Origin of the sequence: Nocardioides sp., from assembly GCF_036267815.1 — a bacterium.
Taxonomy (GTDB): domain Bacteria; phylum Actinomycetota; class Actinomycetes; order Propionibacteriales; family Nocardioidaceae; genus Nocardioides.
Genome location: NZ_DATAVI010000095.1, coordinates 1 through 48,185, shown reverse-complemented (window position 1 = coordinate 48,185; position 48,185 = coordinate 1). Strand labels below are relative to the sequence as shown.

42 protein-coding genes, 4 tRNA genes and 4 pseudogenes are annotated in these 48,185 nt (G+C 68.7%); 19 read left to right on the top strand and 31 right to left on the bottom strand.

Features of this window, described 5'->3' with window-relative positions; genetic code table 11:
* From yajC to pdxT, 6 genes are all read right to left on the bottom strand, one after another.
* On the bottom strand, window positions 1-339 hold the full coding sequence (gene yajC, locus VHW64_RS19515) for a preprotein translocase subunit YajC (protein ID WP_329652238.1): 339 nt from the start codon (window positions 337-339) through the stop codon (window positions 1-3).
* A gap of 118 nt (window positions 340-457) precedes the next feature.
* Complete coding sequence (ruvB, locus tag VHW64_RS19510) at window positions 458-1,549, bottom strand: Holliday junction branch migration DNA helicase RuvB (protein WP_329652237.1); 1,092 nt, start codon at window positions 1,547-1,549, stop codon at window positions 458-460.
* A gap of 1 nt (window position 1,550) precedes the next feature.
* Window positions 1,551-2,147 carry a Holliday junction branch migration protein RuvA gene (gene ruvA, locus VHW64_RS19505; RefSeq protein WP_329652236.1) on the bottom strand — a complete coding sequence of 199 codons (597 nt, stop codon included), beginning with the start codon at window positions 2,145-2,147 and terminating at the stop codon, window positions 1,551-1,553.
* Window positions 2,144-2,662 (bottom strand): crossover junction endodeoxyribonuclease RuvC, encoded by a 519-nt coding sequence (gene ruvC, locus VHW64_RS19500; protein WP_329652242.1) that lies wholly within the window; start codon window positions 2,660-2,662, stop codon window positions 2,144-2,146. Before ruvC ends, ruvA begins: the two co-directional genes overlap by 4 nt.
* A gap of 341 nt (window positions 2,663-3,003) precedes the next feature.
* Window positions 3,004-3,768, bottom strand: a complete 765-nt coding sequence (locus tag VHW64_RS19495) for a YebC/PmpR family DNA-binding transcriptional regulator (protein ID WP_329652235.1) — start codon at window positions 3,766-3,768, stop codon at window positions 3,004-3,006.
* A gap of 6 nt (window positions 3,769-3,774) precedes the next feature.
* A complete protein-coding gene (gene pdxT, locus VHW64_RS19490) occupies window positions 3,775-4,431 on the bottom strand; it encodes a pyridoxal 5'-phosphate synthase glutaminase subunit PdxT (RefSeq protein WP_329652234.1) in 657 nt (218 codons plus the stop codon).
* A 248-nt stretch (window positions 4,432-4,679) separates the two neighbouring features.
* On the opposite strand from pdxT, the gene VHW64_RS19485 reads away from it, so the two are divergent.
* Entirely contained in the window at window positions 4,680-6,314 is a 1,635-nt protein-coding gene (locus VHW64_RS19485; protein ID WP_329652233.1) for a hypothetical protein, read from the top strand.
* A gap of 298 nt (window positions 6,315-6,612) precedes the next feature.
* Window positions 6,613-7,176 (top strand): annotated as a pseudogene (locus VHW64_RS20370) (protease pro-enzyme activation domain-containing protein); the annotation flags it as partial.
* Between the two features lie 1,639 nt (window positions 7,177-8,815).
* On the opposite strand, the gene pdxS reads toward VHW64_RS20370, so the two are convergent.
* From pdxS to VHW64_RS19465, 3 genes are read right to left on the bottom strand one after another with little or no spacing between them, the layout of a single operon-like run.
* Complete coding sequence (gene pdxS, locus VHW64_RS19475) at window positions 8,816-9,727, bottom strand: pyridoxal 5'-phosphate synthase lyase subunit PdxS (RefSeq protein WP_329652241.1); 912 nt, start codon at window positions 9,725-9,727, stop codon at window positions 8,816-8,818.
* Between the two features lie 41 nt (window positions 9,728-9,768).
* Complete coding sequence (gene pgsA / locus VHW64_RS19470) at window positions 9,769-10,410, bottom strand: phosphatidylinositol phosphate synthase (protein WP_329652231.1); 642 nt, start codon at window positions 10,408-10,410, stop codon at window positions 9,769-9,771.
* A gap of 50 nt (window positions 10,411-10,460) precedes the next feature.
* Window positions 10,461-11,000, bottom strand: a complete 540-nt coding sequence (locus VHW64_RS19465; protein ID WP_329652230.1) for an HIT domain-containing protein — start codon at window positions 10,998-11,000, stop codon at window positions 10,461-10,463.
* 94 nt (window positions 11,001-11,094) lie between these two features.
* Here VHW64_RS19465 and VHW64_RS19460 point away from each other — a divergent pair, with 94 nt between their 5' ends.
* Both VHW64_RS19460 and VHW64_RS19455 read left to right on the top strand, forming a co-directional pair.
* Entirely contained in the window at window positions 11,095-11,586 is a 492-nt protein-coding gene (locus VHW64_RS19460) for a GNAT family N-acetyltransferase (RefSeq protein WP_329652229.1), read from the top strand.
* Complete coding sequence (locus VHW64_RS19455; RefSeq protein ID WP_329652228.1) at window positions 11,583-12,077, top strand: AAA family ATPase; 495 nt, start codon at window positions 11,583-11,585, stop codon at window positions 12,075-12,077. Before VHW64_RS19460 ends, VHW64_RS19455 begins: the two co-directional genes overlap by 4 nt.
* A 37-nt stretch (window positions 12,078-12,114) precedes the next feature.
* Here VHW64_RS19455 and thrS read toward each other — a convergent pair whose 3' ends face one another.
* Window positions 12,115-14,103, bottom strand: coding sequence for a threonine--tRNA ligase (thrS, locus tag VHW64_RS19450; RefSeq protein ID WP_329652227.1), 1,989 nt, complete (start codon window positions 14,101-14,103; stop codon window positions 12,115-12,117).
* Window positions 14,104-14,215: 112 nt separating this feature from the next.
* Between thrS and VHW64_RS19445 the strand changes: the two genes are divergently transcribed.
* Window positions 14,216-16,192: a DUF4012 domain-containing protein gene (locus VHW64_RS19445; RefSeq protein WP_329652226.1), complete on the top strand. Its 1,977-nt coding sequence runs from the start codon at window positions 14,216-14,218 to the stop codon at window positions 16,190-16,192.
* Between the two features lie 24 nt (window positions 16,193-16,216).
* Here VHW64_RS19445 and VHW64_RS19440 read toward each other — a convergent pair whose 3' ends face one another.
* Window positions 16,217-16,372 carry a GPGG-motif small membrane protein gene (locus VHW64_RS19440; RefSeq protein WP_329652225.1) on the bottom strand — a complete coding sequence of 52 codons (156 nt, stop codon included), beginning with the start codon at window positions 16,370-16,372 and terminating at the stop codon, window positions 16,217-16,219.
* Between the two features lie 1,073 nt (window positions 16,373-17,445).
* Entirely contained in the window at window positions 17,446-19,761 is a 2,316-nt protein-coding gene (gene lon, locus VHW64_RS19435; protein WP_329652224.1) for an endopeptidase La, read from the bottom strand.
* Window positions 19,762-19,962: 201 nt separating this feature from the next.
* On the opposite strand from lon, the gene VHW64_RS19430 reads away from it, so the two are divergent.
* The 5 genes from VHW64_RS19430 (at window position 19,963) to VHW64_RS19410 (ending at window position 24,824) form a co-directional block, all read left to right on the top strand.
* Window positions 19,963-21,498, top strand: a complete 1,536-nt coding sequence (locus tag VHW64_RS19430; protein ID WP_329652223.1) for an MFS transporter — start codon at window positions 19,963-19,965, stop codon at window positions 21,496-21,498.
* 15 nt (window positions 21,499-21,513) lie between these two features.
* The gene (locus tag VHW64_RS19425; protein WP_329652222.1) at window positions 21,514-22,080 is read left to right on the top strand and encodes a DedA family protein; all 567 of its coding nucleotides are present in this window, start codon (window positions 21,514-21,516) and stop codon (window positions 22,078-22,080) included.
* Window positions 22,081-22,251: 171 nt separating this feature from the next.
* On the top strand, window positions 22,252-23,175 hold the full coding sequence (locus tag VHW64_RS19420; RefSeq protein WP_329652221.1) for an NADP-dependent oxidoreductase: 924 nt from the start codon (window positions 22,252-22,254) through the stop codon (window positions 23,173-23,175).
* A gap of 118 nt (window positions 23,176-23,293) precedes the next feature.
* Window positions 23,294-24,367 carry an MBL fold metallo-hydrolase gene (locus VHW64_RS19415; protein WP_329652220.1) on the top strand — a complete coding sequence of 358 codons (1,074 nt, stop codon included), beginning with the start codon at window positions 23,294-23,296 and terminating at the stop codon, window positions 24,365-24,367.
* Between the two features lies 1 nt (window position 24,368).
* The gene (locus tag VHW64_RS19410; protein ID WP_329652219.1) at window positions 24,369-24,824 is read left to right on the top strand and encodes a nitroreductase family deazaflavin-dependent oxidoreductase; all 456 of its coding nucleotides are present in this window, start codon (window positions 24,369-24,371) and stop codon (window positions 24,822-24,824) included.
* Here the strand turns inward: VHW64_RS19410 and VHW64_RS20365 are convergent.
* The 8 genes from VHW64_RS20365 to VHW64_RS19380 all read right to left on the bottom strand — a co-directional run bounded on the left by VHW64_RS20365 (window position 24,813) and on the right by VHW64_RS19380 (window position 30,550).
* Window positions 24,813-24,974 (bottom strand): aldo/keto reductase, encoded by a 162-nt coding sequence (locus VHW64_RS20365; protein WP_414690546.1) that lies wholly within the window; start codon window positions 24,972-24,974, stop codon window positions 24,813-24,815. The two genes, VHW64_RS19410 and VHW64_RS20365, sit on opposite strands and share 12 nt — an antisense overlap.
* The gene (locus tag VHW64_RS20360) at window positions 24,911-25,636 is read right to left on the bottom strand and encodes an aldo/keto reductase (RefSeq protein WP_414690544.1); all 726 of its coding nucleotides are present in this window, start codon (window positions 25,634-25,636) and stop codon (window positions 24,911-24,913) included. Before VHW64_RS20360 ends, VHW64_RS20365 begins: the two co-directional genes overlap by 64 nt.
* A 38-nt stretch (window positions 25,637-25,674) precedes the next feature.
* Window positions 25,675-26,922: an MFS transporter gene (locus VHW64_RS19405; protein ID WP_329652218.1), complete on the bottom strand. Its 1,248-nt coding sequence runs from the start codon at window positions 26,920-26,922 to the stop codon at window positions 25,675-25,677.
* A 7-nt stretch (window positions 26,923-26,929) separates the two neighbouring features.
* The gene (locus VHW64_RS19400) at window positions 26,930-27,691 is read right to left on the bottom strand and encodes an SDR family NAD(P)-dependent oxidoreductase (RefSeq protein ID WP_329652217.1); all 762 of its coding nucleotides are present in this window, start codon (window positions 27,689-27,691) and stop codon (window positions 26,930-26,932) included.
* Between the two features lies 1 nt (window position 27,692).
* Window positions 27,693-28,358 (bottom strand): isochorismatase family protein, encoded by a 666-nt coding sequence (locus VHW64_RS19395; protein WP_329652216.1) that lies wholly within the window; start codon window positions 28,356-28,358, stop codon window positions 27,693-27,695.
* 57 nt (window positions 28,359-28,415) lie between these two features.
* Window positions 28,416-28,988, bottom strand: a complete 573-nt coding sequence (locus tag VHW64_RS19390; RefSeq protein WP_329652215.1) for an NAD(P)H-dependent oxidoreductase — start codon at window positions 28,986-28,988, stop codon at window positions 28,416-28,418.
* Between the two features lie 14 nt (window positions 28,989-29,002).
* A complete protein-coding gene (locus VHW64_RS19385; RefSeq protein ID WP_329652214.1) occupies window positions 29,003-29,974 on the bottom strand; it encodes an MBL fold metallo-hydrolase in 972 nt (323 codons plus the stop codon).
* A 78-nt stretch (window positions 29,975-30,052) separates the two neighbouring features.
* The gene (locus VHW64_RS19380; protein WP_329652213.1) at window positions 30,053-30,550 is read right to left on the bottom strand and encodes a MarR family winged helix-turn-helix transcriptional regulator; all 498 of its coding nucleotides are present in this window, start codon (window positions 30,548-30,550) and stop codon (window positions 30,053-30,055) included.
* A gap of 302 nt (window positions 30,551-30,852) precedes the next feature.
* Between VHW64_RS19380 and VHW64_RS19375 the strand changes: the two genes are divergently transcribed.
* The gene (locus VHW64_RS19375; protein WP_329652212.1) at window positions 30,853-33,738 is read left to right on the top strand and encodes an AAA family ATPase; all 2,886 of its coding nucleotides are present in this window, start codon (window positions 30,853-30,855) and stop codon (window positions 33,736-33,738) included.
* Window positions 33,739-33,757: 19 nt separating this feature from the next.
* Here VHW64_RS19375 and VHW64_RS19370 read toward each other — a convergent pair whose 3' ends face one another.
* Window positions 33,758-34,657 carry an alpha/beta hydrolase fold domain-containing protein gene (locus VHW64_RS19370; RefSeq protein ID WP_329652211.1) on the bottom strand — a complete coding sequence of 300 codons (900 nt, stop codon included), beginning with the start codon at window positions 34,655-34,657 and terminating at the stop codon, window positions 33,758-33,760.
* Window positions 34,658-34,845: 188 nt separating this feature from the next.
* On the opposite strand from VHW64_RS19370, the gene VHW64_RS19365 reads away from it, so the two are divergent.
* Both VHW64_RS19365 and VHW64_RS19360 read left to right on the top strand, forming a co-directional pair.
* Window positions 34,846-35,340, top strand: coding sequence for a (4Fe-4S)-binding protein (locus tag VHW64_RS19365; RefSeq protein ID WP_329652210.1), 495 nt, complete (start codon window positions 34,846-34,848; stop codon window positions 35,338-35,340).
* On the top strand, window positions 35,337-35,690 hold the full coding sequence (locus VHW64_RS19360) for a GNAT family N-acetyltransferase (protein WP_329652209.1): 354 nt from the start codon (window positions 35,337-35,339) through the stop codon (window positions 35,688-35,690). Before VHW64_RS19365 ends, VHW64_RS19360 begins: the two co-directional genes overlap by 4 nt.
* On the opposite strand, the pseudogene VHW64_RS19355 reads toward VHW64_RS19360, so the two are convergent.
* Window positions 35,660-36,268 (bottom strand): annotated as a pseudogene (locus VHW64_RS19355) (phosphatase PAP2 family protein). The gene VHW64_RS19360 and the pseudogene VHW64_RS19355 overlap by 31 nt on opposite strands.
* Before the next feature lie 358 nt (window positions 36,269-36,626).
* On the opposite strand from VHW64_RS19355, the gene VHW64_RS19350 reads away from it, so the two are divergent.
* Window positions 36,627-39,434 carry an AAA family ATPase gene (locus VHW64_RS19350; protein ID WP_329652208.1) on the top strand — a complete coding sequence of 936 codons (2,808 nt, stop codon included), beginning with the start codon at window positions 36,627-36,629 and terminating at the stop codon, window positions 39,432-39,434.
* 277 nt (window positions 39,435-39,711) lie between these two features.
* Here VHW64_RS19350 and VHW64_RS19345 read toward each other — a convergent pair.
* The 3 genes from VHW64_RS19345 to VHW64_RS19335 form a co-directional block, all read right to left on the bottom strand.
* Window positions 39,712-39,786: transfer RNA gene (locus VHW64_RS19345), tRNA-Val, on the bottom strand.
* A 69-nt stretch (window positions 39,787-39,855) separates the two neighbouring features.
* The gene (locus VHW64_RS19340) at window positions 39,856-40,683 is read right to left on the bottom strand and encodes an aminotransferase class IV (protein ID WP_329652207.1); all 828 of its coding nucleotides are present in this window, start codon (window positions 40,681-40,683) and stop codon (window positions 39,856-39,858) included.
* A 10-nt stretch (window positions 40,684-40,693) separates the two neighbouring features.
* Complete coding sequence (locus tag VHW64_RS19335; protein WP_329652206.1) at window positions 40,694-41,716, bottom strand: glycosyl hydrolase family 18 protein; 1,023 nt, start codon at window positions 41,714-41,716, stop codon at window positions 40,694-40,696.
* A 112-nt stretch (window positions 41,717-41,828) separates the two neighbouring features.
* On the opposite strand from VHW64_RS19335, the gene VHW64_RS19330 reads away from it, so the two are divergent.
* The 4 genes from VHW64_RS19330 to VHW64_RS19315 all read left to right on the top strand — a co-directional run bounded on the left by VHW64_RS19330 (window position 41,829) and on the right by VHW64_RS19315 (window position 42,669).
* Window positions 41,829-41,901: transfer RNA gene (locus VHW64_RS19330), tRNA-Gly, on the top strand.
* A 25-nt stretch (window positions 41,902-41,926) separates the two neighbouring features.
* A tRNA-Cys gene (locus VHW64_RS19325) sits at window positions 41,927-41,997 on the top strand.
* A 19-nt stretch (window positions 41,998-42,016) separates the two neighbouring features.
* Window positions 42,017-42,091 (top strand) — tRNA-Val (locus tag VHW64_RS19320).
* A gap of 92 nt (window positions 42,092-42,183) precedes the next feature.
* On the top strand, window positions 42,184-42,669 hold the full coding sequence (locus VHW64_RS19315) for a DUF6907 domain-containing protein (RefSeq protein ID WP_329652205.1): 486 nt from the start codon (window positions 42,184-42,186) through the stop codon (window positions 42,667-42,669).
* Window positions 42,670-42,967: 298 nt separating this feature from the next.
* Here VHW64_RS19315 and VHW64_RS19310 read toward each other — a convergent pair whose 3' ends face one another.
* A complete protein-coding gene (locus tag VHW64_RS19310) occupies window positions 42,968-43,216 on the bottom strand; it encodes a hypothetical protein (protein ID WP_329652204.1) in 249 nt (82 codons plus the stop codon).
* Window positions 43,217-44,020: 804 nt separating this feature from the next.
* Here VHW64_RS19310 and VHW64_RS19305 point away from each other — a divergent pair.
* Window positions 44,021-44,440, top strand: a complete 420-nt coding sequence (locus VHW64_RS19305; protein ID WP_329652203.1) for a helix-turn-helix transcriptional regulator — start codon at window positions 44,021-44,023, stop codon at window positions 44,438-44,440.
* Window positions 44,441-44,443: 3 nt separating this feature from the next.
* Here VHW64_RS19305 and VHW64_RS19300 read toward each other — a convergent pair.
* The 5 genes and pseudogenes from VHW64_RS19300 to VHW64_RS19275 form a co-directional block, all read right to left on the bottom strand.
* Window positions 44,444-45,850: pseudogene (locus VHW64_RS19300) on the bottom strand (tyrosine-type recombinase/integrase); the annotation flags it as partial.
* Window positions 45,851-46,201: 351 nt separating this feature from the next.
* A complete protein-coding gene (locus tag VHW64_RS19290; RefSeq protein WP_422656608.1) occupies window positions 46,202-47,050 on the bottom strand; it encodes an IS30 family transposase in 849 nt (282 codons plus the stop codon).
* A 79-nt stretch (window positions 47,051-47,129) separates the two neighbouring features.
* Window positions 47,130-47,378, bottom strand: a pseudogene (locus VHW64_RS20355) (IS30 family transposase); the annotation flags it as partial.
* Between the two features lie 238 nt (window positions 47,379-47,616).
* Complete coding sequence (locus VHW64_RS19280) at window positions 47,617-48,012, bottom strand: IS5 family transposase (protein WP_329652202.1); 396 nt, start codon at window positions 48,010-48,012, stop codon at window positions 47,617-47,619.
* The coding region (locus VHW64_RS19275; RefSeq protein ID WP_329652239.1) for an ATP-binding protein at window positions 48,009-48,185 on the bottom strand (177 nt) is incomplete at its 5' end. The genes VHW64_RS19280 and VHW64_RS19275, both read right to left, overlap by 4 nt.

Sequence of the window (48,185 nt, the reverse complement as noted above, 5' to 3'; positions counted from 1 at the left end):
CTACTGCGTGCCATCAGATTGCTTCTCCTCCGGCTCGTCGGCATCGGCTGCCGCGAGCTCTGTTCCGGCCTCCCGAGACGCGGGAGCCACCACCTTGCCGACGGCGGCGCGCACGACCTTGAGCCTGACGCCGTCCGCCACCTCGACGTGCACGTTCTCCTCGTCCAACGCGCGGACCACCCCGAAGATCCCCGAGGTCAGCATGACCTCGTCACCGACCGCGATCCCGCCCTGCATGTGTGCCATCGTCCGCTGGCGCGTCTGGGCCGGCCGGATCATCACCAGCCAGAACAGCACCGCGATCCCCAGCAGGATCAAGAAGGGCGCAACGTTGTCCACGGTTTCCTCGGTCGGGGGTCCTGGTCGGGCAGGTCGGCGCACGACGTGCGCGACGGTCTTCAGACCGACGGTGAAGTGTAACCAAGGGTGTGGCCCAGCCCACGAATCACCAGGAAGTTCACGGCTCGAACAACGTCGGCACGTCCGGGGTCTCCGCAGCGGGCGCGGGGGGTGGGGTGAGACCGAGGTGCTCCCAGGCCGCGCGGGTCGCCACCCGGCCTCTCGGCGTACGGGCGAGGAAGCCGTTGCGGACCAGGAACGGCTCGGCGACCTCCTCGACGGTCTCCCGCTCCTCGCCGACGGCGACGGCGAGGGTGGAGATGCCCACCGGTCCCCCGCCGAAGCGCCGGCAAAGAGAGTCGAGGACGGCGCGGTCGAGGCGGTCGAGACCGAGGGAGTCGACCTCGTAGAGGTCCAGGGCCCGGTGGGCGACCTCGCGCGTGACCAGGCCGTCGGCGCGGACCTGGGCGTAGTCGCGCACCCGGCGCAGCAGCCGGTTGGCGATGCGGGGCGTGCCGCGGGAGCGGGAGGCGATCTCGGCCGTTCCCTCGGCGTCGGTCTCGACACCGAGCAGTCCGGCCGAACGGCGGATGATGGTGTCGAGCTCGTCGGGCTCGTAGAACTCCAGCTGGGCGGTGAACCCGAACCGGTCGCGCAGCGGACCGGGCAGCAGGCCGGCCCGGGTGGTGGCGCCCACGAGCGTGAACGGGGGGATCTCCAGCGGGATCGCGGTCGCGCCCGGCCCCTTGCCGATCACGACGTCGACGCGGAAGTCCTCCATCGCGAGGTAGAGCATCTCCTCGGCGGGCCTCGCCATCCGGTGCAGCTCGTCGACGAAGAGGACGTCGCCCTCGTTGAGCCCGGACAGGATCGCGGCGAGGTCGCCGGCATGGGTGATCGCCGGGCCGCTGGTCAGCCGCAGGGGCGCCGACATCTCGGTGGAGATGATCATCGCCAGGGTCGTCTTGCCCAGGCCCGGTGGGCCGGAGAGCAGCACGTGGTCGGGGGCCCGGCCACGGCGTCGGGCGGCTTCCAGCACCAGGCCCAGCTGGTCGCGGACGCGCTGCTGCCCGACGACCTCGGCAAGGGTGCGCGGCCGGAGAGCCGCCTCGACGGCCCGCTCGTCGCCCTCGGCCTCGGCAGTCGTCAGCGACGCCAGATGCTCCTCCTCGCGTGCCGCCAGGGAGTCCGACGACTCGTCGCGAGCCATCTCAGGCCCTGCTCAGGGTGCGAAGCGCGGCGCGCAGGAGAGCCCCGACGTCCGGGCTCGCCCCCGCCTGGTCGGCGACGGCCTCGATGGCCTTGTCGGCGTCCTTGGCCGACCACCCGAGGCCGACGAGACCCTGCTGCACCTGACCTCGCCAGGGCTCGCTCAGCGTGGGGAGGCCGCCGCCCGAGACCGCGACGGCAACCCCGATGCGGTCCTTCAGCTCCAAGATGATGCGCTGCGCGCCCTTCTGCCCGATGCCGGGCACCATGGTCAGCGTGCGGACGTCGTCGCCGGCGACCGCGCGACGTACGGCGTCCGGCGTGAGGACGGCCAACATCGCCTGGGCGAGCTTGGGCCCGACTCCGCTGGCGGTCTGGACCAGCTCGAAGACCTGCTTCTCGTCGTCGTCGGCGAACCCGAACAGCGTCAGGGAGTCCTCGCGCACCACCATCGAGGTCGGCAGCGTCGCGCTCTGGCCGGCCCGCAGCGTGGCGAGGGTGTTCGGTGTGCACATCAGCTCCAGACCGACGCCACCGACATCGACGACGGCGCTGTTCAGGGTGAGCGCGGCGACCTCGCCGCGGACGAAGGCGATCATCGGCCGCTCCTGGCCTCGGCCGCCTCGAGGGCGGCCTCGATCCTGGCCTGCGCTCCGCCGCGCCAGATGTGGGTGATCGCCAGAGCCAGGGCGTCCGCGGCGTCGGCCGGCTTGGGTGGGGTGTCGAGCCTCAGGATCCGCGTGACCATGGCGCCGACCTGGGCCTTGGTGGCGCGCCCGCTGCCGGACACGGCCGCCTTGACCTCCGAGGGCGTGTGCAACGCGAGCGGCAGGTTGCGTCGTGCGGCGGCGACCATCGCGATCCCGCTGGCCTGGGCGGTGCCCATCACGGTGCTGGAGTCCGACCGCGCGAAGACCCGCTCGATCGCGACCGCATCCGGGCGGTGCTCGTCGAGCCAGGCCTCGATGCCGCGCTCGATGTGCATCAGCCGCATCGAGACGTGCTCGTCAGCGGAGGTGCGGAGCACGTTGACGTCGATCAGCCGCAGAGGTCTGCCGACGTCCCCCTCGACGACCCCCATGCCGCACCGGGTCAGCCCGGGGTCGATCCCCAGCACACGCATCTGTCGACCTCTCGCCCGAACACCTGTTCGCACGTCACGCTAACGGCAGGCAGCCGCGGCGCGACGAACGACACGCAGTCGCTCGTTCCGAAGTCGGGCGTCCGACGGACCCGGTGACACCGAGCCACCTGGGCTTGCACAACCCCGTTCATCGGCTCACTACGAACTCAGGCTAGGGAAGTGCTGGTCAATGGCGCCGTCGCGAGCGTCGCGACGCGTGTGCGATGGCAAGGCGGGGTCGCGACGGCATGCCGGGCGCACGTCGAGCGGCTGCAACGCGGCCGGCGTGCGCGCATCGCGGCGCGCAGCAGGCGGGACTGACCATCGCTTCCCTAGGCCTCGAGGGCGGCCATCACGTCGTCGGGGATGTCGACATTGGTGAAGACGTTCTGGACGTCGTCGAGGTCCTCCAGGGCGTCGACGAGCCGGAAGACCTTGTCGGCGGCGCCGGCGTCGACCGGGATGTCCATCGTGGCGACGAACTGCACCTCGGCCGAGTCGTAGTCGATCGCGGCGTCCTGGAGGGCCGACCGCACCGCCACGACGTCGGTCGCCTCGGAGACGACCTCGAAGGACTCGTCGAGGTCGTTGACCTCCTCGACACCCGAGTCGAGCGCTGCCTCGAGCACGGCGTCCTCGTCGACCTCGCGCGCCTCCTGGCTCTTCGGCACGATCACGACGCCCTTGCGGTTGAACAGCCGCGACACCGAGCCCGGGTCGGCCATCGTGCCGCCGTTGCGCGTCACCGCGGTGCGGACCTCCATGGCCGCGCGGTTGCGGTTGTCGGTCAGGCACTCGACGAGGAACGCGACGCCCTGTGGGCCGTAGACCTCGTACATGATCGTGGAGTAGTCGGCGGCACCAGCCTCGGCACCCGAGCCGCGCTTGACGGCTCGGTCGATGTTGTCGTTGGGGACCGAGGACTTCTTCGCCTTCTGGATCGCGTCGTAGAGCGTCGGGTTGCCCCCGGGGTCTCCCCCGCCCATCTTCGCCGCCACCTCGATGTTCTTGATGAGCTTGGCGAACATCTTCCCGCGGCGCGCGTCGACGACGGCCTTCTTGTGCTTGGTGGTGGCCCACTTGGAATGGCCGGACATGGCTCCCTACTTCGCTCGTCGATCGGGCTCGTGCGAGTCGACCAGATCCAGGAACAGACGATGGACACGGTCGTCGCCGCCGACCTCGGGGTGGAAGGACGTCGCCATCAACGACCCCTGCCGGACGGCCACGATCCTACCCGCGGCCGGGCCTTCCTCGACGCGGGCGAGCACCTCGACCCCAGGACCGGTGCTCTCCACCCACGGCGCGCGGATGAACACGGCGTGCACCGGCTCGGCGATCCCCGCGAGGTGCACCTCGCCCTCGAAGGAGTCGACCTGCCGGCCGAAGGCATTGCGACGCACGGTGACGTCGAGGCCGCCCAACGTCTCCTGGTCGGACGTGCCGTCCTCCACGCGGTCGGCGAGCAGGATCATCCCGGCGCAGGTCCCCAGCACCGGCAGACCCTCCTTGATCCGCTGGCGAAGTGGCTCGAAGAGGTCGAAGGCGCGCGCGAGCTTCGACATGGTCGTCGACTCTCCGCCCGGGATCACCAGGCCGTCGCACTCCTCGAGCTCGGCGACGCGGCGTACCCCCACCGCCCGGACGCCGATCGCCCCGAGCATGCGCAGGTGCTCACGGACGTCTCCCTGGAGCGCGAAGACACCGATGGTCGGAGCAGACCCAGCCGTCGGCGAGCCGGAGTTTCCCACCCTCCCCATGCTAATGGCGTGGGTGCGACGTGCTTGGAGGGTTGGCGGCGTCAGGCTGCGGGCAACGCATGGCGGCGTCGCGCAACCCTTCAATGACCTCGTGCGCGGCACCAGGGCCGAGCCCCGGCCCGACTCGCGAGACGTGTCACGTCCGGCACAGACCGGGCGTCCGCGTCTGCCGACGCTGGCGTCGCAGCGAGCGACGCCCACCAGCGGGCGACGCACCAACCGCTGGAACGGAGGAACTCATGAGGTGCATGACAAGCCGGCTCGTCCGGCACGGGGCCGCCCGGTTGACGGCCGGTGCAGTGGTCGCGGGAGGACTGCTCGCGATGTCGATGCCGGGCGCGCACGCGGCGTTGACGCAGATCACCTTCGACACGCCAACCGCCGACACGCCCTGGCAGGTCCCTGTCGGCGTGACCCGGATCGTGGTCACGGCATACGGCGCCCAGGGCGGCTCGGGCTCCCGCAACCAGCACACCTACGGCACCGGTGGCTACGGCGCCGAGCTCCACGCGACCTTCGCCGTGGTCGCGGGGCAGGTGCTCGACCTCACGGTGGGCGGGGCGGGCAACGAGACGGTCGGTGGCGTCGGAGGAGGCGGTGCCGGTGGCGTGGGCGCCGATCCAGGCTCGGGCGGTGGTGGCGCTTCCGTGGTGAGCCTCAACGGAACGCCCTGGCTCGTCGCGGGTGGCGGCGGGGGCGCCGCTGACTACCACGTGGACGGTGGTGACAGCGGTGCGACCGGCCTTGTTCGCGACGGCGGGCTGAACACTGCGGACGGACGAGGCGGAGGCGGCGCAACAGCAGCCAGCGCGGGGTCCGCGGGCGCCGGGGGAAGCAGCGCCGGGGTGGCCAACTGCGCCTTCACCCTGGGCGGACCTGCCGGATCAGCCGGCGCCTCGCTGAACGCCCTCCCACGAGCGGGCGGCACGGGCGGCGGTCGTCCGGACGACTACCCGCGCGCGGGCGGCGGCGGCGGTGGCGGCGGCTACACCGGCGGAGGTGGGGGCGGCGGCGGCGCCTACTGCGTCTCTCTGGCTGCCATCCCCTACGGCGCCGGAGGTGGTGGTGGTGGGGGCTCGAGCCTGGTGAGTGCCTCCGCCCTGGCCGGGTCCATTCTGCAGGGCCGCAACCAAGGGGACGGCTCGATCACGATCAGCTACAGCGACTCGGCGGGGCCGACCGCCAGCCCGACGCTGTCGCCGGCGCCCAACGTCGCGGGCTGGAACAACACGCGGGTTACCGTCAACTGGAACTGGACGGACGAGACCTCGGGTATCGACACGACAAACTGCACCCAGCAGTCCAGCACCGGCACCCACACCGGGGAGCTCGTGCTCGATGCGGTCTGCGAGGACACGGAGAACAACGTCTCCCAGGACTCCGTCACCGTCAGGGTCGACCCCACGGCGCCCGTCGCGGCACCTACCCGGGACGACGCCCAGGTCGACGCTCTGGTGAACGGCTGGACGCGAGGGCCGGTCACCCTGGACTGGAACTGGGCCGACTCGCTCAGTGGCGTCGACGCCGCCGCCTGCACCACCTCGTCGACAGCGTCCGGCAACGGCGTACACCAGCTGACCGCGAGGTGTGCCGACGTCGCCGGCAACGCCGCGACGGCGAGCAAGACGGTGCGCGTCGACCGGAAGGCTCCCAAGGTCGTGGTCAAGCAGCCGAAGCATCGCGTGTACCACCGTGGTCAGCGGGTCGTCGTGAGGTACCGGTGCCGCGATGCCGGTGTCGGGGTGGCGACCTGCTCGAGCAAGCTCCACCGCGGGGCCTTGCTACCCACCAAGAAGGTCGGACGGCATGTCGTCAGGATCAAGGCCGTCGACCGCCTCGGCAACATGCGCGTCAAGCGGATCGTCTACCGCGTCACTCGCTAGGCAGCGGCAGACCAGAGAGAGTCCTTGCGGGGTGCGGCAGCCGATGCCGCACCCCGCAGTGGTCTTCGCGATCGGCGACGCCGGTCGAGACCGCCGTTTCACCGGTGGTGCGGCCGCGCCCCGGGCGACGTGACCTGGGTGAGGACCGACCACTGGCCCGTCCGGGTGTTGACACCGGTGGTCCGCGGGCAGAGGCTGCCACTCGCTGCTTCCCCGGCGTGACCCGTCGGGCCTGCTCCCACGGAGCGCCGCTGTGGCCCTCCGCGTTCCCTTGTCACCCATCTCGAGGGGGCTCTGCATGCAGATGCTACGAACACCCGCGCGCTTCGGCGCCGCGCTCGCCCTAGCGGTCGCGCTCGCGGTTCCGTTGCTGTTCTCCAGCACGGCGGGCGCGACCACCAGTCCCGGTCACCTCCGAGCACTGCCCGACACCAGGGTCAGCACGCCCGGCCGTTCTGTCGGCGCCTTCAGCGCCCGGCAGATGAGCGTCGACGTCGTCCTGGCACCTCGCCACGGCCGCGCCTTGAACCACCGGCTCCGCGCCGTGTACGCCCGCCACAGTGGCAGCTACCACCAGTGGCTGCGCCGTGGACAGTTCGCCCACCGGTTCGCACCGAGCACGAGTGCGCGTCGTCAGGTGGCGAGGTACCTGCGTGCCCAAGGCATGTCCGTGGCCCGCACCCACTCGCCGTTCATGCTCCGGGCCAGCGGGTCGAGCAGCAAGATCGAGGCCGCGTTCCACACGACGCTGCGGACCTACCGCAGTGCCGCCACCAAGGGACACGCGGCGACGACGTACTTCGCCAATGCGGGTGCCGTCCGCCTCCCGGCTTCGGTACGTGCGCACGTCTTGTCGGTCGTGGGTCTGACCAACACCGTGCGCCTGCACAGCAACGCCGTGCGGTCGCCGTCCACGGGCCACTCCAGCAAGAGCTCGGCCAGCTGTGAGGCGCCGTACCCGACGGCTCAGCAGTTCTTCGACGACGTGAACAACGGGGTCGGCTTCCCGTTCGGCTACGGCGCGGGACCGGGCTGCCAGGGTCTGTCGCCCTCGCAGGTGCGCTCGATGTACGGCGCGCCGAAGTCGGCGAAGGGACTCGGACGCGGCGCGACCTTGGGCCTCTTCGAGCTCTCCGCCTACCAGCAGTCCGACATCGCCACGTGGACCCAGACCTTCTACGGCTCGAGCTACCAGCCGCAGCTGGTGGACCGGAACGTCGACGGTGGTCCGCTGGACGTCCAGTGCCCGGTCGGCGACGACTGCCCGCCGGACTACGAGGGCTACGCCGGTGACATCGAGGTCGCGGCGGACATCGAGGCCACCCTCGCGGTCGCCCCGCACCTGAAGCACCTGGTGGTCTACAACGCTCCCAACGACGAGACCGGTCAGACCGAGCTCGACGAGTACGGCGCGATCGCCCAGGACGACTCGGTGTCGACCGTCAGCTCCAGCTGGGGCCTGTGCGAGAACGACGCGGGCGTCGACTACGCCGAGGCGGAGAACCTGATCTTCGAGCAGATGGCGCTGCAAGGTCAGAGCTTCTTCGTGGCCGCTGGTGACACCGGTGCCTACGACTGCATCCGTGACGGCACGGGCACCGTGCAGAACGTCGGCGACCCGGCCTCGCAGCCGTGGGCCACGAGCGTGGGCGGAACCTCGTTCGCGACCTCCAACCCGGGCACCAGGCCCAACCCGTCCTACCCGCGCTCGGGTGAGTCGGTGTGGAACGTCGACAACCTGTGCGCCCCGCCGACCACGGTCGAGGGCGGACAGACCGGCGACTTCTGGTGCACCAACACCGGTGCCGGGGGCGGCGGCTACAGCCAGTTCTGGGGACGGCCGAGGTACCAGCGCGGCCCGGGTGTGAACGCGAACACCGTGCGGGGCAACGGCACGACCCAGTGCTCGCTCGCCGCCGTCGGTACGGCGTGCCGCGAGGTGCCGGACGTGTCGGCCAACGCCGACGAGTACACGCCGTACGCGGAGTACTGCACGGGCTCGGACGCCACGCCGAACAGCGTGTGCGGCACGTTCAGCGACTCCCAGGACCCGCCGGGATGGTTCGGCATCGGCGGGACGAGCCTGTCCTCGCCGGTGTGGTCGGCCGTGATCGGTGACCGCAACGGGTTCCAGGGCCGGCGGACGGGGAACGCCAACGTGTTCCTCTACGGCCGGTTCAACGGGTCCGGGTACCGCGACTTCCACGACATCCGGCAGGCAGGTCAGATCGCGAAGAACAACGGACTCTTCGACGTCCTCGCGAACTACGACATGGCCACCGGAATCGGAAGCCCGAAGATGAGCGCGCTCATCCACTGAAGTCAACGAGAACGCCGAGAACGCTCAGAGTCCTGAGCCGTCTCGGGTGAGTCAGTCCCAGCCGCGTCGGCCCAGCCGGCGCGGCTGGGCTGTCTCGGCGGGCCTCGCCTGGTGAGCGCGCGGCGAGGGTCTCGACCGGGCTGCTGCCCGTCCGGCTCCAGGCACCCGGACCCTGCCGGAGCTACCAGCCGCGCTCGGCGAGCCGATGCGGCTGCGGGATCTCCTCGACGTTGATGCCGACCATGGCCTCGCCCAGGCCGCGGCTCACCTTCGCGACGACGTCGGGGTCGTCGTAGAACGTCGTGGCCTTCACGATCGCCTCGGCCCGCTGGGCGGGGTTGCCGGACTTGAAGATGCCGGATCCCACGAACACGCCCTCGGCGCCCAGCTGCATCATCATCGCGGCGTCCGCCGGAGTCGCGATGCCGCCGGCGGTGAACAGCACGACCGGCAGCTTGCCGGCGGCGGCGACCTCGCGCACGAGGTCGTACGGCGCCTGGAGCTCCTTGGCCGCGACGTACAGCTCGTCCTCGCTCAGCGACGTCAGCCGGCGCAGCTCGCCGCCGATGGTCCGCATGTGGGTGACCGCGTTGGAGACGTCGCCGGTGCCGGCCTCGCCCTTGGAGCGAATCATGGCCGCGCCCTCGGTGATGCGGCGCAGCGCCTCGCCGAGGTTGGTCGCGCCGCAGACGAAGGGCACGGTGAACTGCCACTTGTCGATGTGGTTGGCGTAGTCGGCCGGGGTCAGCACCTCGGACTCGTCGATGTAGTCGACGCCGAGGCTCTGGAGCACCTGCGCCTCGGCGAAGTGCCCGATCCGGGCCTTGGCCATCACCGGGATCGAGACGGCCTCGATGATGCCGTCGATCATGTCGGGGTCGCTCATCCGGGAGACGCCGCCCTGGGCGCGGATGTCGGCGGGCACCCGCTCGAGCGCCATCACCGCGACCGAGCCGGCGTCCTCGGCGATCTTCGCCTGCTCGGCGGTGACGACGTCCATGATCACGCCGCCCTTGAGCATCTCGGCCATGCCGCGCTTCACGCGGGTCGTGCCGGTGCTGCTGCGCCCGTCGGTCGAGTCTGTCGAGACCATCTCAGCCATACCCCCATCGTAGGACTGACTGACCGTTCACCCTATTCGGTGGGGGGCGTGAGCCCCAGCGCCTGCTGACGGACGACGAGGATCCGCTGCACCACCGTGACCGTGCTCGCGACGGCCAGCACGGCCAGCGTGACGGGGATCAGCCACAGCACGCCGTCGCCGACTCCGAGGTGCCGCAGCAGGTCGGCCAGACCGGTCATCACCAGGATCGAGACCAGCCGGTCGGACCGCTCCGCGATCCCCACCTTGGCCTGCATCCCGAGGGACTCCGCGCGCGCTCGTGCGTACGACGTCAGCGACCCGACGACCAGGCAGTACAACGCCAACGCGGCGCGCCACTCGCTGTCACCCGGGCCGACGTAGTAGAGCACCAGGCCGCCGAAGATCGCGCCGTCGCCGACCCGGTCCAGCGTGGAGTCGAGGAAGGCGCCGAACGGCGACATCTGGCCGCTCGTGCGGGCCATGTAGCCGTCGAGCATGTCGCTGAAGACGAACGCCGTGATCACCAGCACGCCCGCCAGCAGCCAGCCCCGGGGGAAGCAGACCAGGGCGCCGGCGCACACGCCGAGGGTCCCGACCAGCGTCACGGCGTTGGGGCTCACCCCGAGCTTGAGCAGGAGGTTGCCCAGGGGCGCCCAGACGTTGGTCCAGAACTGGCGGAAGCGTTCGAGCATGGCGGGAGCAGGGTAGCGGTCCGGCGGCACGCCGGCCGCATCCGAACGGCTCAGCGGACCCAGGACTCGGCGAGCAGCGCCCGGGTGTCGCGGAGGAGCTGGGGCAGGGTCTTGGCGTGGCCGATCACCGGCATGAAGTTCTGGTCGCCGACCCAGCGGGGTACGACGTGCTGGTGGAGGTGGGCGGCGATGCCGGCGCCTCCGGCCACCCCCTGGTTCAGGCCGACGTTGAAGCCCTCCGCATGGGACACGGCACGCAGGGTGCGCAGCGCCGACTTCGTCAGCGACGCGATCTCCGCGGCCTCCTCGGCGGTGGTGTCGGTGTAGTCGGCGACGTGCCGGTAGGGACACACCATGAGGTGGCCCGCGGCGTACGGGTAGAGATTCAGCACGGCGTACGCCAGCTCGCCGCGGCGTATGACCAGGAACCGCTCGTCGTCGTCCGCCCGCGGGATGCGGCAGAAGGGGCACTCCCCCGCGCTCTGGTCGGAGGGCTTGTTCTCCCCGCGCAGGTAGGCCATCCGGTACGGCGTCCACAGCCGGTCGAGCCCGTCGGCCTCGCCCACGCCGTCCTGGCGAACTGGCTCCATGCGGCCACTCTAGGGAAGCGCTGATCAATCCCGCCTGCTGCGCGCCGCGATTGATCAGCACTTCCGTAGGCGGGGCGCGCCGTAGGCTCGCGGGGTGAGCGAGGCCACCCTGCGACCAGCGACGGCTGCCGACGTCGATGCCGTGGCGACGCTCTTCCACCAGGGCTGGCACGACGCCCACCCGGGGCTGGTCCCGGCCGGCCTGACCGAACGGCGTACTCCCGAGGCGTTCCACGACCGCGTCTCCACGCGCGTGGCCGAGACCGACGACACCACCGTGGCCGAGGTCGACGGCACCCTGGCGGGCTTCATCATGGTCGCCGGCGACGAGGCCGAGCAGGTCTACGTCGACGCCGCCTTCCGCGGGTCGGGCGTGGCGGCTCGGCTGCTGACCGAGGCGGAGCGGCAGGTCGCGGCTGCCGGCCACGACGTCGCCTGGCTCGTGGTCGTGCGCGGCAACGACCGGGCCCATGCCTTCTACGTCAAGCAGGGCTGGGCCGACGAAGGGGACGTCGACTACCCCGTGACCGCGCTCGGCGAGCAGTTCGTCTCACCGTGCCGCAAGCTCACCAAGCGCGTCCGGTGACCCAGCCCGACCCGGTCGCCGGCCGACCGCCGACGCTGTTCGTCCTGGCCGGGATGCCGGGCAGCGGCAAGTCGGTGCTGGCGGCCCGGCTCGCGAGCGAGCGCGAGGCTCTGCACCTGGACCCGGACGCGTGGTTCATGGCCCTCGGGCTCGACCCCCACGACGGGCACGCGCGCGAGGTCTTCGAGGGTCTTCAGTGGCAGCAGGGGCTCAGGCTCCTCGAGCTCGGGGTCTCGGTGATCGCCGAGAGCGCCGGCTGGCGCGAGGTCTCCCGCGAACGCCGCCGGGCTGCCGCGGCTCGGCTCGGCACCCGCACCGAGCTGCACGTGCTCGACGTCCCCCTCGAGGAGCGGTGGCGACGCGTCGAGCGACGCAACCGCGAACCCGGGGCGGTGCCCCTCACCCGAGGGCAGCTCGAACAGGCCCAGCGATTCTGGGAGCCACCCGGCCCCGAGGAACAGGCGAGGTACGACGCCGTACGCGTGTGGTGAGTCCCCGCCCGAGACTCCGGGGCCGCCGAGCCGCGGCTCAGACCTGTTCGCGAGACGCGACCGCGGCCGCGACGCGCTCGATGGCCTCCTCGACCGGGACGCCGTTGTCCTGGCGGCCGTCGCGGTAGCGGAACGACACGGCGCCGGCCTCCATGTCCTGGTCGCCCGCGATCACCATGAACGGCACCTTCTGGAGCTGTGCGTTGCGGATCTTCTTCTGCATCCGGTCGTCGGACTCGTCCACCTCGACCCGCAGGCCTCGCGCGGTCATCCGCTTCGCGACGTCCTCCAGGTAGGCGACGTGGCGCTCCGCGATCGGGATGCCCTGCACCTGCACCGGCGACAGCCAGGGCGGGAAGGCACCCGCGTAGTGCTCGACCAGCACGCCGATGAAGCGCTCGATCGAGCCGAACTTCGCGGAGTGGATCATCACCGGCTGCTGGTGCGAGCCGTCGGCCGCGACGTACTGCAACCCGAAGCCGGCCGGCTGTCCGAAGTCGTACTGGACCGTCGACATCTGCCAGGTGCGGCCGATCGCGTCGCGGGCCTGGACCGAGATCTTCGGCCCGTAGAACGCCGCCCCACCGGGATCGGGGACGAGATCGAGCCCGGACTCGTCGGCGACCTTCGCCAGGATCGCCGTCGCGGTCGCCCAGTCCTCGTCGCTGCCCTGGAACTTCTCCTTGTTCCGGTCGTCGCGCGTCGACAGCTCGAGGTAGAAGTCGTCGAGCCCGAAGTCGCGGAACAGGCCGAGGCAGAAGTTGAGCAGGTGCTTGACCTCGTCGGCCGCCTGCTCCGGAGTCACGTAGGAGTGCGAGTCGTCCTGGGTCATGCCCCGCACCCGGGTCAGGCCGCCGACGACGCCGGACTTCTCGTAGCGGTAGACGCCGCCGAACTCGAACAGCCGCAGAGGCAGCTCGCGGTAGGACCGTCCGCGCGACTGGTAGATCAGGTTGTGCATCGGGCAGCTCATCGCCTTGACGCGATACTTCGCGCCGTCCAGGTCCATCGGCGGGTACATCGTCTCGGCGTAGTACGGCAGGTGCCCCGAGGTGTGGAACAGCCCCTCCTTGCTCAGGTGCGGCGTCCCGACGTAGGAGAAGCCCTCCTCGATGTGACGGCGCCGGACGTAGTCCTCCATCTCGCGCTTGATGACGCCGCCCTTGGGGTGGAAGACGACCAGGCCGGGCCCGAGCTCCTCGGGGAACGAGTAGAGGTCGAGCTCGCGGCCGAGCTTGCGGTGGTCGCGCTTCTCGGCCTCCTCGAGCTGGTGGAGGTGCGCCGCCAAGGCGTCCTTGCTCTCCCAGGCCGTTCCGTAGATGCGCTGGAGCTGCTTGTTCTTCTCGTTGCCCCGCCAGTACGCCGCGGCCGTGCGCATCAGCTTGAAGGCCGGGATGCGCTTGGTGGTCGGCAGGTGCGGACCCCGACAGAGGTCCTTCCAGGCAAGGTCGCCGTCGCGGCGCAGGTTGTCGTAGATGGTGAGCTCGCCGCCACCGACCTCGACGGCTGCGCCCTCGGCCGCGCTGTCTGCGTGGCCCGCGCCCTTGAGCCCGATCAGCTCGAGCTTGTAGGGCTCGTCGGCCAGCTCGACCAGGGCATCGGCGTCGGTCACGGGCCGCCGTGAGAACCGCTGGCCCTCCTTGACGATCCTGCGCATCGCGGTCTCGATCTTGTCCAGATCCTCGGGCACGAACGGCGTCTCGACGTCGAAGTCGTAGTAGAAGCCGTTCTCCACCGGCGGCCCGATGCCGAGCCTGGCCCCCGGGAAGAGCTGCTGGACCGCCTGCGCCATGACGTGGGCCGTCGAGTGGCGCAGGATGTCGCGGCCGTCCTTGCTGTCGATCGCCACCGCCTCGACCTCGTCGCCGTCCTGGAGCTGGTAGGCCAGGTCGCGCAGCTCACCGTCGACTCGGGCTGCGATCACCGCGGGGTCATCGGCGTACAGCTCCCAGGCCCTGGTCCCCGTCGTGACTGTCCGCTCATCGCGCGCGCCGGCGTGGATGAGGACGATCGACAGGTCGGACACTGCTGCTCCTGGTGCGGACGACGATGGGACCGCTCGATCGTATCGAGGGCGCATTCGAGACTTCGCGCGCATTACCGTCGTTCACACCCAGACACCCTGTTTACTCGTGCCCGTGTCCCCCGACGAGAGCACACCCACGGACTCTCCCGAGCCGAGCCAGCACCGGGCCGGCCCGGGTGGTGGCCGTCCGCGGGGGCGCCGGCGACGCCGTGGCCGCTGGCTCGGGCTGGCGGCGCTGCTGCTCGTCGTCGTGGCCGGCGTTGCGCTCGCCGTGCTCGCGCGTCCGCTGGTCTCGGCCAAGCACCAGGCCCAGCAGGCACAGGCCGACCTGATCAGCGCGAAGGGTGCACTGGCCCGGCACGACGTGCCGACGGCAAAGTCCTTCGTCCTGCAGGCCCAGGCTCACGTCGACCGTGCACACCACGATGCCCATGGCCTCGGCAGCAACGTGTGGTCAGCGGTCCCGGTCGCCGGGACCGCCGTGGACGACGAGCGCACCTTGGTCGACGCACTGAACCAGACCACGACCGTCGCCGCGATCGGCCTGGAGATCTACCCCATGGTCTCCGGCGACACCGCGACGCTCGTGCACGGCGACACCATCGACATCGCGACCCTGACCAAGGTGTCGGACCGCGCCACGGAGCTCTCCCCCCACCTCGAGGCCGCGCTCGCGGACCTCGCCAAGGTGAAGGGCTCGACGCCGGTGGTCGGCGGGTCGATCCGCCGGGCCACCACCAAGGCACTGGACTACCTCCAGCCGCTCCAGGACACCTACGAGCGCAACGTCCCCCTCCTCCAGGTGCTGCCGTCGCTGGTGGGAGCCGACGGGCCGCGGAGCTATCTGGTGGCCATGCTCAACCCGGCGGAGGAGCGGTACTCCGGCGGCGCCGCACTCACGTTCACGACGTTGCGCGTCGACCACGGCGCGCTCAGCTTCGGGACGACCGTGAACGCCGAGGACCTCAGCACCCATGGCGCCGCGCAGAGCTGGCAGCCGGTCGCGGGCAACACGTTCCACCGCACGTCCGCTCCGCAGCGCATCACCAGCTCGACGTTCTCCCCGTGGTGGTCGGTCTCTGGCGAGGAGCTCCTCCGGGGCTACTCCAAGGCGTTCCCCGGCCCACCCCTGAACGGCCTGATCGGCATCGACCTCCAGGGCCTGGCAAGTCTGTTCGCCATCACCGGGCCCGTCGAGGTGCCCGGGGCAGGTCAGGTCGGTGCCGGCAACCTCGTCCACGTGCTGGCGGGCAGCTACGACCTCTTCCCCTCGGTCGAGGCCCGGCATCAGGTGAACGCCGCTCTGGTCCCGCTCTTCCGCCAGCGCTTCCTCGAGGGCGGCCACATGTCGGTCAAGGTGAGTGCGCTGGTGAAGTCAGCGGAGGGCCGGCACTTCTTCACCTACTTCCGGAACCACGGCGTCGAGCGACGCTTCGCCAACGTGGGGCTGAGTGGCGACCTGAGCAGCACGCCGTACGACTACGTCGGCGTGTTCAGCCAGAACCTCAACGGCAGCAAGGTCGACTACTGGCAGCACCGCGCCGTCACCTCCACGGTGCGGCTCGCGGCGGACGGCTCGGCGCGGGTGCACCTGCACGTCGCTGTCACCAACGCGTCACCGCCGTACAGCGGGACCGAGCCCGACCCGGGCTCGGGGTACTTCACCCGACTCCTCGGGACGAGGGTCGGGGTGTTCATGCCCCGCCACGCGACCTATCGGTCCGCCGAGCTCGACGGGAGGCCACTCCGCGCTGTCGTGCACCGGCCCAAGGTCGCCGGAGTCCTCAACCGCAAGTACATCGAGGGCACGATGTCGCTCCAGCGCGGGCAGACCGGCACCCTGGACGTCGACTACCGCGCGACGCAGGCCGCTCAGGTCGTCTCCGGCGACTCGCTGGTCTACCAGCTCTCGGTCGACCCGCAGGACCTCGTCACTCCGGAGACCCTGCACGTGCACGTGATCTGGCCGGCCGGCTTCCGCCCGTCCGGTCCACTGCCCAGTCGCTGGTCCGCCACCGCCACCGGCGCGTCGTACTCCGGGACGGTGGCGGTCCAGCACTCCTGGCAGATCCCGCTCAGCAAGAGCTGAGCCGGGACCCCGGGTGAGACCTGGTCAGGTGCGCGAGCGGTTGAAGACGCTCCATCCGCCGGGGCCGACCGCGAGGCCGACCACGATCAGCACGATCCCGAGGATGATGCCTCCCTTGAGCAAGGTCACGATCCCCGCGATGACGAGGATGACGGCAAGGATCCAGAGCAGGAAACCCATGGTGAGAACTCCCTAGGTTGGTCGGGGCTGGGACAACGGGGACACCCGTACCCACCTGGGGGCGCGGCATCCTCTCGCCCTCTCCGTAGGGCGATTCGGCGTCTCCCGGGCACGTGAGGAATGCCGGGTCTGGGTCCGGCGCCCGACGTCCGGCTACGGTGGCGGCACGTGAGAGGGCCCGAGCAGCAGACACTTCTTTGGTCTTGCCACGAGACAGGCCACGGGACTGGTTCCCGGGGCCTGTCGCCTTGCTGACGCGTGAGCGGCACGGCGATGGCCGGCGCGAGACCCTCTCAAGGTGCCCGGGTGAGCGCTGCGGGCGCGACAACGCCCGCCGGTTCGACCCGGCGGGCGTTGCGCCCGGTGAGTGCGGCATGGGGTTCGCTCTCAACCGGTTGCCCGACGTCGGGGTCGTCAGGAACCCCCTCGAGTGCTGTGCCCGCAGCGGCAGGACCTCAACCGCTCGTGCCCCGGGTATCCCCAGAACTGGGGACGGAGCAGATCCGGCGTCCGCTCGTTCGCAGCGGCGGGACGTGCCGAGAACGACGAGAGCCCCGCCGGTCCTGCCGGCGGGGCTTCGTCGTCTCGAAGCGCCTCACGTACCTGCGCCCCCGCGTCCCGTCCCCCCGGTCGGTCAGCGCCCCCCTCAGCCTCTGTTCGCTCCCCCAAGCGATTCAGTGGCCGGTAAGAGAATTCAACGACAGATCCGTCGGTCATGGAAGAACTTGCCTACGAATTCGGCAGCACTTGCCCCAGACCTGACAACTTGCCCGATCGGATCGACCCTTCAGACCCGTGCGTCACACAGGCCACTTCGTCGTCGAACTACGCCTGACGGCGCCACTCGGTCCAGCGTCCGATCTCTCGCGATAAGACGATTCCGGCGCGCGGCCTAGCGATGCAAACGCCCGTTCACACTCATACCTCCCCGCTCGGGGTTGAGCTTGGCGCCGCAGCGTGCAAGGCGCCGCCACTTCAGGGGAGAGCAAACCAGCGCGACATAGAGCGGGGTCGGACCTCGAAACGGCCCAGGCGGGAACGCGACCCTGCAGGGCGGCGATCAATGGCGCCGTCTAGGCGGCAACGGTCTTTTCCGTGGCATCCCCTAGCGCACCACGCACCACGTCCATGACGTCCCCGATCACGCGCACGGTCAGCTCGGCGAGGACCTCGCTCGGTACGTCGTCCAGGTCCGGCTCGTTGCGGAGTGGCACGAAGATCTCGGTCAGCCCGTTGCGTTGCGCCGCAAGGAGCTTCTGCTTGAGCCCGCCGATGGGCAGCACCTTGCCGTTGAGAGTGACCTCACCAGTCATCCCCACCTCGGAGCGCACCGGACGACCGGTGGCGAGCGACGCCAGCGCGGTCACCATCGTGATGCCCGCCGACGGACCGTCCTTGGGTGTCGCTCCGGCAGGCACGTGCACGTGGATCGCCTGGTCGAAGAACGCCGGGGCGATGCCAAGTGCTGTCGCGTGGCTGCGGACGAAGGTGAGTGCGATCTGCGCAGACTCCTTCATCACGTCGCCGAGCTGGCCAGTCAGGGTAAGGCCGGCCGTGCCCTCGTGTGCTGAGGCCTCGATGAAGAGCACGTCACCACCGAGCCCGGTCACGGCGAGACCGGTCGCCACCCCGGGCACCGAGGTGCGCTCGTGGGCTTCGGGGGTGAAGCGCGGGCGCCCGACGAGGTCCTTCAGGTCGGCCAGGTCGATGTCGACCCGCTCCGACCCGGTCGCCAGGCGGGTGGCCGCCTTGCGAAGTGCCTTCGCCAGCAAGCGCTCGAGCTGTCGCACGCCTGCCTCGCGTGTGTAGTTGGCCGCGATCTCGTGCAGTGCCGCCTCGGAGATCGTGACCTCCTCCGCGGTCAGCGCTGCGCGCTCGAGCTGTCGAGGCAGCAGGAAGTCGCGGGCGATGGCCACCTTGTCGTCCTCGGTGTACCCGTCGAGGGTCACCAGCTCCATGCGGTCCAGCAATGCCGACGGGATCTGCTCGACCACGTTGGCGGTGGCGATGAAGAGGACGTCGGACAGATCGAGGTCCAGCTCGAGGTAGTGGTCGCGGAAAGTGTGGTTCTGCGCCGGGTCGAGCACCTCGAGTAGCGCCGCCGCCGGGTCGCCTCGGTAGTCCGCCCCGATCTTGTCGACCTCGTCGAGCAGGAGGACCGGGTTCATCGAACCGGACTCCTTGATCGCGCGCACGATCCGGCCCGGCAGCGCGCCGACGTACGTCCTGCGGTGACCGCGGATCTCCGCCTCGTCCCTGATCCCGCCCAGCGCGACCCGGACGAACTTCCGGCCGAGGGTCCGTGCGACCGACTCACCCAGTGAGGTCTTGCCGACTCCCGGGGGACCGGCGAGCAGGATCACGGCGCCTGATCCGCGGCCGCCCACGACCTGGAGTCCGCGCTCGGCGCGACGGCTCCGGACGGCGAGGTACTCCACGATCCGCTCCTTCACCTCGTCGAGGCCGTGGTGATCGGCGTCCAGCACCGCCCGGGCCGCGACCACATCGGTGGAGTCCTCGGTCGTGACGTTCCAGGGCAGCTCGAGCACGGTGTCGAGCCAGGTCCGGATCCACGCGGTCTCCGGGCTCTGGTCGCTCGAGCGCTCGAGCTTGTCGACCTCCCGCATCAACGCCTCGCGTACGGCGTCCGGGACGTCCGCGGACTCGACCCGGCCGCGGTAGTCGTCCGCTCCGTCCGGCTCGTCCTCACCGAGCTCCTTGCGGATGGCCGCGAGCTGCTGCCGCAGCAGGAACTCCCGCTGGCTCTTCTCCATGCCGTCGCGGACGTCGTCACTGATCTTGTCGGTGAGCTCGACCTCGGCCAGGTGCTCGCGGGTCCACCCGATCAGGGCCTCGAGTCGCGTCTCGACGTCGGGGGTCTCGAGGAGCTCGCGTTTGCGGTCCACCGAGAGGTACGGCGCGTAGCCGGCCGCATCGGCGATCGTGGCCGGGTCGGTCATCTGGTGCACCGAGTCGATGACCTGCCAGGCCTCCCGGCGCTGCAGGACGGCGACCACCAGCCGCTTGTACTCCTCCGCCAGCTCACGAGCGCGGTCGCTGACGTGCTCCTCGGCAGCCTCGACCTCGACCCACAGCGCCGCACCAGGTCCGGAGACGCCGCTGCCGATCCGGCCGCGTCCCTCGGCCTTGAGCACGGCCGCGGGACTACCACCGCGGAACCTGCCGACCTGCTCGACCGACGCGATCACGCCGTACGACGCGTACCGGTCCTCGAGCCGCGGAGCCACCAGGAGCCTGCCCTCGCTGCTCGCCTGGGCCGCGTCGACCGCCGCCCGCGACGACTCGTCGAGCTCGATCGAGACCACCATGCCCGGCAGCACCACGAGATCGGGCACGAACAGAACGGGGAGGCGAGAAACCTGAGTCATGCCGACTCAACTGGCGTTTGCGCGGCCGTGTTCCGAGGGGGCTTCGTGTTCGTCGAGGGCGAACACCCGGTGCCCGTGAAAAGCCCGGGGGTAGTCGCCAGAGAACTGGGTCACGGTCGATCCACGACCGGTGGACGCCCTGCACCTCAACGTCCATCGCCTCGCCAGGGGTAGGTCGGCAGCGTCGCTTCGGACACCCCGGTGCTGGAGAAGGAGACGAACGACATGGCAGCAGATCCTCAGCTGGCCGCTACCGATGGCTCCCAGAAAGGCCCGATCAGCCCCATCGGCGACCTGCCCAGCCGCCGCTGGTGGGCCTTAGCCGTGATCGCGATCGCCCAGCTCATGGTGGTCCTCGACGGTACCGTCGTCACGATCGCGCTCCCCTCGGCACAGCTGGCCCTGCACATCTCGGACGCCGACCGGCAATGGGCAATCACCGCTTACACCCTCGCCTTCGGTGGCCTCCTGCTGCTCGGCGGAAGGATCGGCGACTACGTGGGCCGCAAGCGGATTTTCCTCATCGGGCTGGTGGGGTTCGCGGCGGCATCGACACTGGGCGGTGCAGCGCAGAACGCCGGGACCCTGTTTGCGGCCCGCGCGATCCAGGGCGCGTTCGCGGCGCTCCTGGCCCCCGCTGCCCTGTCCTTGATCACCGTGACGTTCACTGAAGCCAAGGAGCGATCGCGTGCGTTCGCCGTGTACGGCGCCATTGCGGGTGCCGGCGCGGCGATCGGTCTCATTCTGGGGGGTGCCCTCACCGAGTACACGTCCTGGCGGTGGTGCCTCTTCATCAACGTGCCGATCGCGGCCGTCGCGTTCGTCGGCGGGATCATCCTGGTGACAGAGAGCAAGTCGCATGGCCAGACCTCCTACGACATCCCCGGGGCCATCCTATGTACGGCTGGACTCGTTTCACTCGTCTACGGCTTCACCGAGGCAGCAAAGCCGGGCGTGGGCTGGCTCTCGGGGCAGGCTCTTGGCCTCCTCGGCGCCGCTGCCGTCCTACTGATCGCTTTCGTAGTGGTGGAGCTGCGTGCAGCGAATCCGTTGCTGCCGATGCGCATCGTGCTCGATCGGAACCGGGGCGGGTCCTACCTGGCCTCGCTGTTGTCCTTCGCCGGCATGTTCGCGATGTTCCTGTTCCTCAGCTACTACCTCCAGTTCAACCTCGGCTACAGCGCGCTCAAGTCCGGGCTCGCCGTCCTGCCGTTCAGTGGCGGCGTGATCGTCACCTCGGGCGTGGTGCCGAGCTTGATGCCTCGCACCGGGCCCAAGCCGCTCATGCTGGTCGGGCTCGCCATGGCCGCGGTCGGGTTGGCCACCTTCACCTCCATATCCGACACCTCCAGCTGGGCGGGGCACGTGCTTCCCGGCGAGCTGCTGATGAGCGTCGGTTTTGCTCTGCTGTTGGTTCCGCTGTCTAACCTCGCCCTGACGGGAGTGAGCCCCGACGACGCAGGTGTGGCCAGTGCCGTGCTCAATTCGACACAGCAGGTCGGCGGGACTCTCGGCACCTCCTTGCTGAACACGATCTACGCGAGCGCGGTCACGTCGTTCCTGAAGGCACACCACCTGGCCCCGAGCGGGTTCAATCCCCTCGCCGCAATCCACGGCTACCGCGTAGCGTTCTGGATCGGTGCCGGGCTGATCGCGGCGGCGTTCGTCGTGGTCCTCGCCCTGGTCAAGGTCGGCCGGACCGACGTCGCCCCGGATGCCCCACGCGTCGCAGGCTGACGCAGTCGCGCACACATGACTGTCGTGAGCTCGGTTACCAACGAGCTCCTCGCGCTGAACGGATCGGCGGCATACGCACTGGTCGGCGGACTGGCCTTCGGCGAGTCGGCCCTGTTCGTCGGCTTCGTACTGCCGGGCGAGACGGCCGTCTTGCTCGGCGGGGTCCTGGCCAACCAAGAGCGTGTCTCCCTCCTTGTCATGCGGGCAGTGGCGGTTGCGGGAGCCGTCCTAGGCGACACCGTGGGCTACGCGGTGGGACGATCGGTAGGCGATCGCATACTCGAGCTCGGCGTCTTCCGCAGACGCACGCCAGCAGCCCAACGCGGGCTTGACGAAGTGCGTAGCCACGGCGGCCGCGCCGTTTTCCTCGCTCGGTTCACTGCATTCTTCCGGGCCGTCATGCCTGGACTCGCCGGCGCCGCCCGGATGCCATACCGCCGAGTTCTCGGCTTCAACGCCGCTGGCGGGTCGATCTGGGCTGTGGGGTTCACGCCGCTGGGGTTCGCGGCCGGCACGAGCTACGCCAGGGTGGAGTCCGTCGCGGGCTGCAAGCGCAGTGCTCGTCCTTGCCCCTGGTCCTGATAACCCTCGGGTTCTTCATCCGGCTGCGACGCCGGGTACGCACCCCGAGCCAGGATGGCGTTGCCTGACCCCGGGACATTCCCTGGGGTAGCGACTCGCCCAGCCTCGTGTACTGGGACGGACCGGTGCGCCGTGAGGGATCGGCGATCGACGAAGGGGAGGTGACCAGCGATGCCCCGAGCAGTTCAATTCGACGCCTACGGCGGCGTTGAAGTCCTCGAGGTCCGCGACCTGCCGCGCCCTAGGCCCGGACCTGGACAGGTGCTGGTGGCCGTCCGCGCCGCTGGCATCAACATCGGTGAGGCCAAGATCCGAGACGGGAGCGTTCGGGCTATCTTTCCGGCTACCTTCCCCAGTGGCCAGGGCTCCGACTTCGCGGGTGTCGTTCAAGAGCGAGGCGATGGTGTCACTGACGTCGCCGAGGGCGACGAGGTGATCGGTTTCACCAACGACCGCGCAAGCCATGCGGAGTACGTGCTCGTCGAGGCGACGAACCTGACCTCAAAACCAACTGAAGTCCCATGGGAGGTGGCTGGCGCGCTGTTTGTCGCAGGTGCGACGGGGTTCGCCACGGTGCGCGCGGTCGCGCCGGTCCGTGGGGAGGCGGTCGTAGTCGCTGGAGCAGGCGGCGGCGTTGGTGTGTTCGCGGTCCAGCTGGCGATCAGAACGGGAGCTCGGGTCATCGCACTGGCCAGCGAGCGCCATCATCCTTGGCTTCGCGAGCGGGGAGCAGTTCCAGTCGCGTACGGCGAAAACGTTGTCGAGGGCATCTCCTCGGCAGCGGAGGGAACGTCGGTTGCCGCGTTCATCGATCTCGTCGGGGATGGGTACGTCGAACTGGCCCTGGAGCTCGGCATCGCAAAGGACCGGATCGACACGGTCGTGGACTTCCCGGCGATCGCGAAGTACGCAGTCAAAGGCGAGGGCGGCTCTGCCGCTTCGAGCGCGGAGACTCTCGCCACCCTGGCCGCGGCAATCGTCGCCGGCGAGGTCGTCGTACCGATCCAGCACGCGTACCCGTTGGAGGAGGTCCGGGCGGCCTTCAGCGAGCTCGAGGCCGGACATGTCAGCGGGAAGATCGTCCTCATCCCGTAGAGCCGCGTAGTCCACCGAGCATCAGAACCGTGAACCCCGTGACGATCCCTGGGGTAACGCCTTCACCGAGAGGGCATCGTCACGATTCTCATCGGCTCACACCTGGAAGAAGAAGACGATGCCCTCGAATCTCACCACGAATCGACGTTCTCTGCTCGCCGGTGGAGCCGCGCTCGCAGCGGCTCCGGCAGTGGCCGCGCTAGCGGGAGGCGCCTTGGCCGCGCCGGCTGCGGCTGCGGCAGGAACTGTCGACAGTCTGCCCGACTATGCGCCCGTCCCGCCCTCCGCCCTGGGACCGACCTTGAACTCGCAGGGGTACTTCGTCGGGCGTGTGGAGCGGAACCTCTACTGGGTCACCGACGGCACCTATCAAGCGGCATTCCTGACCACGCGTGACGGCGTCGTACTGTTCGATGCCCCGCCCAGCATTGGCAACAACCTGCAGCGCGCCATCGATGAGGTCGCGACGGACAACGGCGTGTCCAACAAGGTGTCGCACATCGTCTACTCACACCACCACGCGGACCATCTTGGGGCCTCGTCCCTGTTCGGTCATGACGTAGTCAGGGTCGGGCACGTCGAGACCAAGCGACTCCTCGCAAGGGACAAGGATGCGACGCGGCCGCTGCCCGACGTCACGTTCGAGACCCGGCACGCGCTTCGGGTAGGCGGCGAGCGCGTCGATCTCGCATGGCACGGCACCAACCACACACCCGACAACATCTACATGCATTTCCCGCACCACAGTGCCCTAATGCTGGTCGACCTCGTGCTGCCGGGATGGGTGCCCTACAACAGCTTCAACCTCCACGAGGATGTGCAAGGTTCCCTCGCCGCGCCCACCACAGCCATGCGGTATCCGTGGAGGCACTTCATCGGTGGACACATGGGACGGCTCGGCACCCGCCAGGACGTCCGCGTCTACGAACGGTACGTGAACGACCTCCTCGACGGAGTGACCCAGTCCCTGACGGCTATCGACCCGACGCCCTTCTTCGTCAAGTACGGCGACAACTCCTGGGCAGCGGTGAAGACCTACCAGGATGCACAGGTCGCCTACGCCTCCGACCCGGTAGTCAAGAAGTACACCGGCGTCCTCGCCGCGGCCGACGTGTACACCGCCAGCAGCGCGTTCGTTCTCCTCGAGGCCATCCGCCTCGACCTCGGTGTCGGCTCTCAGGTCCACGCCTGACATGGCCGAGACGTCTGACTGGAACGCGGGAGTCGTTGAGGAGTTCCGTGCCAACGAGGGTCGCGTGGGAGGCCCGTTCGAGGGTGCTCCGATGGTGCTGGTTCACCACTGGGGTCGCCGAAGTGGTCGCGAGTACGTCACGCCGATGATGTACCTGCCCCATGAGCCGGATGACGCAGCCAGGATCTACGTGTTCGCCACGAAGGGGGGCGCGGAGACGAATCCCGACTGGTACTTCAACCTGACGTCGGCGGGCACGGGTGCCGTCGAGGTCGGAACAGACTCGTTCCAGGTCGACGTGCGTGACCTGAGCGGGGCCGAGCGCGACCGCATCTACGCCGAACAGGCACGTCGCTATCCCGGATTTGCCGCCTATGAGCGGAAGGCCACCGGCATACGAACGATCCCGGTGCTCGAGCTCTCGCGGGGCGGCGATGCCGACCCCTCACGGACCTGACAGGTCTCGGACGGCGTCTGGGTCCAGCCGGATCGAGCCGGCCTGGAGGTTCTCCTGCAGATGCTCGGGGGACGCAGTGCCGGGGATCAAGAGGATGTTCGGTGCGGTCTGCAACGCCCATGCCAACGCGACCTGAGCCGGAGTGTGCACCTCAATCGGACCGCGACCCTACGAACCGCCCCATCGTCTAGCGCGGACCCCGGGCCTCGGCTGCCTGAACCGAGCGGAGAAAACGGCACGAACGCGATGCCACGTCGCGCGCACACCTCAAGGACAGGCTGAGAGCGGCGGTCTTGGGGGTGGTAGGAGCTCTGGACACAGGCGACGTCGGTGAGCTCGAGGGCCCGGCTCACGTGAGCCAGCGCCACGTTGCTGAGGCCGATCGCCTGGATGAGTCCGGCATCGCGGGCTGCCACCATGGAGCCGATCCGCTCGTCGACAAGTGAGTCAGGGGCACCCGGGCGCATCAACCTCAGAGTCACCACCGGCAGGCTCTCGATCGCGAGAGTGCCGAGGTTCTCCTCGATTGCTTCGCGGAGCTGGGTTGGGGCGTCGTAGGGGAAGATGCCGCCGCGGCTGTCACGTCGGGCTCCGACCTTGCTCACTAGGACGAGCTGCGGCGGATAGGGGCCTGAGCGCCTCGCGGATGAGCTGGTGACGACGTGTGGACCGTAGTACTCAGAGGTGTCGATATGGTCTACGCCCGCTTCGACTGCTTCGCGCAAGAGCCGCAGAGCACCTCCTACGTGAGGGGGAGGACCGAAGATGCCAGGTCCGGTCAGGCGCATGGCGCCGTACCCGATAGGTGACACCCGGTGGGGCCCAAGCGCTCGCAGGGGCCTTCCGGGTGTCACGTCTGGGAGTTCTTGGCTCGACGTCCGAGAAGGGCCCAGCCAGACAGAGCGACGCCGATCCCGACCAAGATCGCGAACACGAGCACGGTGTCGGGTGCGCTCGCGCCTTGGTCGAGGGCGATGCCAGCCCCTATGACCGGGACCGAGAGCCCCACGTAGAGAACGATGAGGAGTGCCGACGTCATGGCGAGTCGGTCTTCGGGCGCGGAGGTCTCGAGCACGACACCTGTCGTGCCCTTGAAGACCGCGCCGGAGCCGGCACCGATCAGCGCACCGGAGATCAGGAACAGTGCGAGGTTAGGCGTCGCGAGCCGCACCGACGTCACGAGTAGGACGAGGCCGACGAGCATGGACAAGGTGCCCAGTCCGAGTACCTGGGAGGCACGGAGCTTGGTGGTCGCAAGCTGCGAGGTCACTCCGCAGGAGAACACGAGGAACAGCGTCGCGCCCGAAAGGGCGTGTGATGGGTGCCCGAGTGTGGTGGCGAGAAAGAGGCCCGACAGCCCCGCGAACAACCCCATCGCGGAGTAGGCGGACAGAGTCGCAGCAGCGGCGGGGATCGGCAGCAGGCGACCCGAGCCGCCCGCGGGGCCCGTGCGCCCCGGCGACCCGGTCTCAGGGGCCGTCATCAACCCGGCGATCGCGATCGCCCCGAGCGCGATGAAAACCAGGTACGGCAGCGTCAACGGCCAGCTTGCCCACTGCGCCAGACATCCGGCGATCAGTGGCCCGACTCCGAGCGCCCCGACAGTGATCGAGGTTCCGACTGTGCGGGCTCGGACCACTGATGCAGTCGGGTCGGCCCGTACTTGCAGCTCGACAAGGTAGGTGATGGCCGTACCGGCTGAGAGCCCGACCGCGACGCCGGTCAGCAGCCGGCCGGCGAGGAGCCCGGGCAGATCCTTCCAGAGGGCGAGCAGGCCGGCCGCGACCATCATGGTGGCTACGGACGCCAGCATCACCCCTCTGCGACCGACCTGACTGGCGATCCAGGGCACACGGACGAGGGTCAAGATGGTGCCGGCGGCAAAGAGCGCATAGACGACCGTGATCGTGAACGGCGAGAGGTCGTCGCGGATGCGGTAGAGGCCATAGAGCGGACTCGGAAGAGTGGCGACCGCCATCACGATCAAGAACGCGTACGCCACGGCCCAGAAGCCCGACGTTTCGTGCGGGGCTGCCTTCTTCGAGTCGCTGGCCCCTGCGTTCAGGTCGCGGGTCGGACCCGGGTCGCTGCCGGCCATGGTGAGGTCACCAGACCTTCATGCCGCCGTCGATCACGAGGTCGACTCCGGTGATGTACGAGCTCTCGTCGGAGACCAGGAAAGCGGCCGCATTGGCGACGTCCTCCGGCTGTCCGAGTCGGCCCAGGAGGGTCCGGTCCCGCATTTGCCTGCCGAAGGCGTTGTCCTCGAGTTCTCCGCGCGTCGCGCCACTCTCGATCAGACCCGGGGAAACTGAGTTGACCCGAATGCCGTGCTCCGCGCCCTCGAATGCCAGCTGTCGGGTCATCCCGATGATCGCGGCCTTGTTGGTCGTATGCGACAGCGAGGGCAGTTGCCGGAAGCTCAGCTGGCCGTTCAACGACGCCATGTTCAGAACCGCGCCGTGGCTCTCCTTCAAGGAGGGCCACGCGGCCCTGGTCAGGTAGAACACCAGGTCAACCTCGTCACGTCGTGCCGCCTCCCAGTCTTCGTCTGGCGTCTTCTCCAGCCAGTTGAAGTGCGTCTTCGCGGCCAGGTTGAACAGGACGTCGAGTCGCCCGAACTCACTCAGCGCGAGGTCGACGAGCCGCTCGCACTCGGCGGGGTCGCTGAGCCGACAGGGTTGTAGCGACACCATGGTCCCGCCCTCCGCACGCACCAGCGCGACAGTCTCCTCAGCCGGCTCGACAGCTACATCGCACCCGACGACCGACGCGCCCTCACGAGCGAAAGCCAGGGCGGTGGCTCTTCCCATGCTGCCGCCGCTACCGGTGACGATGCAGACCTTTCCATCGAGCCGGGCGGACATCTCACTGTGCCCCAGCGAGGGCGGCCGCCGCGGCCTTGCGCTCGGCGTCGGCGACCCCCACCAGGTCCGTGTGGCGGCCGACCTCGTCGAAGTACCAGTAGATGACCTGGCCCGCAGGACCTGCCAGCGGCGACGCCCAGTCGCGGAAGGTCTCGGTAGTTACCGCGAGCGCTGTGGTGGGGATCGCCCCCGCGTGCGCCATCCGTTCGATCGCGGTGCGGTGCGCGGTCTGCGAACGCCCCCCGACGGCGTCGGTCACGAAGAGGACCTCGTAGCCGTCCTTGAGAGCTTGCACCGTGGCGAACGTCTGGCAGATCTCGGTGTGGAGACCGGCGATGATGAGGCGCCTCTTCCCGGTCGCCTCGACCGCCGCCCTGAAAGCGTCGTCCTCGAACGCGTTCATCGAGGTTCGGTCGATGGGTTCGATGTCCTCCAGCTCTGCTTGGATCGAGGCCAACGTCGGGCCGTTGAAGCCTAGGTTCACCCCCACCGTGGACAGCACGATCGGCATCTGGAAACCTTTGGCCGTCTTGGCCAGCAGTCGTACGTGCAGCTCGACGAGGTCGCGGTCGGTCTCCGACCGGATGACCTCGAACATCTCGTTCTGGAAGTCGATGAGCAGCAGCGCGCAGTCCTCGGCCTTCCACACGCCCAGGTCGTTCGTCATCGTCGTCTCTCCTTCGTCGTTGTTCCTGTCCGGTCTTGGAGGCTGCAGGTGCCGGAGTCACGCGGCCGGCGCGACTTGGCGGAGAGGAGCGAGTGCACCGCTCCACGCGATGACCTCGCCGAGCAGCGTGTTCAGTGCCTGCGCCTGGTGTGGGATCGGTGTGAGCTCGGTGAAGTCCTTGAAGTCGGTGATCAACGACAAGGCGACGTTGGTGCGCACGCCTGCCATCTGCAGCTCGCCGGCGATGAGCCTCAGATGTTCCGCCGCGCGGGTGCCACCTGTCACGCCGTACGACACCACCCCCATCGCCTTGTTGTTCCACTCGGCGTAGACGTAGTCGATGGCGTTCTTCAGGACCCCTGAGGTTGAGTGGTTGTACTCCGGGGTGACGAACACGAATCCATCGAACCGCCCGATCGTGGCTGCCCAGTCCTGCGAGTGCGGGTTCTGGTACTGCCCCGTGCTCGGAGGCAACGGCTCGTCCAGGTGGGGCAGCGGATAGTCCAGCAGGTCAATGAGCTCGAACTCCGCGTCTGAGCGTGTCCGGGCTTGCTCCATCACCCAGTGGGCGACGGGCTCGCCCCGTCGGCCAGGACGCGTGCTACCTAGGATCACGGCGATGCGTGTCATCGCGAGCCTTCCGGTCATGGGTGGACTTGCGAGCCGGCGCCCAGGTCTAGGCGCATCGACTGCATGATGGTGAAGGTGGTCGTGTAGGTGAACGCCTCGACGTCGGCTGCTCCGAGGACCCCCGTGTACTTCGAGACGACCGGTGCTGCCGCCGTCGCGGTCACCTCGTCGAGGTAGCCCTTCACCCCGGCCCAGACGTTGGCGCCGTACCTCACGAAGTAGGGCGTGGGGTCGACCGACGCCAAGGCGGCCTCGGAGCTTGCCACGATGTCGCCGATGTACAGCTGGTGGAGGGCAAGGTCCTCGCGGGTGCCGAGGCGGCCCAGATGCCCGCCGATGTAGTGGCTCCAGGGGTACTCCATCGCCTTGTCGGGAGCCGTCAGGTAGCCAGGGGCGTCGTCGCTGAGGTTGAGGTTGTAGATCGGCACCCATCCGGGGTTGACGATGTCGACCAGCATCATCGTGTCGTGGTTGGGGAAGTGGATGTAGATGTTGTCGGGCGAGTGGTTAGGTCCGTGGTAGGCAAGCTCGACGGTCTCTCCCCCCATCTCGAGTGTGTAGGAGTCGCTGAACGTGACGTCGGGCGCAGGTCGGGTGGGGTCGTTGTCCCGGATGAGAAGTCGACGAGTCTCCTCGTGGCCGATCCGCACGAGATCGTCGCCGAAGAGGTTCGCTGCCCCTGTGTGGTCGGCATGGTGGTGGGAGTAGACGATGTGCGTCACCTTGTTGCTGAGGCTCTCGGCTTCGGCGATCTCGTCGACGGCGCGCCGCAAGTTGTGGCCGATGGTCGGTGGAGCGTCGAAGAGGATGACTCCCTCGTCTGTGGCGAGGAACGCCGACAGATAGGTGCCGTCGGTGACCCAGAAGAGGTTCCGCTCGACGCGCCCAACGTGATACCCGTCTTCGTTCAGGGCCGGTCCGAATGAAGAGGTAGGGACAGGCGCGTAGTCAGGCAGGCTCTGCCCAGTGGCAGGTGTCGAGGTCATCCCTTCACCGTGCTCGATCCAGGGACCCCTTACCCCAGGGAAAGTCCCGGGACCCGATTTCGTAGGAGCGGGTCGCGGTTAGCCGGTGGTCCCGAGGTGGCTCGCCAGTCTTTCCAGGATCTTCCCGAGGGTCTCAGTCTCCTGATCCGTGAGGTGGTCCAACGCCAGCGTGCGGACGCTCTGCAGGTGGTGCGGCCACGCCACTCGGAGCGCCGCCATCCCCTGCGCGGTGAGCGCGGCCATGGTGCTGCGACCGTCTCTGATCTCGGGGCGACGTTCGACCAGACCGTCGGCGGACATCTGGTCGATGACCCGGGTGATGCGACTCGGGGAGAGGCTCACGCGACCTGCTAGATCAGACATGCGCAACTGTCGGTCCGGAGACTCTGAGAGGTGCATCAGCACCGAGTACTGGGTCGCGCTCAGCCCGCACGTTCGCTCGAGGTCCTCGCCGAGCGCCCTGGGCAGCAGGAAGACCAGGCGCATGAGGTTGCGCCAGACGAGGTCCTCGGCGCTGGTCAAAGGCGGAACACTCACCCCGCAAGCCTGACGGAGAATAGTTGCGCAGGCGAGCATTTCCCTCGTCCTGGTGGTTGGTGCCGGCGGCTCCGCCGTCCCAGCGCTTGCGTGAAGCGGAAAGGCGACGGCGTCTCAGAGCCGTCTCGGTCCGGTGTACCGGACGGCGGAGCCGCCGTCACTCGAGGTGAATCTGTCACAGGCGATTGAGGTGCTACCCCCGGGTAAGTCACGGGTGCAGAGGTCGGGCTGGCCATGTCACCTTGTATGCCTCGGGGGTTGCCATGACCGGCGTAACGGATATGCTTGCTCACGCAAGTAAATTCTCTCGGGACGCGGCTCGTGGGAGAGGGAGGCCGAGCATGCTCGACACCGCCCCGACGCAAGTGCCCGTGGATTCCGACGCTCGGCCCACGCCCAGCCGCGCGCGGCTCCTCCTCGGGCGGGAGGCCGAACGCCGAGCGCTGCGGAGTCTTGTCGCCGATGGACCTCACGGCCAGACGCGGACCCTGGTGCTCCGGGGTGAGCCGGGTATCGGGAAGTCTGCCCTGATCCAGGACCTCGCCGATCATGCGACCGGTTGGCAGGTCTCCCACCTGCTGGGCGTCGAGTCGGAGATGGAGCTCAGCTACTCGGGCTTGCAACAGCTCCTTGGGTCGCTCATGCCATCGATGGCCGACCTCCGGTCCACTCATCGCGAGGCGCTCGAGCGGGTCTTGGGTCAGGCGAGCGGCGAGCCTCCGGATCGGTTCCTGGTCGCATTGGCGGCACTCGAGCTGATCGGTCTGATGTCGAAGGAGACCCAACTCCTGTGGATCGTTGACGACGCCCAGTGGGTCGATCGTTCCTCCCTCCAGGCGGTCGGGTTCGTTGCTCGTCGGTTGCGAAGCGAGCGGGTGGCGATCCTGGTCGGCTCTCGCGACTACGACGAGGAACGGGACCTGGCGGGGCTTCCAGAGCTGCGGCTGGCCGGACTCCGCCCCGAAGACGCCGCCCGACTGTTTCCGGCCGTCATCGGACCGACAGACCCTGCGGTCCGCGACCGGATCCTCGCTGAGGCCAGGGGGAACCCTCTGGCGCTACTCGAGCTGCCGCGCACATGGACAACTGCGGAGCTGGCGTCAGAGCTGACGACCTCCCAACACGTGCCTCTTGAGGGACGCCTCGAGTTCGCGTTCACCCAGCGCCTGCGCCGGCTGCCCGCCGACACGCAGACCCTGCTGACGTTGGCGGCGGCTGAACCCACCGGTGATCCGGGACTGCTGTGGTCCGCAGCCCAGCTCCTTGGACTCGACTGGCATGCCGCAGCCCCAGCCGAGGAAGCCGACCTGATCGAGTTCGGCAGGCGTGTGTACTTCCGGCATCCCCTCGTTCGCGCCGCTGTCTACCGTGCCGCCCCCCTTCAGCTGCGCCTCGGGGCGCACGGCGCTCTGGCGCAGGTCACCGACCCGGTGCGGGATGCGGACAACCGTGCCTGGCATCGCGCGTGTTCCACTGTGGCCTACGACGAGGACATCGCTGTCGAGCTCGAGCGCTCAGCCGCTAGGGCCCGGAGCCGGGGTGGTCTGATGGGGGCGGCCGCGCTCTTGGAGCGTGCGGCCGCACTGACTCCCGACCCGGAAGCTCGTGCCGACCGGACCCTCGTTGCTGCGAAAACCAAGCGGGACGCAGGAGCGCTCGACGCGTCTCTTCGGCTGCTCGACAGCATCCAGCTCGGACGCGGGTATGAGTTGCGCGGGTCGCTCGTTCAGCAGCTGCGCGGCAGGATCGCCTTCGACCAGGGACGCGCCCAGGAGGCTTCCGCCATGCTGGGAGGCGCCGCCAGACAGTTGGAGAGGTTCGATCCGGAGCTGGCGCGCGACACGCACCTCGAAGCGATGGCAGCCGCCGTCTGGGCCGGCGGTGACGAGGGTCTGGCGTTGATCCGAGGCGCAGCGAGAGCCGCTCGAGATGCACCGCGGGGCCAGGGTCCCGAGCGGACGTCGGATTTGCTCCTGGACGCCTTGGTCATACGAGCCACCCATGGCTACGTGGCCGCCGCGCCCACCATGACCCGCGCACTGGCTGCCGTGCGGGATGAGGAGATCGGCGCCGAGGACGTCGGGAGCCTCTTGTGGCTAGCCGGGAACAGGGTCGCGGGGATCATGGCCATCGAGGCTTGGGACTTCTCGACCGGACTCGTGCTCGCCGAGCGTCAGGTCAGGGTCGCCCGCGAGACCGGAGCACTGCTACAACTCCAGTTCGCTTTGAGCTTCCTGGCCAGCTTCGTGGCACTCTCCGGAGACCTTCGCCGAGCCACCGAGCTCGTCGACGAGGAGCACCGGATCGCCGAGGCGACCCTGGTCGGGTCAGCGGGTCATAGCGACGTCCTGCTCGCGGCCTACCGGGGAGATCCCGCGACCGCCGTCCCGCTGCTCGGAGTGACGATCGACTCGGCGACGTCGAACGGCCAGGGCCGGACGGTCGCCTTCTCCCACTACCTGAGCGCTGTCCTGCTGAACGGCCTGGGCCGGCACCAGGAAGCACTCGACCACGCCCGTCGAGTCGTTGACTGGGAGGCCCTCGGATACCAGACGCTCACGGTCATCGAGCTGGCCGCGGCCGCGTCGCGACTGGACGACACTGCGGCGCTCCGCGAGCTCTCGATGTGGGTGAGTGCGCGAGCCGCAGCCACCCCCACGGCGTGGGCGCTCGGGACCGCCTCGCTCGTAGCTGCTCTTGGGGTTGGAGATGGCGGGAGCGCCGAAGACCTGTACCTAGCTTCCCTGGAACAACTGAGCCTCTCCCCCGTACTGACGACGGTCGCCCGCACGCACCTCCTCTACGGTGAGTGGCTGCGTCGGAGGGGACGGAAGGGCGATGCTCGCGACCATCTGGTGATCGCGCACGACTCCTTCGGCCAGATGGGCCTGAGCGCTTTCGCCGACCGCGCTCGTCGCGAGCTGTCGGCCACGACCCGCAGGCGGGTGCGTCGGTACGCCGACGCTCCGAGCAGGAGATTCACCCACCAGGAGTGGCAGATCGCACAGCTGACCCAAGGGGGGCTGTCCAACCGCGAGATCGGGGGCCGACTCTTTCTGAGTCCTCGGACTGTTGAGTGGCACCTCCGGAACGTGTTCGCCAAGGTGGGGATCACCACCCGAAGACAGCTGCGGGACGCGGTGTTGGGCTCCTTCGTCCCTGAGGACGCCGGCGACCCGTCAAGCCGTCCGGAGCCCGTTGCCGATGTCCCGCCAGAGCTCGGCTAGGCGGGCGCCGGCGAGCGTCTCACGCCGAGCCGTTCAGGTGAGAGGTGAGGAACGTCGTCGCACGGTCGAGAGCTGCTCCTCCCTCATCGAGCATGGCGGCATAGGCCTGGAACACGTGCGGGACCCCTGGCGTGACGTCGAGGATCACGGCGACCTCGTCGCTCGCAGCACGTGCGGCCAGCCGGAGCGCGTCGCTCAGCAAGACCTCATGCGACCCCACCTGGACCAGGAGCGGAGGCAGGTCCCTGAGATCGGCGTAGACCGGGCTCACGAGCGGATCGGCGGCGTCGCCGCCGGCGACATAGTCCGGTACCCGGGTCCGCAGGGCGTCGGGGCCCAAGATCGGGTCCAGGGCGGCCCTCTCGGCCAGGGAGTCTCCGGACAAGGTCAGGTCGACATAGGGAGACATCAGGAACGCGCAGCCCGGCAGTGGGGTGCCCGCGTTCCGCAGAGCCAAGAGTGCCGCGACGGCCAGGCCGCCCCCGGCGGACTCACCAGCAAGGGCGATCCGGCCAGCCTCGACACCCTGGGACAGCAACCCCTCGTACGCCGACACCGCGTCCTCGACAGCCGCGGGGTAGGGATGTTCGGGTCCCAGCCGGTAGTCGACCGTGACCGTCCGGTAGCCCGTTCGTCGGGCGAGGTCCCCCACCAGCGAGACCGATGCCGCCGCCGAACCGATGACGTAGACGCCGCCGTGGAAGTACAGCACGACATGGTCCGGCGACGGCTCACCCACGACCACCTCGATGCCGTCCACACCGCCGAAGTCGATTGGCGTCTGCCGGATGTCGGGAGCGACGGGGATCTGCGACATGAGCTCGTCGAAGGCTGCACGCAATGCCAGTACCTCGCCACCGGTGTCGAGATCTCCCTGACGGAGAACCGCGTCCAAGGCCTCCCGCTGTTCCTTACTCATGCCAACACCATGGTGCGTTCCGGCAGGCGGAACCCCAGGGAAAGTCCCGGGTATCCAACGCCGCCTGCGTTCGATCACCACCGGGAATCGACGGGGCGGAAGCGAGGAGCCCGGGAACATCCCTGGGGCAGTGCGCGCGGCCACCACTCACACTCGAGTCGCGGTCGCACCTGGTGGAAGGACCCGGCATGGCCAGACGCACCTATCGCGGCACCGACATCGAGGTCACCTTCGACGACGACCTGTGCATCCACGCCACCGAGTGCGTCCGTGGCCTGTCCGAGGTGTTCGACCGCGATCATCGGCCGTGGATTCGTCCGGACGACGCGCCGGCGGAGCAGGTGAGCATGGTCGTGGAACGGTGCCCGACCGGCGCATTGACGTACCGCCGCCTCGATGGGCAGGTTGACGAACGCACCCGCCCTGTCACGGTCGTGACCACGGTCGAGAACGGCCCGTTGGTGCTCCGGGGTGACCTGGTGGTTCGGCGTACGGACGGGCAGCTCGAGCGGCTTCCCCGAGCAGCCCTGTGTCGTTGCGGCCGCTCAGGGAACAAGCCCTTCTGCGACGGCAGCCACCTCGCCGCAGGATTCGAGGCCGCCGGTGCGATGCAAGCCCCCGCGCCCCAGCTTTCCCCTCGGGGGGCGATTGCCGTTGACCCGACTGTCCCCGGAGCGCCATGACGACCGATCGGCAACCACCCTCGAACGGCTACCGACAGGGTCAGCCCGCCCTGACGGTGACCGACAACCTTCGTGCCGGCCGGTTCGAGCTCCGCGTCGGCGACGAGTTCGCCGGGTATGCCACGTACCGGGACGGCGCATCCGGTCGTGCCTTCGAGCACACGGTCATCGCGGCGGAGTTCGAGGGTAGGGGCCTGGCCACAGAAATCATCCGGTTCGCCCTTGACGAAGCCACCCGCGCCCACCGACGGGTGCTGCCGTTCTGCCCGTTCGTCCGCCTGTTCATAGAAACGCATCCGGACTACCTGACCCTGGTGGTTCAGCCCGAGCGTTTCGGTCTGACACCATGACGGAGAGCCGTCAGTTGCGGCGAGGTCGTCAAGGTTCCGGCCGCCGCCACCCCAGCCCCGACAAGTACGTCGAGAACCCAATGATTGCCAGTTCCGACGACGACGATGCTGGTCACCATCGGATAGGCGATGCCTGCGAGCTGATACGCACGCCGGCCGCTTCGCCACGCGATCCACGCCGCCCAGACCGCCCATCCGACGTGGAGCGAGGGCATCGCAGCCAGCTCGTTTGTGAGTCCACCAAAACCGGCCGGCGCGGAGGCGTGGCTGCTCCACCAGCCGTACTCCGAAACGCGCGCGAGGGTATCGACATACCCGCCCGGCATCAGTCACGGAGGGGCGGTGGGATACGCGAGATAGACGGTCAAGCCGATCGCGGTGGTCACGATCAGTGCGTTCCGAGCGCGTGCATATCTGCAGGAGTCTCGCCGGTACAGCCAGATCAGTACGCTCGGAGTGACGCCATAGAGCAGGACGGCGTACCAGTACGACGCCGCCAACGCCAGAGGCAGCCACCCGGAGATCCTGTGGTTCAGCCAGAGCTCGAGGTCGATGTGGAGCCATCGCTCGAGTGTCACGAGGCGGTCTGCATGTCGTCGGGCCGGGGCAACGTCGCTGTCGGCGAGCGTGCGGCTGGCGGTGTAGGCGACGTAGAACACACCGAGCAGGACCAGCTGCCACCCTCCCGTACGCCTGTCATGGCGCTGACCTTGGGTCCCCGCGATCGGCTCGCAATTGTTGTGGGTTGGCCTTGGTGGACACGAGAAGGGGAACGCCGTGGGTGGTTTCCCTCCGACTGCCGGGCAGCTCTGCCAACCGGTGAATCCCGATCCCGTCGCATGCTCACAGCGAGATTGGCTGGCTACCCCCGGGAATGTTCCTGGCACTCAGATCGGTCTTGGCGGCTGGCTACGGTGCCGCTCGAAAGGGATTGAGATGTCGGCATCTCGAAGCCCGGACCTGCTCGGTCGTCACAAAGAGCGTCTGCAGCTCGAAGAGCTTTTGAGGAGCGCACGCCGGGGTCATGGCGGCGCGGTCGTCCTGCGGGGCGAAGCGGGAATCGGCAAGTCCGCCCTCCTCGGCGAGCTCGTCGACCACGCCGACGACTTCGTCGTCTGCCGCTCGGTCGGCGTCGAGTCGGAGATGGAACTCAGCTACGCCGGGCTTCAGCAGCTGTGCGCCCCGATCCTGGGCTACCGTGAATCGCTGCCGATGACCCAACGCGGCGCATTGGAGAAGATCTTCGGGCTAGCCACCGGTTCCTTGCCCGACCGGTTCCTGGTCGCGACGGCTGCGCTCTCGCTGGTGGTGACAGCCGCCCGCGACACCCCGGTTCTCTGGGTAGTCGACGACCCACAGTGGCTTGACCGGTCCTCAGTGCACACCATCGGGTTCGTCAGCAGGCATCTCGTCTCTGAGCGAGCAGTCGTCGCAATCGCCACGCGAGCGCACCTTGACGGCGACGATCTCGAGGCCCTGCCTCAAGTCCATCTGGTCGGGTTGAACCTCGAGGAGGCTGAACGGCTCATCCCGCTGGTAGCCGGACCGACGGACCCGTCTGTCCGCACCCGCATCCTCGCAGAGGCTCGGGGCAATCCGTTGGCGCTACTGGAGCTGCCGCTGACCTGGACAGAGGCGGAGGTGGCCGAAGAGTTCGACCACCCGGAGCGGCGCACTCTGACGGCCAAACTGGACCTCGCCTTCACCCGTCGCGTCCGCGCACTTCCGCCAGAGACGCAGAACCTGCTGGCCCTCGCGGCGGCCGAGCCGACCGGAAACCCGCTTCTGCTGTGGAGGGCGGCCAAGGTGCTGGGACTCGACCGCGACGCCGCCGTCCCGGCCGAGCACACGGGCCTCATCGAGATAGACGAGCATGTGCGGTTCCGCCACCCGATCGTTCGTGCCGCCTCCTATCGCAACGCCCCCGTGTCGATGCGTTTGGACGCCCACCGAGCGTTGGCAGAGGTGACGGACCCGATCCGGGACCCAGACCGACGCGCCTGGCACCGTGCGAGCTCCACCCTCACCCAGGACGAGGAGATCGCCCGGGAGCTCGAGCAGTCCGCCGGCCGGGCCAAGGCGCGCGGCGGACTGCTCGGTGCCGCGGCGTTTCTGGAGCGGGCCGCACTCCTCAGCCCGGACGGACCTCGACGTGCAGACCGGACTTTGGCCGCTGCACAGGCGAAGCACGAGGCCGGTGCTCTCGACTCCGCGCTTCATCTGCTGTCCGCCGTGGAGTCGGAGCCGGGCTACCCTTCCGAACTGCGCGACGCTCTTGTGCAACGACTGCGCGGCCGCATCCTGTTCGAGCAAGGACTGGGGCTCGAAGGGACCGAACTCCTCCGCGACGCCGCTGTACGCCTCCAGCCCCTCGAGCCGGGGCTGGCTGCGGACACTCACGTCGAGTCCCTGGTGTCAGCCATCTGGGCGAGTGGTACCGAGGGCCAGGAGCTTGTCCGCAAGTCGGCTGAGGCGGCTCGTTCGGCACCGCGGCTCAGGAGCCCACAGACCGCCGAACTGGTAGTGGACGCGATCGCCAGCTGGACGATCGAGGGTGACGCGGCCGCGTCGGAGAAGACGCGCTTGGCGTTGGCCAGGGCCCGCGACCAGGCGACCAGACGAGCAGGAGTTGACGGACCCTTCTGGCCTGTCGTGAACAGGACCGCGGGAATCCTCGCTCTCGAGACATGGGACTACGAGACCGGGCTCGTGCTGGCTGAGCAGGGGGTCTCGGTCGCCCGCGAGTCGGGTGCGCTAGTCGAACTGATGCTCACGCTCCCGTTCCTGGCCAACTATCTCACCCTGGGCGGAGACATGGTGCGCGCGATCGGTTTGATGGAGGAGGTCCGGCAGCTCTTGACCACGACCGGGTTCCAGGATGCTGGCCTTACGGACGCGGTTCTGACTGCAATGCGCGGTGACTCTGCACTCACCCTGACGATGGTCGAGGCGCTGCGCCAAAAGGCCGTACTGGAAGGTCGAGGAAGGTTGGTTGCCTTCTCCCATTACCTGAGCTCGATACACCACAACGCGCTGGGGCAGCACGAGCAGGCCCTCGCATGCGCGAAGCTGGTAATGGACGGGTCCGTGTTCGGATACCGGACGCTCGCCGCCTCTGAGCTCGCGGAGGCAGCCTCGCGGCAGGGCGACGCCGGGGCGCTGGCCGTGGTGTCGAACTGGACCACGGCGCGCGCGTTGGCGGCCCCTACTGACTGGGCTCAGGGCATCGCAGCCCTGGTCGGCGCCCTCGCCGCCGACGATCCGGACGCAGCCGACGTCCTGTACCGGGCCGCAGTCGAACGGCTGGATCGGACGCCGCTGCGATTTCCCTGGGCGAGAGCTCAGCTGTTGTACGGCGAGTGGTTGCGACGCCGAGGCCGAAAGGCCGACGCTCTCGAGCGACTGACGGCCGCTCACGATGCCCTGACCGGGATGGGCCTTCAGAGCTTTGCCGAACGCGCGCATCGTGAGATGACTGCTACGACCGAGCGCCGCGTCCGCCGGCTCGTGGACGACCCCACCGTCCACTTGACAGCCCAAGAGCTCCAGGTCGCCGAGCTGGCTCGCGGAGGACTGACCAACCGAGAGATTGGGGTGCGCATGTACCTCAGCGCCCGCACGGTCGAGTGGCATCTGCGCAACGTCTTCGGAAAGGTGGGTGTCTCGACGCGCCGGCAGCTCCGAGAGGCCGACCTGACTATCTACCTATCCGCCGAGGCGCACCCCGGCGATCCAGCGCATTAGACCGCGACCTTCGGGATCACCTGCCTGCCTCCGTAACGCTGTCGTGAGCCTGCGCGTGCGCCCAAAGGACTCAGTCGACGGACTCGGCGCATCCATCCTGAACGCGACAACGCCGGCCAGCAGACCTCCGGACGTTGCGCTGGGGAGGGGAAGGAGCGTTCACCGGCGCACTGGTCTAGTCCACAGAGTAAAACTCTGTAGCCCACATATTGCCTATGGGCCTCGATGCCGATCTTGCGGAAGGGACCGTCGCCGCAGGTCAAGGGCAGGTTGCGCGTGGTGGGCGATACTGGGTTCGAACCAGTGACCTCTTCGGTGTGAACGAAGCGCGCTACCACTGCGCCAATCGCCCGTGCGGACGCCGACTTTAGCGCACGGGTCGCCGCTCCCCACATCCGCACCACACGCAGGGATCGAGGCCTCAGGGGGACTCGAAGAGCTCGCCTTCGCGCTCGTGCCAGACCTGGCGAGCCTGCGTCGTGATCGGCCCCGGCGCGTCGAGCTGGCGGTCGTCCCAGCGCCGGACGCCCTGGACGTCGCGGGTGCTGGAGGTCAGGAAGACCTCGCTCGCCGCCCTCGTCACGACCTCGATCGGCTCGTCGACCTCGGTCGCGCCGTACCACTCGAGCACGAGCCGGCGGGTGACCCCGGCCAGGCAGCCACTGGCCAGGGTCGGGGTCCGCAGCTCGCCGTCGACGACGTAGAAGACGTTGGTGCCGGTGCCCTCGCACAGGTGACCTCGCAGGTTGGCGAAGACCGCCTCGCTCGAGCCGCGCTCGTGGGCATGGGCCAGGGCGCGGACGTTCTCGCCGTACGACGTGGTCTTGAGCCCGGCGAGTGCCCCCCGCTCGTTGCGTGGCCAGGGCACGGTGCTGACCGTGGCTGTCTCGGGCCACGGGTCGACCGGAGCCGTCACGACCGTGAGGGTCGGCTGCCCGTCGCCACGGTGGGTGCCCAGGGGTGCCAGCCCCCCGGTCCAGGTGATCCGGAGCCGCGCGAAAGGCGGCACTTCGCCCTCGAGGACCGCGGCCATGCCTCGACGTACCTCGTCCGGATCGGGATCGGGGAGCCCGAGCCCGCGCGCCGAGCGGACCAGACGCTCCAGATGCAGACCCGGGGCGAAGAGCCGGCCGTGCACGACCTTGACGACCTCGAAGACGCCGTCCCCGACCGTGACGCCGTGGTCGCGGGCGGCCAGGGCCGGAGCGTCCGGGTCGGCCAGGAGCCGACCGCTCACCCACGTGCGCACGTCGCCGACCCTAGACCCCTGCGCGTCCCAGGGGGTCGGCGCTGCCCAGCTGCCAGACCGCGACGCCGTGCAGCCTGAGGTGATGAGCCAGAGCGACCCGTCGCTCGTACGAGCGGTGGTCGGACCACCACAGCGTGCCCTTGCCGAGGTGCGCGCTCCACTCCCCCGCTCGTGCGTGCCAGCGAGCAGCGTCACCGGCGAGCCGCCGGGCGCGGGCGTCGGAGACGGTTCGCCCGGAGCCGTCGTGTCGCCACAGGTAGCCGTATCCCGCGATGCCGAGGTCGACCCGTCCACGACCCACCGCACGGATCAGCGGAGCGGCTGCGCGCCTCGCCCACGGCAGTGCCCCGACCGGGCCGGGACCGCTCCAGCCGGGCCCGTGCTGGTCGTAGGCCATCAGCACGAACCGGTCGACCGCACCGAGCTGTCCGAGCAGGTAGCCGTGCCGGCCGTACGACGCCCGCGAGCCTTCCGCCATGACAGCCATCGAGAGCGACGCGGTCGACGGGAGGTCTGAACGCAGCTGGGTGGCGAAGGCCGCCAGCCCGGTTCCGTCGGGTCGGCCGAGAGACTCCAGGTCGATCTGGATCCCGTCCCAGCCCTGTCGGCGGACGACCCGCGCCAGTGCCGCTGCCACCTTGCTGCGGTGGACGTCGGAGCCGAGCAGGCGGCGGGCGAGGGCAGGGTCGAAGTCGCCGAGCGAGTCCGAGTAGTTGCTGACCAGGAGCTCGCCGGTGTCGCGGTGTGCGTGTGCCGCGCGGAGTGCCTTCTTGGCCGGGCCCGCGACGGCCGTGATGCCGTCGGCATCGGGCGTCACCTCGACCCCGTCGACACCGATCTCGTCGACGGTACGACGGTCGCTCAGGTAGGCCCCGGCTCCTCCGCCCCAGCCCACGACGTACCCCTCGACCGACAGGCTGCCGTGCGGACCGGCCGTCGCGACGGCGCCGTCCAACGCGGTCGACGAGACGCAGACGACGAGCGTGATCAGGGCCGCCAGGGCCCCCGGAAACCGTTCGCAGCGGCGACGCATGCGCCGAAATCTACGCGTGCGACACGGCGCGACGGCCGAATTGGAGCCTCCGAGGGCATCGGCTATGGTTCTGTTCGCGTCTCCGGGCTGGCTTCAAGCCGGGGGTCTGCAGGCGGACGTAGCTCAGTTGGTAGAGCGCAACCTTGCCAAGGTTGAGGTCGCGAGTTCGAGCCTCGTCGTCCGCTCGGAGCGGGTCTCGAGCCCATCCAGGGTGGGTTGGCCGAGAGGCGAGGCACCGGACTGCAAATCCGTATACACGGGTTCGAATCCCGTACCCACCTCGAGAGCAAGACCCGACCCGGGCGATTGGCGCAGCGGTAGCGCGCTTCCTTGACACGGAAGAGGTCACTGGTTCAAACCCAGTATCGCCCACCAGAAACATGCAGGTCAGAGGCCCTTCGAGGGCCTCTTTCCTTGTCGCGTGCAGGCTACGTGCGCAACGGTCCGAGGCTTACCGAGAGGAAGCCATGATCACCGCCGAGCTGAACCCGTCAGAGATCCAGTTCACCTGCCCGCCATGGTGCCGTGTCACCCGCGAGGAGCATCTGCAGGACCTCAGCAACCACGAGGGCCGCTGCATCCACTGGAGCGCTGACCGCGAGGGGAGAAACTGGGCCCTCGCTCTCTCCGGCTACACCTATCCGGACGGGACGCCGGCCGACGATGAGGGCCTGAACATCGAGCTGTCGGCCCAGACCATGATGACGCCAACGGAGGCGCGGCGTCTCGCCGCCGAGCTCATCCACCTGGCCGACACGACCGAGCCACTGAACCACGAGGCTTTCACGGTCATCCTGGAGGTCATGGAGACCACGCTCGAGGAGGCAGCCACGGTGGCCGGGGTCGACTTGTCCACGGCCACACGGGCGGACGCCCACTTGCTGTCTCGCGTCCTGGGGTTGCGGCTGACTGGACGCGACGACACGAGCGTTAGCATCGAGGCGCAGTCATGACCGCCACGTCGGTCAGGGAAGCCTGCGCGATCTTCGTCGGCAACATCGAGCGAGCCGTGAGTGAGCGTGGTCGAGAGCTCACGGAGGTCCTGGCCGCGGCTGGAGTGTCCGAGGAGCTGCGGGGGACCTGGACGTCGTTGAGACCTTCCAGATCGCGGAGGAGCTCGGTCTCACGGTCGAGGAGCACGCGGACCTGTACCGCGTCTAGCCTGGTCCCGCTGGACTGCCTACAGCTCGCAACGCCCGTCGCTGAGCGCAGCGGCGGGCGTTGTCATCCCTAGCGTGGCCGCGCGCGAACTCAGGACGCGACGTCCTCACCGTCTGTCGCCGCGCGCTGGTAGAACCGCAGGTACTCGCGGTACGCCTGGCGAGTGAAGTCGTTGCGCAGCCCTCGGCGCCATTGGTTGTAGCCACGCAGCCGTGCCTTGACGGTGAGCGGAGTTAGGAGGCTGGGGCGGTCGGCGGTCACCCATACGCGCACGCAGCCTTGAAGCTTCCACTCGCCCTCGGTGAGCGCGTGTGGGGCGCTGAGGCCGTCGCCGTTCATGCGTCCTCGACGGCTCTCTACTGTGACCGGTCGTAACGGCTGGTCAGTTCGGGTTGAGGGTTGAAGGCCCACAGTGTGTAGGCGTTCGCACGTCGTATGAATCGCATCATGGTCAGACGCATGCGAGTCTCCATCGGTGGCCATTGGGTCTGTCGTCACCACCTTGCGCGATGCATGTTTCAGGCGTGTTAGAACGATCCAATATCTGGATGACAATCGCCGGCACGTGAGATTCACCGCGCGCCACCCCTTCGGGTCTAGGCGGTTGTCAGGGCTTGGTCTTAATCTCCGATTCCCGGCCCGGTCGGAGAGCCGCGGACTCGCCCCTTCATTGCGGGCGTCGAGCCGATCGCCTGCGGCACACCGAGGGCTCCGGACCACCGGACCCACGCCCCGCAACTCAAGCAGATGCGGGGCGTTGGTCTGCTCCCGCATCCCACCTCGCCAGGTGAAGACGACCCTGGAGCTACAGGCGCACTCTGTTGAAGGTCGACCGGGTGCGGCGCAAACACTTCGGTCGACACGGCTCCGACGGGACCGGAGGAGCCGGGCGCCCCGTCCTTCTCTCCTGTCGGGCGGGGCGCCATCGACCGAGTAGATGCCCCTACCGAAAGCAGGTCCACCATGACCACGACACCTCAAGAGCCCGGCAGCGACGACCCGGGGACCGACCTCCCCAACGACCCTGACGTCGATCCCACTGGCGTCGACGTCCATGCGTCGAGGATGTCGCGCCCTGCGTGTATATCCTTGGACGCACATCCTAGACGTAACATTTATGCTACGCTCCCTAACGAGGAGTTGATGACCATGCCCGAGCAGAGCGCGTTCTGGGACGACCTGGCCCGCGATCTGGAGAACCCCGAATTCCTCCGCGAGTACATCGCAGAGTCGATGCGAATCGCGACCATTGACGCGATCGTCAATGCCCTCGACGACGCCCGCCAAGCCGCTGGGCTATCCAAGGCCGAGCTTGCGCGGGCCATCCAGGCCGAGCCGGCGACGATCCGACGGCTCTTCTCCTCCGACAAGATCAACCCGACCCTCGGCACTCTCGCCGAGGTAGCTGCAGCGCTCGGGCTGCGGATCACCGTCGAGCCCTTGGCGAAGAACGAGCGCAACCAGGTCACAGATCCGCTTTTGGCGGGTCGTTCCGCCGACCCGAAGCGGTTGGCCAGGCACCTCGACACCCTGCGAACGCGCAAGACCAAGGTTCCTGCTTGACGGTCAAGCGATCGAACGAGGGTTCCGGCTCAGGTACTCCTCGCCGAGGGCCCGAACGTCCGCGTACTCCTTCTCGGACAGCACCGTCCGGAACGGCTTGTCGCGTCCGTCGATGATCACCAGCAGCGGCTTCTCGCGCGCCTTGGCCTCGTAGTCGAGCAGGCAGAAGAGCCTGTAGTGGTGGCGTCGGGGACCGTCAGCGCGAAGCTCGAACCAGCCGCTCATGTAGCCCTTCATAGCCTCCCAGTAGCCGCCGCCCGCGAACCGCTTCGGCGGCGCCGTCGCGACAGCGATGAGAGCTGCACGCATCTTCGCCCGCACGCTGGCGGGATAGGAGTCGAGCGATTCCCTCCCAGGCGTGGCCTCGTTGGCATCGTCGGCCTTGTGGCGCTTGAAAAAGACGACCTCGTGCTCGTCGTCGGGCGACGGCCCGGTACGGACAGCAAGTGACTTTGGCTTCGGCTTCGTCGCCTTGCGACGATCGCGTCGATCAGGACTCATCGGCGTCCATCCGGTCGTGCAGCTCCGACAACCGCCGGGCGATCTCCGCGTCACGATCCGCCGCGGCGTGCTGGTAGCGCATCGCGGCACCCGGCGTCGAGTGACCGAGTCGACCCATGAGCTCGGCAAGTGTCGCGCCGGTGTGCGCAGCGAGCACCGCGCCCGTGTGGCGCAGGTCGTGCCATCGCAGGTCTTCGCGCCCGCGGCCTTCCGGGCCGGGTAGTAGACCTTGTACAGCGTCGACGGCGCCATGTGCAGGTTGTCGTCGGCAGCCGCCGGGAAGAGCAGCGCGTCCCTGCCGGGTGCAGTGAGGTTCTTCAGGTGGTCCTTGACGAGCGGCACCAGATGCGGAGGGATCGCCACATCACGGCCGCCGGCGTCGGACTTCGGCGGGCCGACGATGAACTCACCGTCGACGCGCACCACTCCCCTGCGGATCTTCACCCGGTTCGTCCGCAGGTCGATGTCGCTGCGGCGCAGCTCCGCCAGCTCGCCGAAACGCATCGCGCACCAGGCCGCGAGCAGCGCCATCAGCTTGTAGCGGTCGGGCAGCTCCTCGACGATGATCCGCAGCTCCTCGAGGCTGGCCTGCTGCACGTGGTGGGCTCGCTTGGTGTTGCCGGCGCCCCGGATGTGCGCGGGGTTGTACGGGATCATCGGGGTGGGTCGCTCGGAGGCGGCGCTGGCGAAGATGGTGCGGAGCAGGCTGTAGGACTGCGCCTTGATGCTCTCTCGGCCCGGCTCGAGGGCGTCGTACCAGGCATTCACATCGTCGTTCGAGATCTTGTCGATCCCCTCGTCGCCGAACGTCGGGTAGATGAACTTGTCGAGCAGCATGCGGTACTGAGAACGAGTGGTCGGCCGGAGCGCGCGACCGCGGGTCTTGCGGTTCTCCAGCCACTGGTCGCCGTACTCACGAAGCTTCGCGCGTTGCGGCTCCGGACGCCATGCAGCACGGTCTCGGGGCCCAGACCCTCATCTCGATCTCGGCACGTCGCGCTGACAGCCAGGCGATCGCGTCGTCCTTGGCTCCGAAGGTCATCGAGGCCCGGTACAACTGTGCGTCCGGTCCCGTGTAGGCGGCGCGGTACCGGCCCGACCGCAGCCTCTCTATTCGACCGAAACCCCTCCGCCCCGACGCCTGCTTTGTCGCCATGCATCCTCCGAGAGCCAGAACGAGTGTCAGCGACGGTTGAAAACTGACCCCGGAGCGTCGGGCGAGTTCCAGGGCGAATTCGAGCCGGCGTCGCAACACCAAGGTCAGGACGAGGCTAGCGAAGCAGCGAAGATCTGAGCCGGTGTGGCCCACTCGAGCGTCTTGCGGGGGCGGGTGTTGAGGCGCTCCTCGACTCGGCGTAGATCCTCGACAGAGTGGGCGCGTAGGTCGCTGCCCTTGGGGAAGTACTGGCGCAGGAGGCCGTTGCTGTTCTCGTTCGTCGGTCGCTGCCAGGGTTTGCCGGCGTGCGCGAAGAAGACACCCTCGCCGAAGAGCGCAGCGATCTGGTCGTGGCCGGCCATCTCCGAGCCCTGATCCCAGGTCAGCGTGAACCTCACGGACTCCGGAAGGTCTGTGAGCGCCTCACGGATGCCGAGGATCAGGCCCTCTGCGGTGCGACGTCCGGGCAGGTGGATGAGCTTGATGTAGCGGCTGCGTCGACAGACCAGGGTGCCGATCGCCGACAGGCCGCCACGACCGGTGATCAGGTCGCCCTCCCAGTCGCCCACGCGACCCCGCTCAGCGGCGACAGTCGGGCGGTGATCGATGAGCAGCGCAGGCGCGATGAACCGTGGCGTCCGCTCGTGGGCTCGGCGGCGGCGCTTCCGTAACGGCCGTCCGGTGCGCAGCTTCTTGGTGAGTTGCCTGCTCAGAACACCATTCGCGCCGTTGTAGAGCGCCTGGTAGATGGTCTCGTGGCAGACATGCCACCGCGGCCTGTCCGGGAACTCCGCGCGCAACCACGCCGCGATCTGCTCCGGACTCCACTCCAGCTCGAGCTTGGCCTGGACCGCCTCCCGCAGACCCGGTTCGACGACCAAGCGACCACCCCGCGGACGCTCCAATCGCTCGCGGGCTCGGCTGTGGGCAAGATCGCCGTCGTAGCCGCCCACATCGGCCGCGGCGCCGTTCCGGGCAAGGTCCCGGGCTGATCGTCGAGGGCGATCGGCCGAGTCGACGAGCGATCTCCCGCATCGAGAGGCCCTGACCGCGCAAGGTCGCGATTCGCTGCCGCTCCAGCAACGACAGGTAGCGGTCCGAACGCTCACGCTCAACGCGCCGTAACGGCGGGAGGCCACCGCGCTCGGCACGCCACCGGTATCCAGTCTTCCGACCGACCCCGACCAGCTTGCAGGCCTCGACCGTGCCCACGCCTGCCAAGATCAGCTGCCAGTACTCATCCTCGATTCCCAGACGCCGCTTGCGGCCCCGTCTCGCCATCGTCATGCCCCTCCTCTAGCAGGAGGTGTTGCGACGTGGTCTGGAACTCGCCCGACGCTCCGGGGTCAGTTTTCAACCGTCGCTGACAGGGACGTGGATCGCGTTGAGCACATGGCGAAACATTGGCGAGTCGTTGCCCTGGCCGGGACCCAGCAGCATGACCAGCGGGCGGCCGCTGCCGTCGCAGGCGTGGTGGATCTTGGTCGACAGGCCGCCGCGGGAGCGGCCGATCGCATGGTCAGCCGGCTCGAGAAGCCGGTTCGTGTGATTCGACAGCTCCCCCTGTGTCGCGGGCCAGTGTGGTCGCGTGCTGGTGGGCGCGGTTGATCGTGGAGTCCACGCTCACCGCCCAGTCGATGTCACCGGCCGCGTCGGCCTCGGCGAGCAGACGGGTGTGGATCTTGTCCCAGGTGCCGTCGAGGCTGAAGCGGTGGTGGCGCTTCCACACCGTCTGCCAGGGCCCAAAGTCGCGTGGCAGGTCACGCCACGCGATCCCGGTGCGGAAGCGGTAGATGATCCCCTCGATCACCTGCCGGTGATCGCGGAACGGACGGCCCCGCTGACCGTCCGAGGAGGGCAGGAGCGGCTCGATCCGAGCCCAATGCGCGTCATCAAGGACAGCTGTTCGCGTCACCCACCCAAGAAATCACCCGTGACCGGCTCCCTTTGGGAGACACGCCCTAGATGGACGTAGCCCAGTTCGTCGAGGCACAGCAGGTCGAGTCGGGCGTAGCGGCCCACGATGCGGGAGAGTTCCTTGTCGTCGGCGGCCTCGATGAGTTCGTTGACCAGGGCGGCGGTGGTGAC

Bases quoted from the DNA above. Each gene is read 5' to 3' on its own strand.
- VHW64_RS19380 (WP_329652213.1), bottom strand. From the start codon at position 30,550: ATGCTCGCCTGCGCAACTATTCTCCGTCAGGCTTGCGGGGTGAGTGTT.
- VHW64_RS19315 (WP_329652205.1), top strand. From the start codon at position 42,184: ATGATCACCGCCGAGCTGAACCCGTCAGAGATCCAGTTCACCTGCCCG.
- pdxT (WP_329652234.1), bottom strand. From the start codon at position 4,431: ATGGGGAGGGTGGGAAACTCCGGCTCGCCGACGGCTGGGTCTGCTCCG.
- VHW64_RS19440 (WP_329652225.1), bottom strand. From the start codon at position 16,372: ATGGGTTTCCTGCTCTGGATCCTTGCCGTCATCCTCGTCATCGCGGGG.
- ruvA (WP_329652236.1), bottom strand. From the start codon at position 2,147: ATGATCGCCTTCGTCCGCGGCGAGGTCGCCGCGCTCACCCTGAACAGC.
- VHW64_RS19360 (WP_329652209.1), top strand. From the start codon at position 35,337: ATGACGACCGATCGGCAACCACCCTCGAACGGCTACCGACAGGGTCAG.
- VHW64_RS19310 (WP_329652204.1), bottom strand. From the start codon at position 43,216: ATGAACGGCGACGGCCTCAGCGCCCCACACGCGCTCACCGAGGGCGAG.
- ruvB (WP_329652237.1), bottom strand. From the start codon at position 1,549: ATGGCTCGCGACGAGTCGTCGGACTCCCTGGCGGCACGCGAGGAGGAG.
- VHW64_RS19385 (WP_329652214.1), bottom strand. From the start codon at position 29,974: ATGACCTCGACACCTGCCACTGGGCAGAGCCTGCCTGACTACGCGCCT.
- VHW64_RS19485 (WP_329652233.1), top strand. From the start codon at position 4,680: ATGACAAGCCGGCTCGTCCGGCACGGGGCCGCCCGGTTGACGGCCGGT.
- VHW64_RS19365 (WP_329652210.1), top strand. From the start codon at position 34,846: ATGGCCAGACGCACCTATCGCGGCACCGACATCGAGGTCACCTTCGAC.
- lon (WP_329652224.1), bottom strand. From the start codon at position 19,761: ATGACTCAGGTTTCTCGCCTCCCCGTTCTGTTCGTGCCCGATCTCGTG.
- VHW64_RS19465 (WP_329652230.1), bottom strand. From the start codon at position 11,000: ATGGAGCCAGTTCGCCAGGACGGCGTGGGCGAGGCCGACGGGCTCGAC.
- VHW64_RS19495 (WP_329652235.1), bottom strand. From the start codon at position 3,768: ATGTCCGGCCATTCCAAGTGGGCCACCACCAAGCACAAGAAGGCCGTC.
- VHW64_RS19425 (WP_329652222.1), top strand. From the start codon at position 21,514: ATGACTGTCGTGAGCTCGGTTACCAACGAGCTCCTCGCGCTGAACGGA.
- VHW64_RS19400 (WP_329652217.1), bottom strand. From the start codon at position 27,691: ATGTCCGCCCGGCTCGATGGAAAGGTCTGCATCGTCACCGGTAGCGGC.
- VHW64_RS19375 (WP_329652212.1), top strand. From the start codon at position 30,853: ATGCTCGACACCGCCCCGACGCAAGTGCCCGTGGATTCCGACGCTCGG.
- VHW64_RS19370 (WP_329652211.1), bottom strand. From the start codon at position 34,657: ATGAGTAAGGAACAGCGGGAGGCCTTGGACGCGGTTCTCCGTCAGGGA.
- VHW64_RS19410 (WP_329652219.1), top strand. From the start codon at position 24,369: ATGGCCGAGACGTCTGACTGGAACGCGGGAGTCGTTGAGGAGTTCCGT.
- VHW64_RS19350 (WP_329652208.1), top strand. From the start codon at position 36,627: ATGTCGGCATCTCGAAGCCCGGACCTGCTCGGTCGTCACAAAGAGCGT.
- VHW64_RS19305 (WP_329652203.1), top strand. From the start codon at position 44,021: ATGACCATGCCCGAGCAGAGCGCGTTCTGGGACGACCTGGCCCGCGAT.
- pgsA (WP_329652231.1), bottom strand. From the start codon at position 10,410: ATGCTCGAACGCTTCCGCCAGTTCTGGACCAACGTCTGGGCGCCCCTG.
- VHW64_RS19390 (WP_329652215.1), bottom strand. From the start codon at position 28,988: ATGACACGCATCGCCGTGATCCTAGGTAGCACGCGTCCTGGCCGACGG.
- pdxS (WP_329652241.1), bottom strand. From the start codon at position 9,727: ATGGTCTCGACAGACTCGACCGACGGGCGCAGCAGCACCGGCACGACC.
- VHW64_RS19405 (WP_329652218.1), bottom strand. From the start codon at position 26,922: ATGGCCGGCAGCGACCCGGGTCCGACCCGCGACCTGAACGCAGGGGCC.
- VHW64_RS19335 (WP_329652206.1), bottom strand. From the start codon at position 41,716: ATGCGTCGCCGCTGCGAACGGTTTCCGGGGGCCCTGGCGGCCCTGATC.
- VHW64_RS19395 (WP_329652216.1), bottom strand. From the start codon at position 28,358: ATGACGAACGACCTGGGCGTGTGGAAGGCCGAGGACTGCGCGCTGCTG.
- VHW64_RS19415 (WP_329652220.1), top strand. From the start codon at position 23,294: ATGCCCTCGAATCTCACCACGAATCGACGTTCTCTGCTCGCCGGTGGA.
- VHW64_RS19420 (WP_329652221.1), top strand. From the start codon at position 22,252: ATGCCCCGAGCAGTTCAATTCGACGCCTACGGCGGCGTTGAAGTCCTC.